The 57,084-nt window shown below is 73.5% G+C and carries 51 protein-coding genes, 1 tRNA gene and 1 pseudogene (2 of these 53 running past the window's edge); 27 read left to right on the top strand and 26 right to left on the bottom strand.

Going from position 1 to position 57,084, the window contains the following annotated elements:
- The 6 genes from IE207_RS03855 to IE207_RS03830 all read left to right on the top strand — a co-directional run.
- On the top strand, positions 1-965 hold the 3' portion of the coding sequence (locus tag IE207_RS03855; RefSeq protein ID WP_190182527.1) for a CoA-acylating methylmalonate-semialdehyde dehydrogenase. Its footprint begins 535 nt before the window's first position; only the last 965 of its 1,500 coding nucleotides appear in the window; its start codon lies off the left edge, out of view; the stop codon is at positions 963-965.
- 202 nt (positions 966-1,167) lie between these two features.
- A complete protein-coding gene (locus IE207_RS03850; protein ID WP_190182526.1) occupies positions 1,168-1,395 on the top strand; it encodes a hypothetical protein in 228 nt (75 codons plus the stop codon).
- Positions 1,379-1,900, top strand: coding sequence for a DUF6879 family protein (locus IE207_RS03845; protein ID WP_373304666.1), 522 nt, complete (start codon positions 1,379-1,381; stop codon positions 1,898-1,900). The genes IE207_RS03850 and IE207_RS03845 overlap by 17 nt, the downstream gene beginning before the upstream one ends.
- A 16-nt stretch (positions 1,901-1,916) precedes the next feature.
- On the top strand, positions 1,917-2,765 hold the full coding sequence (locus tag IE207_RS03840) for a helix-turn-helix domain-containing protein (RefSeq protein ID WP_190182524.1): 849 nt from the start codon (positions 1,917-1,919) through the stop codon (positions 2,763-2,765).
- Positions 2,766-3,266: 501 nt separating this feature from the next.
- Complete coding sequence (locus IE207_RS03835; protein ID WP_229873288.1) at positions 3,267-3,707, top strand: UCP032817 domain-containing protein; 441 nt, start codon at positions 3,267-3,269, stop codon at positions 3,705-3,707.
- A gap of 71 nt (positions 3,708-3,778) precedes the next feature.
- Complete coding sequence (locus IE207_RS03830; protein ID WP_190182523.1) at positions 3,779-4,210, top strand: hypothetical protein; 432 nt, start codon at positions 3,779-3,781, stop codon at positions 4,208-4,210.
- Positions 4,211-4,315: 105 nt separating this feature from the next.
- Here IE207_RS03830 and IE207_RS03825 read toward each other — a convergent pair whose 3' ends face one another.
- Entirely contained in the window at positions 4,316-5,332 is a 1,017-nt protein-coding gene (locus IE207_RS03825; RefSeq protein ID WP_190182522.1) for a WxL protein peptidoglycan domain-containing protein, read from the bottom strand.
- Between IE207_RS03825 and IE207_RS03820 the strand changes: the two genes are divergently transcribed.
- Positions 5,331-5,483: a hypothetical protein gene (locus IE207_RS03820; protein WP_190182521.1), complete on the top strand. Its 153-nt coding sequence runs from the start codon at positions 5,331-5,333 to the stop codon at positions 5,481-5,483. The genes IE207_RS03825 and IE207_RS03820 overlap by 2 nt on opposite strands.
- Here IE207_RS03820 and IE207_RS03815 read toward each other — a convergent pair.
- From IE207_RS03815 to IE207_RS03800, 4 genes and pseudogenes are all read right to left on the bottom strand, one after another.
- A complete protein-coding gene (locus IE207_RS03815; protein ID WP_229873287.1) occupies positions 5,450-6,742 on the bottom strand; it encodes a hypothetical protein in 1,293 nt (430 codons plus the stop codon). The two genes, IE207_RS03820 and IE207_RS03815, sit on opposite strands and share 34 nt — an antisense overlap.
- Positions 6,743-6,912: 170 nt before the next feature.
- Positions 6,913-8,175 (bottom strand): S8 family peptidase, encoded by a 1,263-nt coding sequence (locus tag IE207_RS03810; RefSeq protein WP_190182520.1) that lies wholly within the window; start codon positions 8,173-8,175, stop codon positions 6,913-6,915.
- A gap of 76 nt (positions 8,176-8,251) precedes the next feature.
- Positions 8,252-8,672, bottom strand: a pseudogene (locus IE207_RS03805) (GNAT family N-acetyltransferase).
- Between the two features lie 421 nt (positions 8,673-9,093).
- Entirely contained in the window at positions 9,094-9,807 is a 714-nt protein-coding gene (locus IE207_RS03800) for a 4'-phosphopantetheinyl transferase family protein (protein WP_190182519.1), read from the bottom strand.
- Between the two features lie 90 nt (positions 9,808-9,897).
- On the opposite strand from IE207_RS03800, the gene IE207_RS03795 reads away from it, so the two are divergent.
- Positions 9,898-10,668 (top strand): alpha/beta fold hydrolase, encoded by a 771-nt coding sequence (locus IE207_RS03795; protein ID WP_190182518.1) that lies wholly within the window; start codon positions 9,898-9,900, stop codon positions 10,666-10,668.
- 47 nt (positions 10,669-10,715) lie between these two features.
- On the opposite strand, the gene IE207_RS03790 is transcribed toward IE207_RS03795, so the two are convergent.
- Complete coding sequence (locus IE207_RS03790; protein ID WP_190182517.1) at positions 10,716-11,243, bottom strand: YbbD-related protein; 528 nt, start codon at positions 11,241-11,243, stop codon at positions 10,716-10,718.
- A gap of 446 nt (positions 11,244-11,689) precedes the next feature.
- Here IE207_RS03790 and IE207_RS03785 point away from each other — a divergent pair, with 446 nt between their 5' ends.
- A complete protein-coding gene (locus tag IE207_RS03785) occupies positions 11,690-12,163 on the top strand; it encodes a phospholipase (protein ID WP_190182516.1) in 474 nt (157 codons plus the stop codon).
- A gap of 101 nt (positions 12,164-12,264) precedes the next feature.
- Here IE207_RS03785 and IE207_RS32945 read toward each other — a convergent pair whose 3' ends face one another.
- A complete protein-coding gene (locus IE207_RS32945) occupies positions 12,265-13,320 on the bottom strand; it encodes a hypothetical protein (RefSeq protein ID WP_229873286.1) in 1,056 nt (351 codons plus the stop codon).
- 265 nt (positions 13,321-13,585) lie between these two features.
- On the opposite strand from IE207_RS32945, the gene IE207_RS03775 reads away from it, so the two are divergent.
- Complete coding sequence (locus IE207_RS03775) at positions 13,586-14,683, top strand: glycosyltransferase (RefSeq protein ID WP_229873285.1); 1,098 nt, start codon at positions 13,586-13,588, stop codon at positions 14,681-14,683.
- Between the two features lie 166 nt (positions 14,684-14,849).
- Here the strand turns inward: IE207_RS03775 and IE207_RS03770 are convergent.
- Positions 14,850-14,922: transfer RNA gene (locus IE207_RS03770), tRNA-Arg, on the bottom strand.
- A gap of 332 nt (positions 14,923-15,254) precedes the next feature.
- On the opposite strand from IE207_RS03770, the gene IE207_RS03765 reads away from it, so the two are divergent.
- From IE207_RS03765 to IE207_RS03740, 6 genes are all read left to right on the top strand, one after another.
- Complete coding sequence (locus IE207_RS03765) at positions 15,255-16,862, top strand: dynamin family protein (protein WP_190182515.1); 1,608 nt, start codon at positions 15,255-15,257, stop codon at positions 16,860-16,862.
- 4 nt (positions 16,863-16,866) lie between these two features.
- Positions 16,867-18,684: a YfjP family GTPase gene (locus IE207_RS03760; RefSeq protein ID WP_190182514.1), complete on the top strand. Its 1,818-nt coding sequence runs from the start codon at positions 16,867-16,869 to the stop codon at positions 18,682-18,684.
- A 99-nt stretch (positions 18,685-18,783) separates the two neighbouring features.
- Positions 18,784-19,191 carry a single-stranded DNA-binding protein gene (locus tag IE207_RS03755; RefSeq protein ID WP_190182513.1) on the top strand — a complete coding sequence of 136 codons (408 nt, stop codon included), beginning with the start codon at positions 18,784-18,786 and terminating at the stop codon, positions 19,189-19,191.
- 248 nt (positions 19,192-19,439) lie between these two features.
- A complete protein-coding gene (locus IE207_RS03750) occupies positions 19,440-20,555 on the top strand; it encodes a TQXA domain-containing protein (RefSeq protein ID WP_229873284.1) in 1,116 nt (371 codons plus the stop codon).
- Positions 20,556-21,281: 726 nt separating this feature from the next.
- On the top strand, positions 21,282-22,799 hold the full coding sequence (locus IE207_RS03745) for a bifunctional phosphatase PAP2/diacylglycerol kinase family protein (RefSeq protein WP_190182512.1): 1,518 nt from the start codon (positions 21,282-21,284) through the stop codon (positions 22,797-22,799).
- Positions 22,800-22,823: 24 nt separating this feature from the next.
- Complete coding sequence (locus IE207_RS03740) at positions 22,824-23,210, top strand: barstar family protein (protein WP_190182511.1); 387 nt, start codon at positions 22,824-22,826, stop codon at positions 23,208-23,210.
- 54 nt (positions 23,211-23,264) lie between these two features.
- Here the strand turns inward: IE207_RS03740 and IE207_RS03735 are convergent, their stop codons facing one another.
- Complete coding sequence (locus IE207_RS03735; protein WP_190182510.1) at positions 23,265-23,888, bottom strand: hypothetical protein; 624 nt, start codon at positions 23,886-23,888, stop codon at positions 23,265-23,267.
- A 113-nt stretch (positions 23,889-24,001) separates the two neighbouring features.
- Between IE207_RS03735 and ettA the strand changes: the two genes are divergently transcribed.
- The 3 genes from ettA to IE207_RS03720 are packed head-to-tail and all read left to right on the top strand — an operon-like array spanning position 24,002 to position 26,864.
- Positions 24,002-25,666, top strand: coding sequence for an energy-dependent translational throttle protein EttA (ettA, locus tag IE207_RS03730; protein WP_190182509.1), 1,665 nt, complete (start codon positions 24,002-24,004; stop codon positions 25,664-25,666).
- An 11-nt stretch (positions 25,667-25,677) separates the two neighbouring features.
- On the top strand, positions 25,678-26,151 hold the full coding sequence (locus IE207_RS03725) for an acyl-CoA thioesterase (RefSeq protein WP_190182508.1): 474 nt from the start codon (positions 25,678-25,680) through the stop codon (positions 26,149-26,151).
- The gene (locus IE207_RS03720; protein ID WP_190182507.1) at positions 26,148-26,864 is read left to right on the top strand and encodes a DUF8010 domain-containing protein; all 717 of its coding nucleotides are present in this window, start codon (positions 26,148-26,150) and stop codon (positions 26,862-26,864) included. The genes IE207_RS03725 and IE207_RS03720 overlap by 4 nt, the downstream gene beginning before the upstream one ends.
- A 93-nt stretch (positions 26,865-26,957) precedes the next feature.
- Here IE207_RS03720 and IE207_RS03715 read toward each other — a convergent pair whose 3' ends face one another.
- Positions 26,958-27,359, bottom strand: coding sequence for a globin (locus IE207_RS03715; RefSeq protein ID WP_190182506.1), 402 nt, complete (start codon positions 27,357-27,359; stop codon positions 26,958-26,960).
- A gap of 110 nt (positions 27,360-27,469) precedes the next feature.
- Between IE207_RS03715 and IE207_RS03710 the strand changes: the two genes are divergently transcribed.
- On the top strand, positions 27,470-28,456 hold the full coding sequence (locus IE207_RS03710; RefSeq protein ID WP_190182505.1) for a methyltransferase domain-containing protein: 987 nt from the start codon (positions 27,470-27,472) through the stop codon (positions 28,454-28,456).
- Positions 28,457-28,468: 12 nt separating this feature from the next.
- Here the strand turns inward: IE207_RS03710 and IE207_RS03705 are convergent, their stop codons facing one another.
- The 14 genes from IE207_RS03705 to IE207_RS03640 form a co-directional block, all read right to left on the bottom strand.
- Positions 28,469-29,497 (bottom strand): FHA domain-containing protein, encoded by a 1,029-nt coding sequence (locus tag IE207_RS03705; RefSeq protein ID WP_417815316.1) that lies wholly within the window; start codon positions 29,495-29,497, stop codon positions 28,469-28,471.
- A 15-nt stretch (positions 29,498-29,512) separates the two neighbouring features.
- Entirely contained in the window at positions 29,513-30,841 is a 1,329-nt protein-coding gene (locus tag IE207_RS03700) for a vWA domain-containing protein (RefSeq protein ID WP_190182504.1), read from the bottom strand.
- A gap of 10 nt (positions 30,842-30,851) precedes the next feature.
- Entirely contained in the window at positions 30,852-32,552 is a 1,701-nt protein-coding gene (locus IE207_RS03695) for a protein phosphatase 2C domain-containing protein (protein ID WP_190182503.1), read from the bottom strand.
- A 3-nt stretch (positions 32,553-32,555) separates the two neighbouring features.
- A complete protein-coding gene (locus IE207_RS03690; RefSeq protein ID WP_190182502.1) occupies positions 32,556-35,093 on the bottom strand; it encodes a serine/threonine-protein kinase in 2,538 nt (845 codons plus the stop codon).
- Positions 35,090-36,394, bottom strand: a complete 1,305-nt coding sequence (locus tag IE207_RS03685) for a coiled-coil domain-containing protein (protein WP_190182779.1) — start codon at positions 36,392-36,394, stop codon at positions 35,090-35,092. The genes IE207_RS03690 and IE207_RS03685 overlap by 4 nt, the downstream gene beginning before the upstream one ends.
- Positions 36,395-36,500: 106 nt before the next feature.
- The gene (locus tag IE207_RS03680) at positions 36,501-37,484 is read right to left on the bottom strand and encodes a glutamate ABC transporter substrate-binding protein (RefSeq protein ID WP_506004945.1); all 984 of its coding nucleotides are present in this window, start codon (positions 37,482-37,484) and stop codon (positions 36,501-36,503) included.
- A gap of 116 nt (positions 37,485-37,600) precedes the next feature.
- On the bottom strand, positions 37,601-39,031 hold the full coding sequence (locus tag IE207_RS03675; protein WP_229873283.1) for a GlnX family signal transduction membrane protein: 1,431 nt from the start codon (positions 39,029-39,031) through the stop codon (positions 37,601-37,603).
- Positions 39,032-39,276: 245 nt separating this feature from the next.
- The gene (locus IE207_RS03670; RefSeq protein WP_190182500.1) at positions 39,277-40,326 is read right to left on the bottom strand and encodes an N-acetylglucosamine kinase; all 1,050 of its coding nucleotides are present in this window, start codon (positions 40,324-40,326) and stop codon (positions 39,277-39,279) included.
- Positions 40,317-41,612, bottom strand: coding sequence for a 6-phospho-beta-glucosidase (locus IE207_RS03665; RefSeq protein ID WP_190182499.1), 1,296 nt, complete (start codon positions 41,610-41,612; stop codon positions 40,317-40,319). The genes IE207_RS03670 and IE207_RS03665 overlap by 10 nt, the downstream gene beginning before the upstream one ends.
- Positions 41,613-41,617: 5 nt before the next feature.
- Positions 41,618-42,511 (bottom strand): carbohydrate ABC transporter permease, encoded by an 894-nt coding sequence (locus tag IE207_RS03660; protein ID WP_229873282.1) that lies wholly within the window; start codon positions 42,509-42,511, stop codon positions 41,618-41,620.
- A 1-nt stretch (position 42,512) separates the two neighbouring features.
- Positions 42,513-43,457, bottom strand: a complete 945-nt coding sequence (locus IE207_RS03655; RefSeq protein WP_190182498.1) for a carbohydrate ABC transporter permease — start codon at positions 43,455-43,457, stop codon at positions 42,513-42,515.
- 5 nt (positions 43,458-43,462) lie between these two features.
- Complete coding sequence (locus IE207_RS03650) at positions 43,463-44,797, bottom strand: extracellular solute-binding protein (RefSeq protein WP_190182497.1); 1,335 nt, start codon at positions 44,795-44,797, stop codon at positions 43,463-43,465.
- A 114-nt stretch (positions 44,798-44,911) separates the two neighbouring features.
- Positions 44,912-46,129, bottom strand: a complete 1,218-nt coding sequence (locus tag IE207_RS03645; RefSeq protein WP_190182496.1) for an ROK family transcriptional regulator — start codon at positions 46,127-46,129, stop codon at positions 44,912-44,914.
- Positions 46,130-46,257: 128 nt separating this feature from the next.
- Positions 46,258-47,337, bottom strand: coding sequence for a mechanosensitive ion channel family protein (locus IE207_RS03640; protein ID WP_190182495.1), 1,080 nt, complete (start codon positions 47,335-47,337; stop codon positions 46,258-46,260).
- A gap of 260 nt (positions 47,338-47,597) precedes the next feature.
- On the opposite strand from IE207_RS03640, the gene IE207_RS03635 reads away from it, so the two are divergent.
- Positions 47,598-48,134 carry an HNH endonuclease gene (locus IE207_RS03635; protein WP_190182494.1) on the top strand — a complete coding sequence of 179 codons (537 nt, stop codon included), beginning with the start codon at positions 47,598-47,600 and terminating at the stop codon, positions 48,132-48,134.
- A gap of 6 nt (positions 48,135-48,140) precedes the next feature.
- Here the strand turns inward: IE207_RS03635 and IE207_RS03630 are convergent, their stop codons facing one another.
- The gene (locus IE207_RS03630) at positions 48,141-51,119 is read right to left on the bottom strand and encodes a beta-N-acetylglucosaminidase domain-containing protein (protein WP_190182493.1); all 2,979 of its coding nucleotides are present in this window, start codon (positions 51,117-51,119) and stop codon (positions 48,141-48,143) included.
- Positions 51,120-51,313: 194 nt separating this feature from the next.
- On the opposite strand from IE207_RS03630, the gene IE207_RS03625 reads away from it, so the two are divergent.
- The 3 genes from IE207_RS03625 to IE207_RS03615 are packed head-to-tail and all read left to right on the top strand — an operon-like array spanning position 51,314 to position 53,868.
- Positions 51,314-51,541 (top strand): hypothetical protein, encoded by a 228-nt coding sequence (locus tag IE207_RS03625; protein WP_190182811.1) that lies wholly within the window; start codon positions 51,314-51,316, stop codon positions 51,539-51,541.
- Positions 51,542-51,571: 30 nt separating this feature from the next.
- The gene (gene malQ, locus IE207_RS03620; RefSeq protein ID WP_190182492.1) at positions 51,572-53,608 is read left to right on the top strand and encodes a 4-alpha-glucanotransferase; all 2,037 of its coding nucleotides are present in this window, start codon (positions 51,572-51,574) and stop codon (positions 53,606-53,608) included.
- A gap of 20 nt (positions 53,609-53,628) precedes the next feature.
- Positions 53,629-53,868, top strand: coding sequence for a hypothetical protein (locus IE207_RS03615; RefSeq protein ID WP_190182491.1), 240 nt, complete (start codon positions 53,629-53,631; stop codon positions 53,866-53,868).
- Between the two features lie 387 nt (positions 53,869-54,255).
- On the opposite strand, the gene IE207_RS03610 is transcribed toward IE207_RS03615, so the two are convergent.
- The gene (locus IE207_RS03610; RefSeq protein ID WP_190182490.1) at positions 54,256-54,753 is read right to left on the bottom strand and encodes a MarR family winged helix-turn-helix transcriptional regulator; all 498 of its coding nucleotides are present in this window, start codon (positions 54,751-54,753) and stop codon (positions 54,256-54,258) included.
- Positions 54,754-54,888: 135 nt separating this feature from the next.
- Here IE207_RS03610 and IE207_RS03605 point away from each other — a divergent pair, with 135 nt between their 5' ends.
- The 3 genes in view from IE207_RS03605 to IE207_RS03595 are tightly spaced (at most 41 nt apart) and all read left to right on the top strand, a layout consistent with a single transcriptional unit that may run on beyond the window.
- Positions 54,889-55,842 carry an EamA family transporter gene (locus IE207_RS03605; RefSeq protein WP_190182489.1) on the top strand — a complete coding sequence of 318 codons (954 nt, stop codon included), beginning with the start codon at positions 54,889-54,891 and terminating at the stop codon, positions 55,840-55,842.
- Positions 55,843-55,883: 41 nt separating this feature from the next.
- Positions 55,884-56,819 carry a DMT family transporter gene (locus IE207_RS03600; protein ID WP_190182488.1) on the top strand — a complete coding sequence of 312 codons (936 nt, stop codon included), beginning with the start codon at positions 55,884-55,886 and terminating at the stop codon, positions 56,817-56,819.
- 10 nt (positions 56,820-56,829) lie between these two features.
- Positions 56,830-57,084, top strand: partial view of a LysR family transcriptional regulator gene (locus tag IE207_RS03595; RefSeq protein WP_190182487.1) — the 5' portion only. 654 nt of this gene lie beyond the right edge of the window; only the first 255 of its 909 coding nucleotides appear in the window; the start codon lies at positions 56,830-56,832; its stop codon lies off the right edge, out of view.

Here is a 57,084-nt window from a genome sequence, read left to right as displayed (position 1 = left end):
CGTCGGCCGCCGTCAAGCTCGCCGAGCTGGCGAGCGAGGCCGGCCTCCCGGCGGGCGTCCTGAACGTCGTCCACGGCGACAAGGTGGCCGTCGACGCGCTGCTCGCCCACCCGGGCATCGCGGCCGTCTCCTTCGTCGGCTCCACGCCGATCGCCCGCCACATCCACACCACCGCCTCCGCCAACGGCAAGCGCGTCCAGGCCCTGGGCGGCGCCAAGAACCACATGCTGGTGCTGCCGGACGCCGACCTGGACGCGGCCGCCGACGCGGCCGTCTCCGCCGCCTACGGCTCGGCCGGCGAGCGCTGCATGGCGATCTCCGCGGTCGTCGCCGTGGGTTCGATCGCCGACGAGCTGGTGGACAAGATCCGCGAGCGCGCCGAGAAGATCAAGATCGGCCCCGGCAACGACCCGGCCTCCGAGATGGGCCCGCTGATCACCGCCGCGCACCGCGACAAGGTCGCCTCGTACGTGAAGGGCGCCGCCGACCAGGGCGCCGACGTGGTCCTGGACGGCACCGGGTTCACGGTCGACGGCTTCGAGAAGGGCCACTGGATCGGCCTCTCGCTGCTGGACAACGTCAAGACCGACTCCGACGCCTACCGCGACGAGATCTTCGGGCCGGTGCTGTGCGTGCTGCGCGCCGAGACCTACGCGGAGGGCGTGGCGCTCATCAACGCCTCGCCGTTCGGCAACGGCACCGCGATCTTCACCCGCGACGGCGGCGCCGCCCGCCGCTTCCAGCTGGAGATCCAGGCGGGCATGGTCGGCGTGAACGTGCCGATCCCGGTGCCGGTGGGCTACCACTCCTTCGGCGGCTGGAAGGACTCCCTCTTCGGCGACCACCACATCTACGGCAACGACGGCATCCACTTCTACACCCGCGGCAAGGTCGTCACCACCCGCTGGCCGGACCCGTCCGAGGCCCCGGTGGGCATCGACCTCGGCTTCCCGACGTCTCGTTAGTGCCTGACGCCTGACAGGCACCCCAAACCCAGGAACCCTCGGCCAACCCTCACAGGCCGGGGGTTCCTGCTGTCTCCGTCCAGCAGGTTCCGGCCGGATAGGGACATCCGTCGCGCAAGTCCGTGCAAGTTCGGTGCGCCAGAGAGTGCCAGCGGCGCAAGCTTTCACACAGCGATCGGCAGCCCCGAGCGAGGAGGACACCATGACCCTGCACAAGCTTGGCAAGGACCCTGAGAGCAAGGACGGCGGCTCGCCCACGATCTATCTGGACGACGCCACTGACACTTACCTGGTGCAGGGGTTCAAGGTGACGGACGCGGAACGCAGGCAACTGATGGACATCCCCGATCATGAGGATGTCATCGAGCTGCCGCGACGCATGGTGCAGTTCTTCTTGGAGGTCAAGGGTGCCGATGGTCCCGTCATTTGAGCAGCTTCTCGCTTCGGCCGAGCGCAGCGCGATCCACCTGGAGATGCGGGACGGCTACATGGAGTCGGACCCCAGCTTCATCGCCTGGAAGCAGGGCTTCCGCGACCTCCCCGAAGACAACGATCCGGAGATGCGTCACTGGCTGAAGTGGGTCCGCGACGCCACGGACAGGGGCGTGTCCATCCGTCGCGCCCGTGTGTTCTCCGTCCCGGAATCGGACTACCTCCGGTTCGAGCACCACGTCTCGGACGCCAACGTGGAGGCCGGGGAGGAAATCAGGTGGCTCCCGCGACGGAACGCTACTGATATCGCCTTCCCAGGCAACGACTTCTGGGTCTTCGACAACAGGACTGTTCTTGTCCTGCACTTCGACGGGAACGGCGAGTGCGCCCCTGGCGACTGGTTGGAGATGACCGAGGACCCAAGGATCCTGAAGCTGTGCGTCGGTGCGTTCGAAGCTGTCTGGGAACGGGCTACGCCGCACTCGGAGTACCAGCCCACCTAACGCGCTCGAAACCTCAGTGAACACGTCACCTTCATCAGCAGTACAGGACGCCCGCGCTGCCCTCGGCAGGCGGCTGCGAGACATGCGCAAGCCGACCGGCCTGACAGCGCGGGCGCTGGCCGCGCGTGCGGGTTGGAGCGAGTCCAAAGCCTCTCGCATCGAGAACGGCAAGACGCCGCCCTCGGACCAAGACCTCCTCGCCTACGTCACCATCTGCGGGGTTCCGCAGGACTACGAAGACCTACGCGCCACGGCACACGGCATCGATGAGATGTACGTGGAGTGGAAGCGCTTGCAGCGAGCCGGCCTCAAGCGCGGTCAAGAGGCTCATGTGCCGCTGTACGCCCGTACGAACCGCTTCCGTATCTACGAGCCCGGAGTGATCCCGGGCCTTCTCCAGACGGCTGACTACGCCACTGCGATCATGAACCGCATTGTCACGTTCAGGCAGATCCCTGACGATGTAGAGGCAGCGGTCAAAGTACGGATGCTCCGCCAGCGCTACCTGCACGACGCGCACCGGCACTTCGGGATAGTGCTTGAGGAGTCCGCGTTGCGGTCCCGCTTCGGCGGCCCCGAAGTCATGGCCGCCCAGCTTGGGCACCTGCTTCAGATCGCCGTACTGCCCAACGTCAGCCTCGGCGTGATTCCTATGGCCACAGAACGGATCATGTGGCCCGTCGAAGGCTTCTGGATCTACGACTACTCCCAAGTGATCGTCGAGCTCGCCACAGCTCAGGTCACCGTGAAGCAGCCGAGCGAGATCGAAACGTACGCGCGCATGTTCGCTGAGCTGGTGAAACTGGCCTGTCACGGGCAGCCGGCCCGCGCCCTGATCGCGGAAGCCATCGCGGTGCTCGGGTGATCTCCTGCAAGCTCGTGCAAGTTCATTGAGCGCACCGCAGCCCGCTCCCTACGGTCGTTGCATCGACCGCGAAGTCATCGGGAGGGGTGCCAATGGCCAGCATTCAGACGAAGCCCATGAACCCGGCGGTAGATCGCCTCTCCATGCCGCCGACGTGGACCGGCAGTGCATGAACCACACGGCCCGGAACCTCTACCACAAGATGTTCCGCCGCTTCTACGAAGACGTGGCCGGCGTGCAGGTAGTGAGCCCGTGAGCCGCTCCTTGAGCGTCGCGGCTGCCGCCGCATGGGTGGTCACCGTGGCGCTTGTCGCGCCCCGTGCCTGGGGCGCTTAGCCCCTCAGAGACCCCCGCCCCTTCCGGAGCGGGTAGCACCCCCCTTCCGTCCCCCTGCGTCGAAAGGAGGTGAAGCGATGACCGATTCCGGAGACAAGTCCGGAGGGGGCGGGGACCAGTTCCCGCCCCCGCCCGCAGCCTGAACCGACCCGACAGGAGCCACTCATGACGACCATGCTGGAATCTCCCGTCGCCTTAAGGCGCGGGCGGGACCTTGTCAGTCCCGAGCTGTTCGAGAAGGTGTCCGAGTTCTGTTCTGAGGAGTACGGGCACGAGCTGTCCGCGGCCCGTCGGATCGTGGACCAGGCCCTTGCCTTCCTCAAGGTCATGGGCGACACCCGCGCGTTCGACATGAGCCCGTCGGACGCCGTGGACCCCGGATGGCACTCGTTCGTGCTTCACACCCAGGCGTACGCCGCGTGGTGCGACGAGCAGTTCGGGTTCTTCCTCGGTCACGAACCCAAGGCCACCGTCCGCACCCGTCCGCTGATCGGGTCCGTGGTGGACCGCGTGAAGGAGGCCGGGTTCTACGTCGATGACCGGCTGTGGGGTGCCGCGAAGGAGTGCAACCCGCCGGCCTGCTGCGGCGACGGCGACGGCTGCTGAGCCACCCGTGAACGGAACGGTCCGGGCGTGGCTAAGGCGCCCGGACCGTCACAGAGCCAAGGGTTCCATCAATGAGCAGCAATGACGAGGGCCTCACCTGCAACGGCAGGGTCACCGTGTTCACCATGTTCGGCGTCGTCTTCGGCTACGCCACGCACCACCTGGACGACCGACGCATCGGGGACGTTGGTGTCGTCGGCCCCGTGACCCCGGGGGTGGGGTGGCCTCGGCTCTGGGACATGGCCCGAAAGTGCGGCAAGTCCGCCGCCAAGGACACCGAGCTTGCGCAGTGGATCCTCATCCAGGCCACGCGAGCGTTCGTCTGCGGGAGCGACCGCATCGCCCAGTTCGAGCAACAGGGCTGGAAGCTGGAGCCCGGTGGCAAGCGGGTCAGCTTCGAAGCCACCTACGCCAACCGCGACCACCTGTGGACCGGGAACCTGACCGTAGAAGGGCTCACGCCGGAGCAGGCGGCGGAACAGCCTACCCTCTACCGAGCCTGACACGAGTCCTGCGCTGGCTTTGTGGAAGGCCGCTGGCCACTTCCGGTTCCCGCGCAACCACTGACGGCACGCCCTTCCGCCGGACCGCTCGCCCCCCCGCAACCCTCACGCGGGGGGCGAGCCCCGTTCCGGACGGAGGCCGCGTCGACGGCGCAGGGCCCGGGCGGCGAGCGCCGTCGCCGCGAGGAGGAGGGCGGCGCCGAGCGCGGGCCAGGGAACGGCGAGGAAGTCGGTACCGGCCCGGGAACGCAGGTCCGGGTAGGCGGACGCGCCGGCCTCGACGCGGACGCGCACCCGGTCCGACTGCGGGGCGTCCGGCCACGCCTCGGTCAACTCGATCCGCCGGCCCGGGAGCAGCGTCAGCTTGAGGTCGCGGGCCGGCCGGTCCAGCACCCTCCGCCCGAACAGCCCCTCGGCGGACAGCGTCACCCGCGGCTCGACCACCACGTTGCCCCGGTTGACCAGGGTGTACGAGACCTTCGCGGAGGCGCGCCGCACCCAGGGCAGCAGCGGCGCGTCCCGGCTGACCCGCACGTCCTCCACGGACAGGCCCGCCGCCACCGGCCCCGGCACCCGCAAGTACAGCCGGGCGCCGACCGAACGCTTCACCCCGACCTGGACCTTGCCGTCCTGGCGGATCCCCTCCACCGCGGTGTTCAGCGCCACGATCCCGCCGACGTGGTCACCCGGAGCGGCGTCCTCGGGGACCTTCACCGTGAAGGGCACGTCCTTGCGGCCCTTGGGCGGGACGGTGACGGTGTGCGCCGTCCCGGGCGGCAGGGCGATCCAGGCGCCGACGTCCTTGGGCAACGTCTCGACCGGCAGCAGCGCGAAGGCCCCGCCGACCGGAGTGTTCACGGCGTCGGCGGCGAAGACCTGGAAGGTCAGCTCCTTGTCGGAGGAGTTCACGATGGTGACGCTGTCGCTGAGGGTGGACCCGGCGGCGCCCTGGTGGAAGAAGTACGCCCGCTCCGTCATCGCCGCCCCGGGAGGCGGCGTCGGGAAGACCCCCCAGGTGCCGTTGTCGGCGGCGCTCGCGGCGGGCGCGCCGAGCAGGAGCGAGGCGACGGGGAGCAGGAGGGCGAGGAGCAGGGCGTAGGGGGAAGGGGTGCGGGGACGCATGTCGGGTCTCCAGCCTCGGGCGGGCGCCACGGTCGCGGACCGGCAGTTCGCGGACCGGCGTTTCACGGACCGGGAGGGTGGCGCGGCGCCCGGCCGCACCACCCTCCCGGCGACGGATCAGGCGATCGAGAAGGTCACGACCGACTGGTAGGTGTCGGCGAACATGAACGGCGGCAGCTGGAGCATCGCCGCGCCGCCCACCGCGAACTCGCCGCCCGTCAGCTCGTCACCGCCGGCCGCCTGCGAGGCGATCTTCATCGGGGTGTCCGTGATGGCGCCCGGCGCACCCGCGGTGCAGGTGCTCGGGCTGTCCGGGTTGGTCACCGTGCAGGACGGCTGGATGCCGATCTGCGCCTTGGCCATGGAGTGGCCCGTGGAGGAGTTCAGGAACGGCGTGCGGGTCGCCGTGACGTCCCAGCCCAGGGAACCGCCGCGGAAGTCCTGCACGGTGGCGGCGTTGAACGCGCCGAACACCGACTGCGCCTTGCCGTTGATGGTGACCGCGCCGAAGCTCACGGCCGGCTGGCCGTCCTTCGGACCGAGGGCCAGCGGCCCGGGCAGCACCTCGACGTCGACGGGGTTCTTGACGCCCGCCTGGTCCTCGACGAACACGAACGATTTGTACGGGGTGACCGAGCCGTCGATCCTGATCGCGTCGGCCTTCTTCGTCACCGTCAGACCGCAGGTGGCGGCGCCGGAGGCGTCCGCCGTGCCGCTGCCGGTGTCACCGGTGGCCGCACCCGCGAGGAGCGCGGAGCAGGTGACCGGGCCGGCCGGGAAGTTGGCACCGGTCACGGAGACGGCGGTGCCCGCCTTGCCGCTGTTGGGCGTGACCTTGGTCGTCACCGGGTCCTTCGGCAGCGCCTCGACCGCGATCGAGCCGACGGAGGCGCTGGGGCGCGGGTCCGGCGTGCAGGTGGTGGTGTAGACGGTGCCGCCGAGGTCGGCGTCCGTGACCACCTGGTCGATGGTGATCTGCAGCGTGGTGCCCTCGCTGCCGTCCGGGACGGTGATGGTCCCGCTGAACGCGGGCGGGTCGGACTTCTTGCCGGCCTCTTGGTGGCTGGGGACGGCGGGGCCGGTGACCGTCTGCGCGACCCCGCCGACGAGCAGCTTCGCCTTGATGGTGTTGACCGTGTCGATGGTGAACATGGGGATGACCGGGGTCTCGCCCGGGTCGATGGTGATGGGCACGCTCTGACCGGCCTTGGCCGTGTCCGGCACCGTGATCGTGTAGTCCTGGGTGCCGTTGGCGCCCGGCTGGGGAGCGGGGGCGACGCACTTCACCGGCACCGGGGTCGTCTTGGTCGCGGCCTGCGCCGTCCCCGTCATGGCGACGACACCACCCGTAAGGGCCAGGGACAGCGCGCCCGCCCCGGCCAGCACTCTTCGTCGGAACGTTGTACTCACTGGGTCGCGACTCCTTCGTCGGACGGACCCTCCCCCCACCCGCTGTGTGGGGGAGGACGAGCCGGTGCGGAGGCCGACATTGACGCGTCGCGGTGATGAGAAGTCAATGACTTGGCTTCCCGCGAAGCGCACACACATTGATGTCCCATCAGGGTCGGTGAAATCGGGTTCTAGCCGACGGTGGGCGTGTGCAGGAGGAGGTTCGGGGTGCCCGCGGGGAGGCCGGTGATCCGGTCGGGGACGGCGCTGCGCAGCATGGTCTGGGTGACCTGGGCGGGCGTCCTGCGGATGCCGTCGGCCAGGATCAGCGCGGCGACGCCTGCCGCGTGCGGGGCGGCCATGGAGGTGCCGGTGGCCCGGGCGAGGGCGGTGGTGGAGCCCTTCCAGGCGGAGGTGATGCCGACGCCGGGGGCGGAGAGGTCGACGCAGGAGCCGTACGCGGAGAAGGCGGCGCGGTGATCGGCGGTGTCGGTGGCGGCGACGGTGACGGCGTCGGGGACACGGGCGGGGGAGCCGGTGCAGGCGTCCTTGCCGGAGTTGCCGGCGGCGACGGTGAAGGTGATCCCGGCGGCGATGGCGCGGGTGACGGCGGTGTCGAGGGCGCGGCTGCGGGTGCCGCCCATGCTCATGTTGGCGACGGCGGGCGCGGCGGCGGTGGCGGTGAGCGGGGTCGCGGGCGTGGTGGTGGGTGTGGTCGTGGGCGCGGTGCCCTTGCCCGCCGCTGCCGCCGCTGCCGCCGCGTTCGCCGCCTTGGCCGCCTTGAGGGCGTCCCTCACCATCCAGTCGATGCCGTTCACGAGGGACGACAGCCGCCCGCTGCCCCGGCAGTTCGCCACCTTCACCGAGACGAGCGAGACCCCTTTCGCCACCCCGTACGTCGCCCCGCCGATCGTTCCCGCCACATGGGTCCCGTGGCCGTTGCAGTCGTCGGCACCCTCCAGCCACACGGTGTTGACGCCGGCCCGGGCGCGGCCCCCGAACTCCTGGTGCAGCGTGTTGATCCCGGTGTCGACGACGTACACGGTGACGCCCTCGCCCTTGGTGGCGTACGTGTACGAACCGTCGAGCGGGAGTTCGCGCTGGTCGAGCCGGTCCAGGGCCCAGGGGGCCGGCTGCTGGGTGTCACTGGTGCGGAACTCCGTGTCCGGCTCGACGTACGCCACCCGGGGATCCGCGGCGAGCTCGGAGGCGCGGGCGGCGGTGGTGCGGACGGCGAAGCCGGCGAGGGCGGTGTCGTAGACGGCCATGACCTCGTCGCCGGACCCGGCCGTCTCCGCGGCCATGACGCGGGCCGCGGCGGCCGGCGCGCGCGAGGCGCCGTCCTTGAGGACCACGACGTAGGGGGCGGTGGGGGCTTCGGGGGACGGAGCGGTGGACAGGGCGGCCGTGGCCAGGAGGGCTGCGGTCGGGAGCAGCGCGGTGAGTGCGGTCATGCCGCGATGTTCGGCCGGGTGGGGGGCGGCCGCGCGGGGGGTGCGCCGAGTGGCCCCCGACACGCCGCCGCAGGGGTTACGGGGCGTCAGCCGGCGCCCAGCCGCGCATGGCGAAGACGCCCTCGTCCCGCCCGCCGGCGCAGGCGTACGTGGCCAGCGCCGCTTCGCTGTCGGTGTCGACCCCCACCCACATGCCGTGACACCCCGCGCGCCCGGGCCTCTTCGGCGAGGGCCGGCGCGAGCTGCCGGCCGATGCCGCGGCGCCGGTATCCCTCGTCCACCGAGAGTTCGTACAGGCACATCTCGGTGCCCTTGTCGGGGTGGCTCATCTCGATGCCGGAGACCATTCCGGCAGGGACGCCGTCGACGTGGGCGAGCAGCATCAGATGCCCGGGCGCGTCCGGGAACCGCTGCGCCCACTCCTCCCGCACGGGCCCGTCGAACAGCCCTTCGGCGGCAACCAACTCGGCGACGGTCCGCGCCCGACGGATCTCCATGCCGCCGATACCAGTGCTGTGGCCGGGAGGGTTCACCGGGTCGCGACGCCCGGCACGGCACCTCTCCCCCGGCTGCCGCTGGGAGGTGCCCCCACCGTTGTCGACACCGCGCGAGTACGTCCGGTACGGGCCACGGCCCTCCGCCTTGCGCTGCACCGCACCGGACGCCGCGACCGGGCAAACCTTCCCGGCCGCAGCACCAGGCCGCGCCCGCGCGAGCTCGGCGTGCCTTCCCGGCGGGCGGCGGGCGCGGCGCCCCCGTCGTCCGCCGGGTTCCCCGAGCCCGCCGCAAGCGTCGGTCCGCCGCACGCCGATCGGGCCGCGCCGGTGAACACGCCGGCGCGGTACCTTGCCGTCCGGCCGGGGTGTGCGCTCCGCCCGGTCGGTCCACGGTGCGGGGACGGGTGCGGGCGCGTCCCGGTCAGGGGATCGGTTCAGGCCCGGCCAGGGCTACGGCCGCGGCGTAGTCCGGTGGGGCCGGGAGGTCGCGGAGGGTCCAGCCCGTCACCCGGGCCGGGGTGGGGCCCGAGCCGACGTAGGGTTCGGCCACGCCACGCGCGAGGCCCGCGCCCGTCGCCTTGAGGACGGCCTCCTTACGGGCCCACAGGCGGCCCAGCGCCACCGGGCGGTCCGCCTCCGCCAGCGCCGTGAGCTCCGCCGTCTCGGCAGGGTGCAGCGTGCTCAGCACGTCCGTCACCACCGCCGCGCCCGGAGTGCCCTCCACGTCCACCCCGACCGGTATCGCGGCGAACGCCACGTACGCCACTCCGGCGGTGTGCGACAGCGAGAAGTGCAGCCCGCCGCCGGCCACCGCCGGGCGCCCGTGCGGGCCGCCGCAGCAGGGACACTCCTCACGGATCAGGCAGACGTCCGCCGGGGCCTGCCCGAGGTAGGCACCGAGCAGCGCCCGCAGCCCCAGGTGGGAGGCCAGGTAGGCGTGCCGGTCGGTGAGCCGCACCAGCCGTCCGGCCCGCTCCCGCTCCGCCGCGTCGAGTACCGCCGCGGCCTCTTCCACCGCGTGCCCGGCCACCACACTGCGGCCCGTGTCCAAGGCCCACACGGTCACGGCCTCGCCCTCGGGCGGCGGGCCGACGCGCGGTAGGTCACCGCCGAGTTGGTTCACGTACACCGTCACCTGACGAGGGTAGACGAGGCCGCCTCCGCCTTCCGAGGCCCGGCTACCCTCAAACCGACTCCGCCGCACCACCGTTCCAGGGGAAACATCGTGCACAGTGCCGCCGTGACACCGCAGGACGACCGCATCCGCTGGGTCGAACTGCCCGGGGAGGAACCCGCGCGCGTGTACCTCCACGGCCTCGGCTCCACCTCGCCCGCCTACTTCGCAGCCGCCGCCGCCCACCCGTTGCTGGCGGGCCGGCGCTCGCTCCTCGTCGACCTGCTCGGTCACGGGCTCAGCGACCGGCCCGAGGGGTTCACGTACACCCTGGAGGCGCACGCCGACGCCCTCGCGAAGGCACTCGGCCAAGCCGGCACCGAGGGCGCCGAGGTGATCGCCCACAGCATGGGCGGTGCCGTGGCCGTCGTCCTGGCCACGCGCCACCCCGAACTGGTCTCCCGCCTCGTCCTGGTCGACGCCAACCTCGACCCGGTGCGGCCGGACCGGCGCGCGGCGGGCTCCGGAGCCATCGCCTCCTACACCGAGGAGGACTTCCTGAACGGCGGCTGGGCCGAGATCCGCGACCGGGTGGGCGCGCACTGGTGGTCCACCATGCGGCTGGCCGGCCGCACCGCCCTGTACCGCTCCGCCGTGCACCTCGCCGCGGGGACCACGCCCACCGTGCGGCAACTCCTGCTGGAGCTGGAGATACCCCGCACCTACCTGCTCCCCGAGGCGGACGGGCCCCTCCCGGGGGCCGAGGAGCTCAAGGCCGCCGGCGTCGCGGTCGTCCCCGTCCCCGATTGCGGGCACAACATCATGCTGGACAACCCCGACGGCTTCGCCCGGGCCACCGCCGGGGCGTTGCGCGCGGCCTGACGGGCCGGTGACCCGCCCGGCCCCGGCGGCCGCCGGACCGGCACGCCCTACCGATGGGCGGACGCCCGTACCGCCGGGGCCGTCCCCTGCGGTACGAGGCCGCCCGGGGACGGCGTCCCGTCGGTCCAGGCGTAGACCCGCTTGCCGCGCACCGCGACCTGGTACTGGTAGTGGTCCCGGCAGTCGGGCCGCGCGTCCTCGCGGGCGTCACCCGGCCACCACCGGGCGTTCAGCTGCGGACCCCGGACCTTGCCGGGCGCCGTCCCCGCCGCGCACCGCGGGCCGTCCAGAGGGGTGGCACCGAGCGTGAACCGGATCAGCCGGGCCCGGCCGTCGGTGCGCGCCCGTACGCGTATGTCGGTGGCGTCCTTCGGTACCCAGCTCGGCAGGGCGAACGCCCGGTCACCGCGCGTCGGCGCATCGGCGGTGGTCGCGAAGTGCTTCCCCTTCTCCTTGAACAGGCTCTCGTTGAAGGAGTCGGAGACCGGGTTGGGCGGCAGGTGGGGCAGGGCGAGGGCGGCGGTGGCCAGGACTCCCGCCGTGGCGGCGACGATGACGAGCGGGCGGCGGTTCATGAAGCCAAGTGTTCGCTCGGGGGACCCGCTCGCGCGTCCCTCCGCAGAACGAACCGGAAATCTGCCGGAAGTCTGACATGGCTCATACCTGAGAGCGGTGTCCGCCTCCCGCGCACGTTCCGCCCCAACGCGAAGCGCTCGCCTCCTCCCCCTCCCCGGCGCCTCCCGGACGCCCGCGCGGTGCGAACGGCCCCGGTCACGGCCTCGGCCCCCTCCGCACGCCGGCCGGCCGGCGGCAGCCGACCGCCCGGCCGACGAGTGACACGAAGTCATACCTGAGGCGTACACGACCGGCCCCGCCCCGATACCCCCGAGTGAGCCCCGCCCCGATACCCGCGAGTGAGCCCCGCCCCGATACCCGCGAGCGAGCCGCGCGTTGGAACAGCCGTAGCCGCCGGCCGCCCCGTGCGCACCGCCCGTTGATCCGTCCGTTCCCGGAGGACCCCTTGCGCCTCTTCGCCCCGCTCCTCGTGTCCGCGGCCGCCGGTTTGCTCGCCCTCGTGCCCCCGCCGGACAAGCCGCGGATCCTGAGCGACTGGACCCGGACCAGCGCCGCGAGCTACGACGCCTGGGCCGACGCGCGCGCGAACCGGCGCAACTGGGCGGCGTACGACTTCGACTGGACGACGGACTACTGCACCACTTCCCCCGACGACCCGTTCGGCTTCCCGTTCCGGATGGCTTGCGCGCGCCATGACTTCGGTTACCGCAACTACCGTGCGGCGGGCCGTTTCCGCGAGTCCAAACCGCGTCTGGACGACGCCTTCCACGCCGACATGAAGCGCGTGTGCGGCCACTACGCGGGGGCGCGCAAGGCCTCCTGCCTCAGCACCGCCTGGACTTACTACCAGGCCGTCAAGACCTTCGGCGTCGGCCCGGGCACCGCCGTCGCCCAGGACGCCGTCACCCCTGCCCCCTGAGCCCCCGGACACGCACGTGTGCTGTGTCCCCGCGAGCCGGCGGACACAGCACACGTCACCGCACTACTTCTGCAGCTCCGTACTTCGCACGACCCCGAGCGTCAGGGGCGCTTCATGCTCTGCGGGGCGGCCATGGGGCTCGCGGCTCCCTTGGGGCCGGCGGCGGGCTTCACGGCCGACGAGAACTTCTTGCTCCGGAGCGTCACCGGCGTCGGGGTCGTCTGCTGGGTCCAGGCCTCGTCCCAGACGAACGTGGTGCCCGCGACGTCGCCGTGTGTCTGCCACACGGTCCCGTTCACCGTCACCGCCTTGACCCAGGCATTGCCGTCCCGCACCTCGATGGCGACGCCGCAGACACCCGCGGGGTAGTCCGGGTTCGCGGGGTCGTTCATGGTGGCCGTGGTGTTGGTGAGGTCCTGCCAGACGATCGGTCCGCCCAGCGGGGTCCCCCTGCCCACGTACGTCTTGCCGCCGGTGAGCACGGCCTGGAAGTCCACCGCGTCCCGTGCGGCGAAGGCGTCGATGTCGGCGCACGGCCCGGTGGCACCCGCCGGACCGGCCGGCCCTGCCACTCCCTGGGGTCCGGCCGGTCCGGCCACGCCCGCCGGTCCCGCGGGTCCCCCGGGTCCTGCGACTCCCTGGGGTCCGGCCGGTCCGGCCGCACCCGCCGGTCCCGCCGGTCCGGCCGCACCCGGCGTCCCTGCCGCACCCGTGTCACCCGTCGGACCCGTGTCACCCGTCGGACCCGTGTCACCGGTCGGCCCGGTGTCGCCCGTCGGTCCGGGAGGACCCTCGGGGCCGGTCGGTCCGGTGGGGCCTTCACACCTGTCGTCGTGGGCCGCCTTCTTGGCCGCCGGCTGGCCGGGGACCATCTTCTCGGCGCCCGGCTGGCCGAGCCGCGCCTGCTGGTTCTGCTCCTGCGACGGGCCGTCCTCGTGGTGGTGCGGCGGCCGGCCCTGGCAGTGGTCGTCGTCGGCGGCCGGCGCACCCGACAGACGGATGCCGGCTGCGGTCGTGGCGTGCGGCGCCATGGCGATCGCGGGACTCGCGATTCCCGTCAGCAGCAGGGCGAGCGACGCGACGACGCCGCCTTTCAGCCAGGTGCCGCGTTGGGGAAGCGGTCCAAGACAGGACCGGTTCGTGGGCCCAGGACTCATTCGTGTGCTCCTTGTCGAGCCGGATCAGGTGGTGTGGGGGAAGCGGGTTCACGCTTCCCCTGCCGTCTTCGGAGTCCCGATGTGGTGACTTGAGGCTTTTGTCGGTCGATTAACGGATTGGCCTACAAGCCCACCTCCAACAGCCGCACGGCCCCGGCGAACCCGCCCGTGCGCCTCGGCGTGCCGCCCACGGTCGTCCCGAACCGGTCCCTAAGGTCGCATGTCGCCAGGTCGCCCGGCCCGACCCGCACGAAATGGTGATGCCGTGAAGAAGCCGTCCATCTGCCTCTGCATGATCGTCAAGAACGAGTCGAAGGTCATCGAACGATGCCTCGCCCCCGTCCGCGACCTCGTCGACACCTGGGTCATCTCCGACACCGGCTCGACCGACGGAACCCAGCAGCTCATCCGCACGGCGCTCCACGGCATCCCGGGCGAACTCCACGAGGAACCCTTCCGCGACTTCGGCCACAACCGGAGCCTGAACATCGCCCGCGCCCGCGGCCGCGCGGACTACCTGCTCCTGCTCGACGCCGACCTGGTCATCCGCCGCGACGGCCCGCTTCCCGCGCTGACGGCCGACTCCTACATGCTCCGCCACGAGGGCCCGACCGAGTACCGCATCAAGCGCCTGGTCCGCGGTGACCTCCCCTGGCGCTACGAGGGCGTCACCCACGAGTACCTGACCGCCGACCAGGACCACTCGCAGGAGAACCTGGACGCGCTCGTCATCGAGGACTACGGCGACGGCGGCTCCAAGCACGACAAGTTCGAACGCGACGAGCGGCTGCTGAGCGCCGAGATGGAACGCGACCCCACCAACCCTCGAACCGTCTTCTACCTGGCCCAGACCCTGCGCGACATGCGGCGCACGGACGAGGCGATCGCCCTGTACGAGCGGCGCGCGCAGATGGGCGGCTGGGCCGAAGAGGTGTACTTCGCGCTCCTGCAGTCCGGGATCCTGCGCGCAGAATCCGACGACTGGCCGTCCGCCATGGACGCCCTCTCGCGCGCCTGGGAGGCGCGCCCCCAGCGCCTCGAAGCCTGCTACGAACTGGCCAGCCGGCTGCGCCGGATGGGCCGGTACCACGCGGCGCACGCCTTCGTCCGGCTCGCGCTCGGGCGGGAGCGGCCGGACGACCTGCTCTTCATCCAGCCGTGGGTGTACCGCTGGGGGCTGCTGTTCGAGTACTCGATCACGGCGTACTGGGTGGGTGACTACGCCGCTTCGCTCGAAGCCTGCGACCGCCTGCTGGAGCTGCCCGACCTCCCCGAGGCCCACCGCAAGCAGACCCTCGCCAACCGCGAATTCTCCGCCCGCCGGCTCGCCCCCCTCCCCGAACCGGCCCCGGCGACGCCGTAACCCCTGGCGGCACTGCCCGGGCGCGGATCCTCCGGACGGTGGCTGTAAAAGGCACTCGCCGGGTACGGATCGGCGCGCCGCCCCCGGCGCTTGGGGCCTGCCGACGGGTCTGCCCCGGCCTGCACGGAAGCCCTCCGCGGTGGGAGGGCTTCGTGTGTGGAAAGAGTGCCCCCGGCAGGACTCGAACCTGCGGCCAAGCGCTTAGAAGGCGCCTGCTCTATCCACTGAGCTACGGGGGCCGGAAGGTGGCCGTGGTGGCCTGGAGCCCCTGGGTGGGGGTGGGACTGTGGTCCGTGCCGGGTCAAGGATAGGGCTCCGGTCGCCTTGTCCCGGTTGCTTCACCCGCGTGCCACGATGTGGAGGTTCGGTGAAGCGGTCCGATAATCGCAGGCAGGTGCGATTCTCGCATCGCTTTTGCGCCGCGCCGCCCCTGGGTGTTGTGCACTCGTTATGCCTGCGTCCCACTCGTCCGCCGTGTCCATGATGTCCCGCTGGAGTCGCGGTCGGCGCGCAGAGGGCGTATAAGCTTCAAAAATGGCCTTAAATTGGGCATTCTTCGCATGTGGTGACCTTGGATGTTCGGCCTCAGCTGCTCGATGCCCTGTCCGCCCTGCGCGACCGGGTCGCGTCCGTGCGTCTGCCGCTGCCCCTGCCCGGCGCCCCGCGCGCCCGCCAGACGAGAGCCGAGCTGCTCGCGCAGCTCGACGACTACCTCGTACCCCGGCTCAAGGCGCCCGAGGCGCCGCTGCTCGCCGTCGTCGGCGGGTCCACCGGGGCCGGAAAGTCCACCCTCGTCAACTCCCTCGTAGGCCGCCAGGTGAGTGAAGCCGGTGTCCTGCGCCCCACGACGCGCATCCCCGTGCTCGTCTGCCACCCCGACGACCACCACTGGTTCGCCGGTATGCGGGTCCTGCCCGACCTCACCCGCGTATGGGCTCCGCAGGACGAGGAGGACGCACGCCCCGCACCCAGAAGGACGAATCCGCGCGGACATCACCACGCCACCCGCGAACTGCGCATCGAGACCGTCTCCACCCTCCCCCGCGGCCTCGCCCTCCTCGACGCACCCGACATCGACTCCCTCGTCGTCGAGAACCGGACACTCGCCGCCGAACTCATCTGCGCCGCCGACGTCTGGGTCATGGTCACCACCGCCTCCCGGTACGCCGACGCCGTCCCCTGGCACCTCCTGCGTACCGCCAAGCAGTACAAGGCCACCCTCGTCACCGTCCTCGACCGGGTCCCGCACCAGGTGCTCGCCGACGTTTCACGGCAGTACGGGGCCCTGCTGACGCGGGCCGGCCTCGGCGACGTACCGCGGTTCACGGTCCCGGAGCTGCCCGAGTCGGCCGGCGGGGGCGGGCTGCTGCCGGCCAGCGCCGTCGCGCCGCTGTTCGAGTGGCTCAGCCACCACGCCACGGACCCGGCCGCCCGCCAGTACGCCGTGGGACGCACCGCGCTCGGCGCGCTCGACTCCCTCGGCCGCCGCATGCCGGAACTCGCCTCCGCCGTCGCCGCCCAGCACGCCGCCGCCGTACGGCTGACGGCCGCGGTCGAGGACGCGTACAAGCGCGAGGGCAGGCGGGTGCGCAACCGGCTCGACCGAGGAGCCGTACTAGCCGGTGACGCCCTGACGCGCTGGCGCGGCTACCCCCTCGACACGAGCGCCGACGAACTGCTCGACTCGCTAGCCGAATCCCTCGCCGCGCTGCTCCAGTGCGCGGTCGCCGCCGCCGACGAACGGATCGCCGACGCCTGGAGGCGCGAACCCGCCGCCGCGGCCCTGCCCCTGCCCGCCCCCGACCGCGAAGCGGCGGAACGTATCGGCATGGCCGTACGCCGCTGGCGGCGCGTGCTGGAGGAACTCGCCGAGGACGAGGTCGCACAGCTCGACCGGCAGCCCGCGCCCGACCCCGACGCCGTCGCGGCCCTCCTCGTCTCCGCCCTCCTCGGCGGCAAGAGGGCCCGGCCGGCCGGGGAGAAACTCGCCGAGCGGATCGGCGCACAAGCCGCCCTGCGCCTGCGCGACCGGGGCGGGGAACTGGTCGGCGACCACCTCGACCAGGTGCTGCGCGCCGAACGCGACCGTCGGCTCGCCCCGCTGGAAGCCCTCGAAGTGACCCCCGAACCACAGGCCGAGCTCATCGCCGCGCTGTCCGTACTGCAGAAGGAGAGGTGACACGGTGAGCGCCTTGACCGACCGCAACGGGGAACGCTGGGACGACGGCTTCATCGCACGTTCGCGCCCCAAGCCCACCGGCGAGGGCCCGGACGACGACGACAGCGACGACGCGCTCGTGCGGGCCGTCTCCGGAGCCGGCAGCGACGGCGGCAAGGTGCCCGCGCCCCCGCCCAGCCCCGAAGCGCAGGCGCTTCGGACCCGTCTGGACGCGCTGCGCCAGCTCGTCGGGCTCTCACGCACCCGCATCCTCGACGGCAAGAGCCTCGCCGAGGCCGGCCGCGTGCTCGACGAGGCGGCGGCACGGCGCGGGCTCTCCCCCCAGCACACGGTCGTCGCGATCGCCGGAGCCACCGGCAGCGGCAAGTCCACGCTCTTCAACGCCCTGGCCGGAGTGCAGATCTCCGAGACGGGACTGCGCCGCCCGACCACCGCCGCGCCGATCGCCTGCAGCTGGTCGGACGGGGCGGCCGGACTGCTCGACCGGCTGGAGATCCCCGGACGGCTGCGGCGCCGGCCCCGGGAGACGCCGGAGGCCGAGGCGCTGCGCGGCATGGTCCTCGTGGACCTGCCGGACCTGGACTCGGCGGTCGTCGCGCACCGCGAGCACGTGGACCGGGTACTGGCCCTGGTCGACGCGGTGGTGTGGGTGGTGGACCCGGAGAAGTACGCCGACGCGGTGCTGCACGAGCGGTACCTGCGGCCGCTGGCCGGGCACGCGGAGGTGACGTTCGTCGTGCTGAACCAGGTGGACCGGCTGCCCGGGGAGGCCGCCGACCTGGTCCTGGACGACCTGCGGCGGCTGCTCGACGAGGACGGCATGGCGCTCGGCGAACACGGCGAGCCCGGCGCCACCGTCCTCGGCCTGTCCGCGCTGACCGGGGAGGGCGTCGGGGAACTCCGCGAACTCCTCGCACAGTTCACCCAGGAGAAGGGCGCCGCGACCCGGCGGATCTCCGCCGATGTCGACCGGGCCGCGGCACACCTGCACCCGCTGTACGTCGCCGACGGGCACTCCGGGCCCGAGATCGGGGAGGCGGCGCGCGCCGCCTTCGAGGACCGGCTCGCGGAGGCGGTCGGGGCGTACGCCGTCGGGCTCGCCGCAGAGCGGGCCTGGCGGCGCAACGCCGGGAAGGCGTGCGGGACGCCGTGGCTGCGCCTGTGGCGCTGGTACGAGAGCAGGCGCTCCCCGCGCTCCCTGTCGGGACTGGCCGCCCTCGCGGCGATCGGGCGCTCCCCGGGGGCCGGACCGGCGCCGGCCGAGGAGGAGGTCACGGCCCGGCAGCGGGTGGAGCAGGCCGTACGGACCGTCGCGGACGAGGCGGCCGTCGGGCTGCCGGAGCCGTGGGCGCAGGCGGTACGGGAGACGGCGGTGCGCGGGGCCGAGCGGCTGCCGGAGGCGCTGGACGAGATCGCGGTGACTTTGGGAACGGCCGTCGCGGTACCCAGGGCCAAGCCGCCGCGGCCCAAGTGGTGGCCGGCGGCGGTACTGGCGCAGGCGGCCATGACGCTGCTCCAGGTCTTCGGCGGAGTGTGGCTGACCGGGCAGATCATCGGGGTCCTGGAGCCGCGCCTGATGCCTCCGGTACTGCTGATGGTGGCGGGCATCGTCGGCGGGCCGCTGGTCGAATGGGCCTGCTCGATGGCGGCGCGGGGCCCGGCGCGCCGGTACGGGCAGGATGCGGAGCAGCGGCTGCGGCAGGCGGCGGCCGGGTGCGGGCGGGCGCGGGTGCTGGAGCCGGTCGCGGCGGAGCTGCTGCGCTACCGGGAAGTGCGCGAGCAGTACGCGACGGTGGCGAGGTTGTCCACAACCCGCCAGTAATCCACAGGCCCGAGCGGGACGGGGGGCAGCGGGCCAGCATGGTCGTACCGCGTGCGGACGGTCCGCGCGGGGACGGGATGCGGGGGAGGGGAAGCCGGGATGAACGACACCCAGGTGACGCTGGTGGGCCACGTGGCGACCCAGATCGACTTCAAGGAGACGCCGGCGGGTCCGTCGGCGAGGTTCCGGTTCGCGGTGACGCCGCGGTACTTCGACCGGCGCAAGGAGGCGTGGGCCGACGGGTCCACCAGCTTCTACACGGTGTGGGCGCGGCGGGCGCTGGCGGTGAACCTGGCCAGTTCCGTTTCGGTCGGGGAGCCGCTGGTGGTGCACGGGCGGCTGCGGGTCAGGGAAGACCCGCCCGACGGGGACGGCGTGCGGTGGTTCTCGGCGGACATCGACGCCACCGCCATCGGACACGACCTCAACCGGGGGACGGCGGCATTCCGCCGGGTCGTGAGAACGGACGTGCCGCTGATGGATGCTCAGAAGGCGGCGGTGGTCTGAATGTTCGAGGGGGCTAAGATCACCCGGTACTCACGGGCACCTGGGCCTTCGGCCCGAAGGGGAAGACTGTGTCGATCGCTGTTCCCGCACCCTCCGTTCCTGCTCCCGCCGCTGTTCCTGCTCCCGCTCCTGAACCTGCTCCTGAACCTGCTGCCGTTACGGGCCCGCCGCCGGCTCCACCGGCCGGTGTTCCGGTTCCGGACGCCGGGCGGTCTTCCGTACGGGCCTCCGCGCGGCGGCCGCTGGCGGTGGCCCTGCTGGCCGCGGCCCTCACCGCCGCCCCGGGAGCGGCGGCCGCGGCAGATTCCGGTTCGACCGCGGACCGGGCCCCGGGGGGCGCGAGCGCCGTGCTGGACGGGCTGAAGACGTACGGGCAGGCGGTCCTGCGCGGCGGAGACGGATCGGTCCGGCAGATCCCGGCCGGGCTGTACGAAATGCGCGTCGACGGCGGCGGCATGCTCCAGACGTACGGAGTGGGGGTGGCGGGCTTCGCGCAGCCCGAGGCCCGGTACACAGAGAGCGGGTGGGGCGGGACCCCGCTGGCCGCCAACCAGGACGCGGGCCGGATCCGCTGGGTGCTGGAGCACTCCTACCCGCAGCTCAACGACCTGGCCGGGCTCGCGAAGGCGGCCGGGGCCGGATCCCTCACCGCCGAGAGCGCGGCGGCCGGGACCCAGGTCGCGATCTGGCGGCTGGCCGACGGCGCGCAGGTCGAGGCGGCGGACCCGGCGGCGGAGAAACTGGCCGGCTACCTCCAGCGGGAGGCGGGCCGGCTGTCGGAGCCCCCGGCGTCGCTGGGGCTGGACCCCGGGCAGGTGTCCGGTCCGGTCTCAGGGCCGACGGGCGCCCGGCTGGGGCCGGTCACGGTGCGGACGGGCGCGCAGAGCGTGACGGTCACCCCCGACGCGGCGGCGGTGGCGATGGGCGTGCGGGTGGTGGATGCCGAGGGGCGGCCGCTGACCACCGCCGGCAACGGGACCCGGCTGTACTTCGAGGTGCCCGCGGGGACCCCGGACGGGCACGCCTCGGTCGTCGTCCAGGGCTCCACCAGGGTCCCGGTCGGGCGGGTCTTCGCCAACGGGGTCCCGGGGCAGGCGCAGATCGTGGCCGGCTCCAGCGCGGTCGCGACGGCCGCCACCGCGACGGCGCTGTGGCCCTCGCCCGACGCGATGCCGATGGGCGGCGCGACGGCGGTGGCGCTGTCGGCACCGCAGGACTCCGCCGACGGGGAGCGCCTGGCCGTCAGCGGCAGCTCGGGGGCGACCCCGGTGATCGCGGCCCTGGCGGTCGGCCTGGTGATCCTGGGCGGCATGGTGGTCCTCCTCCTCCGCAAGCGCCCCCTGGAGGGCGAGGACGACGCCTAGTGCGGTGGCCGGGAAGGTTCTGCCGGGTCGCGGCGTCCGGTGCGGTGCAGCGCAAGGCGGAGGGCCGTGGCTCGTACCGGACGTACTCGCGCGGTTTCGACAACGGTGGGGGCACCTCCCAGCGGCAGCTGAGGGAGAGGTGCCGTGCCGGGCGCCGCGACCCGGTGAACCTCTCCCGTCACAGCACCAGCGCGCCCCAGCCGGCTGCCCGGCGCGGAAACCCGCGGCCGACACCCCGGCGGGGGCCGGCCACCGGCGCCGGGGCCCCGGCCCGCACGAGGCGGGGCGTGTCCCGGGTGGGGCGGGGTTGCCCCGTGCGGGCCGACTACCGGGGAGCCGGGGGGCTCCGGCTCGCGGTGGCCTGGGCGGGCCCCGGTCGCCCCCCGGCTGCCACGGGCGGGGAGGGGGTGTGCGGCGGGCCGGCCCGGTGGGGAGGCGGCCGGCGCCCAGCGGCGTCACCGCTGGTGGCGGGCTCGGGCTCGGGTCTGGACGGGGCGGCCGTCTGCGTGGTGGGACGGCGCCCGGCCCCGGCCTTCGCGCCCCGGCCGGATCCCGCGCGGCGGCGGGCACCGCCCCGCAGGTGGTGTCCGGTCCCGCCCCCGCCGCAGCCCGGGCCGCACCGCCCGATGCTTCGGGTGCCCCGCCGCCGTGTGGGGTCGGGCGGTGGCGTGGAGGAGGCGCGTAGGGGGCTGATTCGGAATCGGGGCTGCTGGGTAGGCGGTGGCAATGGGTGATCAGGATCTGACGTGGCAGGGCACATTCGCGCGGTGGGACCGGCGGCTATTCGACGCGGTGGCGCAACGGCACTGGCCCGGAGCCGACCGGGTGCTGCCGCGACTCGGACGGGCCGCGAACCACGGCGTGCTGTGGGGCGGGGCCGCCGCGGCGATCGCCGTGTTCGGGTCGACCCGCTCCAGGAAGGCCGCGCTGCGTGGCGCGGCCTCGCTCGCGCTTGCTTCGGCGACCATCAACACCGTCGGCAAGTTGTCGGTGCGCCGCGCCCGCCCGCTGCTGGACGGCGTGCCCACCGTGCGCCGGCTGACCACCCAGCCCTGGACCACCTCGTTCCCGTCGGGGCATTCCGCCTCCGCCTTCGCGTTCACCACCGGTCTCGCCCTGGAGGCCCCGGGATGGGGCGCGCTCCTCGCACCGGTGGCCGCCTCGGTGGCGTTCTCCCGCGTGTACACCGGGGTGCACTACCCCTCCGACGTGGTGGCGGGTGCCGCACTCGGCGTCGCCGCCGGGCTCGTCGTGCGCCGGCTCGCGCGGGACGTGGAGGAGGCCCGGGTCGTGCCGGGCGACGAACGCAGGGCGGTCGGGGCGCCCGCACTGCCCGACGGGGACGGGCTCACCGTCGTGGTGAACACCGACTCGGGGACGGCCGCCCGCGCCGGGCTGGACTCGGTGCTCGACCGGCTGCCCAAGGCGGAGCTCGTCGAGTGCGCGGGCCCCGACCTGCCGGCGGAACTCGCCGCGGCGGCCGCCCGCTCCAAGGTGCTCGGGATCTGCGGCGGAGACGGCACGATCAACGCCGCCGCCACGGCCGCCCTGCGCGCCGAGATCCCCCTGGCCGTGTTCCCCGGCGGCACCCTCAACCACTTCGCCCTCGACCTCGGGCTGGCCGGGGCCGAGGACACCTGCCGCGCCCTGGCCGCCGGGCACGCGGTCCGGGTCGCCGTCGGCCGCTTCACCCCCGGCGCCCGCCCCGCCCCGCGACACGCCGCGGACGATCCCGCCGGGGAGGGCACCGAGGCCGGGTACTTCCTGAACACCTTCAGCATCGGCGCCTACCCCGAACTGCTGCGCCACCGGCTGCGCTGGGCGCCCCGGATCGGCGGGGGGCCCGCCGCGCTGCTGGCCGCCTGGCGGGTGCTGCGCGCCGAGCACCCCGTCGCGCTGCGGCTCGCCGGCCGGCCCCGCAAGGTCTGGCTGCTCTTCGCGGGCAACGGCACCTACCACGGCACCGGCCCCACCCCCCGCCGCCGCGACAGCATCGGTGAGGGGCTGCTGGACGTACGGATGGTCTACGGAGGCGGCCGCCCCGGCCCCCGCCTCCTCGCCGCCGCCTTCGCCGGCCCCCTCACCCGTTCCCCCGTCCACACCGCGACCAAGCTGCGCAGCCTGCGCATCGCCGACATCCCCGAGGGCACGCCCCTGGCCTACGACGGCGAGTACGCCCACGCCCCTTCCGCCTTCGTCCTCGACGCCCTGCCCCACGCCCTCACCGTCTACCGACCGCACTGAGGGCCGCCACGGGTCCCCAGTGCTGTGACCACCACCTACGTGATCGACGGCGCCGGCATCCACACCCCTGAGGACTTCTGGACGGCGCTCGGAGAAGCCGTCAACGGCCCCGGCGGCTACTTCGGCAAGGGCCTCGACAGCCTCACCGACTGCCTCCGCGGCGGCTTCGGCACGCCCGACGACGGCTCGTACGTCTTCGAATGGCGCGACCACGCCGCCTCCCGCCGGGCCCTCGGCCACCCCGGAACCGCCCGCTACCTGGAAGGCGTCTTCTCCCGCTGCCACTACACGAACCGCGAGCGCGTCGCCGAGGAGCTCGCCCGGGCCCGCGCCGGCCGCGGCCCCACCCTCTTCGACATGCTGACGGGGGCCTTCACGGACGCGGCACCCGCCGTCCTCCGCCTCCTGTGATCTGCCGGACGCGCAGGCCTGCCGGACGCGCAGGCTTGAGGCGGGAGCACCGCCTCACCCCTCCGGGGCCGTCCGCAGGCCGTCGGCGATGACGTCGCCGCCGTCAGGGACGGAGCGCCCCGCCGGCGGAGCCACCCCCAGGTCGGCCCGCATGGCGCCGCGCATGACCACCCACTGTTCGTTGACCCGCAGCAGAGCGGCCCGCATCTCCTCGAACGACTCGACCGAGCCGCCGGATGCGGCGGTGTCCTCCTCCAGGCGCAGCACCCCGTCGTAGATCTGCGCGAGCGTCCGCGACATGGAGTCCAGCTCCGCCAGCACCGCGTCGGAGGCGGCCATCTGCGCCTCGGCGAAGGACGCGTGCATCGCATGGCGCGCCTCCTCCAAGGCGGTGCGCGCTTCCACGGTCACCTCGCCCCGGTGGACCAGCCACAGGTACTTCATGAGTTCTATGCGGTAGCGGCGGTAGCCGGCGTTCGAGGTCACGTAGCACTCCCGCCTCTTGTCCAGTTCGACGGCCTGCTGCTCGCGGGCCCACTGCGCGTCCGCCGCCCGTTCCTGCCGGTCGAAGCGGTGGGTCTCGGCGCGTGTCACGAGCCGCTGCGACAGGACCGGCGCGAGGAGGGTGCCCGCCACCGCGATCGTCGTGCCGGCGAGCGCCAGCAAGGCGTTGTCCACGAATCCTCCCCCGCCCCAGCTCAGGGGCTCTGACCTACCCATTCGCCCGTGGGTATGGACGTCAGGCAAGATGGGGTGTATCTGCCCACCATCGATCTGCCGGACGGTTTCTCTTGGCTGAGTTCATCTACACCATGCGCAAGACGCGCAAGGCGCACGGCGACAAGGTGATTCTCGATGACGTCTCCCTGAACTTCCTGCCAGGCGCCAAGATCGGTGTGGTCGGCCCCAACGGCGCCGGTAAGTCCACCGTTCTCAAGATCATGGCCGGCCTGGAGCAGCCGTCCAACGGCGACGCCTTCCTGTCGCCCGGCTACAGCGTCGGCATCCTCATGCAGGAGCCCAAGCTCGACGAGTCGAAGACCGTACTGGAGAACGTCCAGGACGGCGCCGCCGAGGTCATGGGCAAGCTCAAGCGCTTCAACGAGGTCGCCGAGCTGATGGCGACCGATTACACCGACGCGCTCATGGACGAGATGGGCAAGCTCCAGGAGGACCTGGACCACGCCAACGCGTGGGACCTCGACGCCCAGCTGGAGCAGGCCATGGACGCCCTGGGCTGCCCGCCCGGCGACTGGCCGGTCACCAACCTCTCCGGTGGCGAGAAGCGCCGCGTGGCGCTGTGCAAGCTGCTGATCGAGGCCCCGGACCTGCTCCTCCTCGACGAGCCCACCAACCACCTCGACGCCGAGTCGGTGAACTGGCTGGAGCAGCACCTTTCGCAGTACAAGGGCGCCGTCGTGGCCGTCACCCACGACCGGTACTTCCTGAACAACGTCGCCGAGTGGATCCTCGAACTCGACCGCGGCCGCGCGCACCCCTACGAGGGCAACTACTCCACCTACCTGGAGAAGAAGGCCGCCCGCCTCAAGGTCGAGGGCCGCAAGGACGAGAAGCGCCAGAAGCGCCTCAAGGAAGAGCTGGAGTGGGTGCGGTCCAACGCCAAGGGGCGTCAGACCAAGTCCAAGGCCCGTCTCGCCCGCTACGAGGAGATGGCGGCCGAAGCGGACAAGATGCGCAAGCTCGACTTCGAAGAGATCCAGATCCCGCCGGGCCCGCGTCTGGGCTCGATCGTGGTCGAGGTCAACAACCTCTCGAAGGCGTTCGGCGACAAGGTCCTCATCGACGACCTGTCCTTCACGCTGCCGCGCAACGGCATCGTCGGCATCATCGGCCCGAACGGCGCCGGCAAGACCACGCTCTTCAAGATGATCCAGGGCCTGGAGACCGCGGACTCCGGCTCCATCAAGGTCGGCGAGACCGTCAAGATCTCGTACGTGGACCAGAGCCGCGCCAACATCGACCCCAAGAAGACCCTCTGGGCGGTCGTGTCGGACGAGCTGGACTACATCAACGTCGGCCAGGTCGAGATGCCGTCCCGCGCGTACGTCAGCGCCTTCGGCTTCAAGGGCCCGGACCAGCAGAAGCCGGCCGGCGTGCTGTCCGGTGGTGAGCGCAACCGCCTGAACCTGGCGCTGACCCTCAAGGAGGGCGGCAACCTGCTCCTCCTCGACGAGCCCACCAACGACCTCGACGTCGAGACCCTGTCCTCGCTCGAGAACGCGCTGCTGGAGTTCCCCGGTGCGGCCGTGGTCATCTCCCACGACCGCTGGTTCCTCGACCGGGTCGCCACCCACATCCTCGCCTACGAGGGCGAGTCCAAGTGGTACTGGTTCGAGGGCAACTTCGAGTCGTACGAGAAGAACAAGATCGAGCGTCTCGGCGCGGACGCGGCCCGTCCGCACCGTGCCACCTACAAGAAGCTCACCCGAGGCTGAGGTCCGAGGCCATGGCCAGACACCACTATCGGTGCCCGCTGCGCTGGGCGGACATGGATGCCTTCGGGCACGTCAACAACGTCGTCTTCCTCCGCTACCTGGAGGAGGCGCGCATCGACTTCATGTTCCGCCTGGCGCCGGGGGAGGGCAGCGAGTCCTTCACGGGCGGCTCCGTCGTCGCCCGGCACGAGATCGACTACAAGCTGCCCCTCGTGCACCGTCACGAGCCGGTCCTCATCGAGAGCTGGGTGACCCGGATCGGCGCCGCGTCCCTGACCATCCGCTACGAGGTCAAGGACGAGGCGACCGAGGACGCACCGGAGACGGTCTACGTGCGCGCCGAAACCGTGGTCGTGCCGTTCAACCTCGCCGAGGGGCGGCCCCGCCGCATCACGGCCGAGGAGAGGCGCTTCCTGGAGGAGTACCTCGACGAGCCCGTACCGGCGGGTGCCCCGAAGCGCAGTGAAGGGCGCATCGCGGCATGAACGGGCAGTTGCGCTTCGCCGATTCCGGGGAGGCGGCGGACCTCGCCGCCTTCCTGGGCCGGCTGGTGCACTACGACCGTGCCGCCGTCGTCCGCCTGCAGGCCCGGGCGGAAGGCGGGGCGCTCGCCGTCTTCGGACGGCCGCCGTCCTTCGACGTCCTGGCCGTCCGTGCGGTGCGGCTCGCCGCGCCCGTCGGGCGGCCGCTGGACCTGACGGTGTCCGCCGGCGAGCTGCTGGAGTCGGTGGACGAGGTCGCTGCCGGCGCCGTCGTGCCGCAGCCGGTCACCGGGCCGCCGTGGGCCGGTGTACTGCCGCCGCGGGGCGGCTGGGAGCAGGTGCCCGGGCTGCCGGGCGCCGAGGCCATGCGGGCCGCCGTGGCCGGGGCCGTCGCGGAGTTCCGCGCCCGTGACGCGGCACTGCCCCCGCAGCACCGGACCCGGTCGGAACGCGACCGGATCGGCCGCGACATCTGGTCCCGGGCCCTCGGCGACACGGAACTGCCGCTGCGCGCCGTCCACGCCGCGCAGTCCCTCGGCTTCCTGCGGCCGGTGCGCACCACCGTCCCGGCACGGGCGGCCCACGAGCGGCCCGAACCGGTGGCGCTGTTCACCTGCGGCGGCTGGCTGCGGCTGAGCACGCCGTACGGGTCCGTCGCGATGCGGCGCCCCGGGCGGACCGGGGGGCTCGGCGCCCTGCTGGTGCGGCCGGTCTGAACCGGGTCGACCCGGGATCTCGATCACGCCGCGTTGGCCGGCGCCCGTTGGCCGGTGCCCGTTGGCCGGAGCCCCTGGGCCGTAGCCCGTTGATCAGGCCGTGTTGATCATCGAGGCGGCCGCGTAGGTCAGGTACCGCCACAGCTGCGCCTCGTGCTCCGGCGCCAGCCCCAGCTCGTCCACCGCGACCCGCATGTGGCCCAGCCACGCGTCGTGCGCGGCCGCGTCCACCTGGAACGGCGCGTGACGCATGCGCAGCCGCGGGTGCCCGCGGTTCTCGCTGTACGTGGACGGGCCGCCCCAGTACTGCATCAGGAACAGCGCGAACCGCTCCTCGGCCGGGCCGAGATCGCCCTCCGGGTACATCGGGCGCAGCAGCGGGTCTTCGGCGACGCCCTGGTAGAAGCGGTGGACGAGCCGGCGGAAGGTGGCCTCGCCGCCCACCAGCTCGTAGAAGGTCTGCTCCTGGACCGTGCCCTGCGGATTGTCATTCACCCGACCATCGTCTCAGACACCCGGACGGAGGACCGGGGTCCTAGGACCTCCCCCAGCCCGGCCGACGACCACCACTCGCCTTCGCCGCCGCCGGGCAGGACAGTGGAGGCATGGGAGCACACACCACAGGACGGGACGTGCGCGAGCTCGCGCACGCCGCCCAGGTGCGGGAGCTGACCGCCGCCGGGGTCTTGCAGGACCCGGCCTGGCGGGCGGCCTTCGCGGCCGTGCCCCGCCACGTCTTCGTGCCGTACTTCTGGACCGGCCGCGGCGCCGGGCACGAGCGGCTGTGGGGCGAGGACCCGGACCCCGAGCGGCGGGCCCGCTGGCTGCGCGGGGTGTACACGGACGCGCCCCTCGCGACCCGGCTGCGCGACGGGGAACTGCTGTCCTCCAGCAGCCAGCCCTCCCTGATGGCCAAGATGCTGGAGGCGCTGGAGGTACGGGACGGGGACGACGTACTGGAGATCGGCGCGGGCACCGGCTACAACGCGGCGCTGCTCTGCCACCGGCTCGGCGACGACCACGTCACCACCGTGGACCTCGACGAGGAGATCACCGAGTCCGCCCGCGCCCACCTGGCCCGGATCGGCTACCGGCCGACCGTGGTCACCGGCGACGGGGCGCGCGGCTGTTCCTCCCGCGCCCCCTTCGACCGGATCCTGGTGACCTGCACGCTCCCGCTGATCCCGCCGGCCTGGCTGGGCCAGTGCCGGCCCGGCGCGCGCATCCTGGCGCCCCTGTCGACGGGGCTGATCGCGCTCACCGTCCGCGACGCCGACTTCGCCGAAGGCCGCTTCCTGCACACCCCGGCCTACTTCGTCCCCCTGCGCGGGGCCACTGCGGCGGCCCCGCCTTCCGCGGCCGCGCAGGAGGCGCTCCCGTACGAGCTGGTGGAGAACGAGCGCTTCCAGTTCATGCTGATCCTCAGCGCAGGCGCGCTGCACCCCCGGGAGGGACTGGACCTGTGGCGCCGCGAAGGACGCCCGGGCCGCGAGCGGTTCGGCGTGACGGTCACCCCCGAGGGCCAGTGGTCCTGGCTGGACGACCCCCAGGGCCCGTACGTGTGGCCGCTGGGGGAAGCCGCGTCGGTGTGAGCCCCGGGGGGCTCAGCCGCGCCGGACGGTGATGGTCGTCCAGGCGCCCACGTGGACGCGGTCGCCGTCGGCGAGGGGGATGGGGACGTAGGGCTGGATCGGGTCCTCGCCGCCGTTGATGGTGGTGCCGTTGGTGGAGTTCTGGTCCACCACCGCCCAGCTGCCGTCGGGCTGCTGGACGAGGACGGCGTGCTGGTGGGAGACGCCCGGGTCCTCCGGGGGCACCGACAGGTCGATGTCGGGGGACTCGCCCGTGGAGGCACGGCGGCGGCCGATGGTGATCTGGCCGCCGGAGAGCGGAAGGTGCTGCTCGGGCGAGTAGGCGGGGAGGTTGAGCCCGGCTGCCTCGGGGCCGCTGCGCTGCATCATCGCCATGAAGTACGAACGGTCCGGGCCGACCGTCGCGCTCCAGGACCCCCCGCCGCCCTGGGACGGGAAGGGCTGCTGCTGCTCCGGCTGCTGGTGCTGCTGCGGTGCGTACTCCTGCTGTTGCTGCCGGGGCTGCTGGTACTCATGCGGCGCCTGCTGGTAGTGCTGTTGCTGCTGCTGGGGCGCGTACTCCTGCCGCAGCGGCTGCTGCTCGTGCGACGGGGGCGGAAGCAGCCAGTCGTCCTCGCGCTGGAGCGGCTCGGCCGGGCGGTTGACCCGGGACGGGCGGGAGCCCTGGTAATCGAAGTGGTCCTGCGAGAAGGTCGGCGGCGCCGGTACCGGCGGCGGGGGCACCGGCGCCCGCCCGGGGCCCGCCGGCGCGTCCGGCGCGAAGGAGGGCGGCGTCGGCGTACGCGTCAGGAAGTTGAACCGGCACTCCTCGCAGAACGGCGCCATCGCCTCGCGCGGGGTGCGGCACTGCGGGCACAGCTCGGCCTGGGCGGTCGGCTCGCCGGCCGTGGGAGGATAGCCGTAGCCGTAGGAGGGCGCCGCGGGAGCGCTCGTAGCGGCAGCCATGCGGTGGCCGCAGACCTCGCACCAGTCGTCGGAGGCGGACTGGTGTCCGTTCGGGCAGGTCGGCATGGCGACGCTTCCCCCTTCTCCCTGCGTCATCGCGTCAGGTTCTTCTCAGGTCTTCTTCACTCGGACGGTCTGCGTCGAACGCGTTTCAAGGGTCATCTCGTCGGCATCGGCGACCTTCGCTTTCAGCCGCACAGTACCCGCCGCCGCATCCACGACATCCACCACCTTCGCCAGAAGTCTGGCAGTGCCGGCGTTCCCGGACGCGCTCGCCAGCTGCACGGCGCGTCCCAGCTTGGCGGTCGCGCCGTCGACATCGCCCAGTTTGCGTGCCTCCAGGCCCTGCTGGATAGCCTGCGCCAGCTCCGCCTGTCCCGTGTAGTGCGCCACCTGCGGGCTGATGGCGGTGGAGGCGGCGAGGTCGTCCGTCCACACCGCCCTGACCAGGCCCTGGGCGAGCGTGACCGGCGGCTCACCGGCGACCGGGGGCATCACCAGCATGGCCCGCGCGGCCAGCATCTCCTGGCCGACGGACGCGCCCGGCACCCGTACGCACACGTGGTACTCGCGGGACTCGTCGCCCCACGAACCGGTCGGGTAGTCGCCCGCGCGCGGCCCGGCCGCGGTCCGGCGGTCGGTGAGGTCCTGGACGGAGGGCGCGACCTGCTTGACGTACTGGATCTCCGCGCCGACCGGCGTCCACAGGCGCAGCGAGACGTCCGCCACCTCCTTGCCCATGACGTTCTCCATCATGCGCGTGAAGTCCTCGCTGAGGTGGGCGGGATCGGCCACGATGTCGGCGGAGCCGAGCAGCGCGCCCGCGATGTCCGTGACGTCCTTCACCTCCCAGTCGGTGCCGACTCCGCGCGCGTCACAGGTGAAACGCCCCGCGCAGGCGTCGAGCGTGGCGCGCAGCACGGCCGGTTCCTCGTGTTCGTTGCGGCCGTCGGTGAGCAGGATCCCGTGGCGGATGGTGGCGGCGGACCCGCGCAGCAGGCCGTCGGCGAGGCGCAGCCAGGTGCCGATGGCGGTGCCGCCGCCGGCGGCGAGGCCGCGCAGCGCCTCCTTGGCCCGGGCGCGGGTGGCGGGGTCGGCGGTGGCGAGACGGCCCTGGCCGGGATAGATCTCGCGGGCCACGTGGGTGCCGGCGATCACCGCGAACGAGGTGCCGTCGCGCAGGGTGTCGATGGCGGCGGCGGTGGCCTCGCGGGCGCCGCGCATCTTGGTCGGCGGGTGGTCCATCGAGCCGGAGCAGTCGAGCATGATCACGACGGCCGAGCCGCCGGGTGCGAGGGCGGCGGAACGGGTGGCGGTGGCGCCGCCGGTGGAGGTGACCGTGACGATGGCGTGGACGTCGCGGCCGCCCTCGGGGAGGAACTCGTTCTGGTACACCTCCACGCTGAAGCGCGGGGCGCTCGGCTTGGCGAAGTTCGCCATCGGTGGGCTCCTAGGAGGTCGGTTCCGTTTCCGGTTCCGTTTCGGCGTGGACGGGGGGCCGCGGCGGGACGGCGGCGAACGGGACGACGGCCACGGTGATGTTGTCGTGGCCGCCCCCGTCGAGGGCGTGCCCCACCAGGACCTGCGCGCTGTGCAGGGGCCGGAACGCCGCGTCGGAGGGCAGGACCTCGGCCATCTCCCGTGCGGACTCGGCGTAGTTCCACAGGCCGTCCGTGCAGACGACGACGACGCCCGGGTGGTCCGGCTTGAAGCTGGCGGTGTGCGGTTCGAGGTCGTACGCGTCGGCGCCGAGCCAGCCGGTGATGGCGTGGGCGCGGACGTCCGCGTACGCCTCGGCCTCGCCCATCAGCCCGGCCGCGACCATCTGGGCGGCCCAGGAGTCGTCCTCGGTGAGGCGGCGGGGGAGGGCGGCGCGGTCGTCGGGCACCCAGTAGGCGCGGCTGTCGCCGACCCACCCGATGGTGAGGACGCCGCCGCTGACGACTGCGCCGACGAGGGTGCAGGCGGGGGCGTTCTGGGCGCCGGGGACCTCCGGCGCGAGCGCGTTCACGGCGGCCGCGGCGGCGAGGATCGCGTCGTGCATGGCCTCCTGGGGGTGGGCGCCGCGGGGGAGGGCTTCGAGCAGCGCCTCGTTGGCGGCGCCGGCGGCGGCGGCGGAGGCCTCGTCGGGGCGGCTGGCGGAGGAGACGCCGTCGCAGACGATGGCCACGGTGGCGGCGGAGCCGTCGGGGAGTGCGGTGGCGGCCACCGCGAAGGAGTCCTCGTTGCGGTGGTGGCGCAGCCCGCGGTCACTGACGGCGGCGACGCTGCCGAGCTCCTCTTCGAGGTGGTCCCGCTCGCGCGGCTGCGCGTGCCCGCAGTGCTCGCAGTACCCATCGGTATCCACCCGCCCGGCCCGGCATGCGACGCAGGTCTTCCCCTCACCCTGCGGTGACCCCTGCGGGGGGCTGTACGGGGGCTCTTGGGCGGGGCCGGTCCCCTGCTGGGGGCTGTACGCGGGTTCTTGGGCGGAGCCGGACTGCCAGGGGGTGGCTTCGGCCGGGGTGGTGGGGGTGCCGGACCAGTCGTCGGCGTCGCCGACCAGCGTCGGGGCGGCGCTGGTGACGCTGCCCCACCCGGGCGCGGGCACCCCGGAGCCGTATCCGCCTGCGGGCGCGGCCGGTTCGGCGTGATCGCCGTAGGACCGGCTCCCGCCGGACGCGGATGCCGGTACCGCCCGGGCGGCGTACTCCCCGGCGGACCCGTGCTCGCTGCGCTCCTGTTCGTCCCCGGTGTAGCCGGGCCCGCCGGGGCCCCAGGCCGCCGGGGTGTGGTCGGACCCGGTCGCGCCGCCCGGTCCGGGCTGGGCGTACGGCGGGCCGCCGGCGGCCGGGTTCCCCTGCTGGTCGGGCGTCGGGCGGGCGGGATCGCCCCCGCCGGGGGGCGTGGGTGCGGCGTAGCCGCTCCGGTCGGGGCCGCCGGGCACGCTCGGAGCGGTGGCGTCGTGTCCGCCCGAGGCGGCGTCAGGGGCGCCGGGGGGCCGGGGCGCCGTGCCGCCGGGGTGGGTCGTGGTTGGGCCGGGCGCCCAGGGCGCGGCGCTGCCGGGACCGCTCGGGGCGGCGATCGGGTGGCCGCAGACGCCGCAGAAACGGTCAGCCTCTTCCAGGGGCTCCGCGCAGCCGGGGCAGCCCGACAGCCGATGCATCGACATCAATCACACCCACGTCCGGGGACGGAAACGGTTTGCCCGCTCCACCAGTTCGATCCTCTCCTCGCCCCGCTGCGCCAGCCGGGCGAGGACGCGGTACGAGCGCTCCAGACCGAAGCGCAGTGCCCGCTCGTCCAGTTGACTGCCGAGCAGCGAGGTCCGGCCGGGGTCGGCACCCCGGCTACCCGACAGTACCCAGTCCAGGGCCGAGCCCAGAACCTCCACCGACAGCCGTTCCCTGCGCACCGAGTCCAGCCCGAACCGCCCCAGCGCCTCCACCTGCGCGGCAGCCGCCACCAGGTCGGGCAGCAGCAGCTCTTCCGGGGACCGGTCGCGCAGGCGTGCCCGTACGGCCGCCACCCGGGCGGCGGTGTAGTGGATCGACACCTCCGGCACCGACTCCAGGGTCCCCACCGCCCCCGCCCGGTCGCCGGAGGCGAGCTGCACCCGGGCCAGCCCGAACGCCGCGCTCACGAAGCCGGGATCGGTGATCCAGACGAGCCGGTAGTACTCGGCGGCGTTGTCCAACTGCCCCAGGACCTCCGCGCACAGCCCCAGCGCCAGCTTCGGCGCCGGCTCGCCCGGGAAGGCGTCGTAGACGGCGTCGAAGGACAGGGCGGCAATCTCGTCGTCCCCGGTGGCCAGGGAGGCGATGCCGCGCGCCCACACCACCCGCCAGTCGTCCGGGTGCAGGACCTCCAGCTCGGCCAGCGCCCGCCCCGCCACCGCGAGTTCGCCCAGCTCCAGCCGGGCGCGCAGCTCCCGCAGCCGCAGTTCGGCGGAGTCGGCCGGTGCCGAGGCCAGCGCCCCCAGGAGGTCGGCGGGCGCGGCGGTGAGCAGTCCGGCCAGGAACCCGGCGTTGGCATCGGCCGGGTCCACCAGCGGAACCGGGAGCGCCAGCGCCGCGCCCCGGGCGTCCAGCGCCGCCAGCCGGCCGCGCGGAGCCGGGGCGACCGGGACGGCCGGGGCGACCGGGGCGGACGCGAGGGCCCGCGTCACCGCCCCGCCCCGCCGCTGCGCCGGAACCACCGCCCCGGCCCCGGCGACGACGGTCCCCGCCTCATCGGCGTACAACCGGGTGTCCGTGACCCGGAGTTCCGGCCCGAACAGCGTCGACAGCTGGGGCCGCGGCCGGCCGGTCTGCAGCGCGACGACCTCCCGCAGCACACCCGTCAGCTGGTCCGCCATCTCCTGCGCCGACGCGAACCTCCGGCCGGGATCGGGATCCGTGGCCCGTACCAGCAGCCGGTAGAACGACTCGTACCGCCGGAACACCTCGATGTGTTCGGGGTCCGGCAGCGAATCCACGAACACGTTCGTGTAGCCCTGGAAGTCGAAGGTCAGTACCGCCAGGGTCCGCGCCACCGTGTACAGGTCCGACGCCACCGAGGGACCCAGCTCCGCGACCTCCGGCGCCTGGTAGCCCACCGTGCCGTAGATGGCCGACTCCTCGTCGTCCATCCTGCGCACCGCGCCCATGTCGATCAGCTTGAGCTGGTCCTGCTGCTGGATGGCGTTGTCGACCTTGAAGTCGCAGTACAGCAGGTTCCTGCTGTGCAGGTGACCGAGCGCCTCCAGCGCCTCGATGCCGTACGCACACGCCTGCTCGACCGGCAGCGGGTCCCGCCGCCCGTCCGGCCGCCGCCGCTCGTTGGCGATCTCCTTGAGGGACTTGCCGCCGACGTACTCCATGACTATGTACCCGTCCAGCGAACCGGTCCGCTGGTCCAGGTGCTCCACGAAGTTGTAGATCCGCACGATGTTGGAGTGCTCGATCTCCGCGAGGAAGCGCCGCTCGGAGATCGCCGCCTCCATCGCGTCCTGGTCCCCGGTGTCCAGCAGGCCCTTGAGCACCACCCACCGGTCGGAGACCGCCTTGTCCACCGCCAGGTACACCCAGCCGAGGCCGCCGTGGGCCAGGCAGCCCGCCACCTCGTACTGGCCGCGCACCACGTCGCCCGGGTTCAGCTTGGGCACGAAGGAGTACGGGTGCCCGCACTTGGTGCAGAACCCCTCCGTCCGGCCCGGCCGGTCGCCGCGCGCCCGCCCCACCGGGGCCCCGCAGTCCGAGCGGGAGCAGAACCGCTTGCGCTCGGGGACCTCGGGGTTCTCCAGCACCGCCGCCGAGGGGTCCGGACGAGGCACCTGCGGCACCTCGACCAGTCCGGCCCCCAAGCGGCCGCGCCCCGAGGACGAGCCGGCCGAAGCCGAACTGCGCACCGACACCGACCGGCTGGACGCCGTCCCCGGGAGGGAACGCGACAGCCGCCCCGACACCGAGCGCCGCGACGAGGACGACCGCGAGGATCGCGCCGAACGGGAGGAGCGGGCCGACGCCGACGAAGAGCGCCCCGAGCCCCGGGAATCACCGTGCCGCGCGGCACTGGTCATACCGGTGGGCGGCGACACCAGTTCCCCCGCACCCGCCGACACGGCGCCGACCGGCGCCAGCCCGCAGGTGTCGCAATACACCTCCCCGCCCCCCATGTCCTCGTACGACCCCGGGCAGCCGGGGCGCACGCACGCGGTTCCGATCAGGCTCATACGTCTTCTTCCCTCTCCGCCCCGCCCACGGCGGGGGGCGTCTCCTGCGGCTCGGGCTGCGGCTGCGGCTGCGGCTGGGGCTGCGGCGTCAGCGCCTCGGCCGCCGCCCACTGGTAGCGCAGTACGGCCTGCTCGGCGGCCCGCAGGTCGCAGGGCGCGCTCCACAGCATCCGCCGGGCCGTGTCGTAGCGCTCCATCAGCAGCGGATCCTCCGCCATGCCGTGCCGGGCGACCTTCGCCTTGTACGCGTCGAGCCGGCCCCGCAGCTCCGCCCGCACCGCGAGCGGCGCCGTCACCGCCGTCAATGACTCGCGTGCGCGACGCAGTTCGTCCTCGGCGCGTTCCTCCAGGGATTCCAGCAGCGGGGACAGCCGGTGCCACTGCGCCTGACGGCGGTACTCGGCCGCCGCCACGAGCTGCTCCTGCAACGCCGTGGGCGGACCACTGACCGCCGGAACCTCCGAAGCGGCGATCTTCGCCAGCACCTCGCCGCGCGCCGTCCGCGCCTCCGCGAGGGTCCGGTCGGCCCGCGAGAGGAGGTCCCGCACGCACATCAGCCGCTGCTCGGCGTCCTGCCGTACCGCCAGCACCGCCTCGATCTCGCGGCGTACGTCATCCAGCGCGCGCGCCGCCCGGTCGTACCGGGTGGTGTCCGGACGCCCGCCGCCCGGGGCGGAACTCCCCGCCACGGGGACCCAGAACGCCAGCGGGTCCGCGATCACCTGCTCCCGCAGCTGCGCCAGCTCGGCGGTGATGTCCTCCAGGTCGTCCCCCGAGGGGTGTTCACCGGGACGCACGCCGACCGAGCGGGCCAGCGAACGCGTCCGGTGCAGCTCGGCGGCGAGCAGGTCGATCCGCGCGGGCAGCGCCGACCACACCGCGTCGGCGGCCACCACCACGTCCAGGGAGCCCGCGTACAGCTCGTTCATCCGCAGCACCAGCTCCGCGAGGGAGAACCGCTCCGCGAGCCCGGCCCCCTCGGCGCCGGCCCCGGCGACCACCACGCCGGGCCCGCGCAGCCGCTCGGTCAGCTCCACGAGGTCCTCGCGGCTCGGCCAGCGCCGCCGTTCGCGGATCTGCCGGGCGGCGGCCAGCGCCCCGCTGTAGGCGTCGAAGTACGTCCAGAGCCGGGTGATCGCCGCGTCGGCGGCCGTCCAGCGCTCCTTGGTGGTCCCGGTCAGCCCGGCGCCCTCCAGGAGGCGCCGCCCGGCGTGGTCCTGGAGCGCGAGCAGGGAGGTCTCCACGGCCTCGTGCTCCGCGCCCAGGCGGGCCAGCGCACGGTCGACCTCGTCCCGGTCCATCACTGCCGATCCCGTCTGCGGACGGCGCACCCGGCCCTCCCCGCTCTCCTCGCCCACGTACGGCAGCGATCCCGATCCCGATCCCGATCCCGCTCCGGCCACGGCCTCAGCCGTCCCGGTACTTGGGCGCGGGCGGCGCGGTGACGTTCGGCAGCACGGCCTCCAGGTGGGTGCGGTAGGCCTGCATCCAGGGGCTGTCGTTCCCGCCCGCGCGGTAGTTCTCCAGCACCTTGTTGACGCGGCGCACCAGGTCGCCCGCGTCCTTGTTCATCGCGACCCCGTAGAACTCCCGGGTGAACGGCGAGCCGACCAGCTGCACGGACGGGTCCTGCGCCGCCTGGCCCGCCGCGAGGGCGTTGTCGGTGATGATGCCGTCCACCTCGCCCAGCTGGAGCCGGACCAGGCAGTCCAGTTGGTTGGCCACGGAGACCGGGACCGAGCCGTACGACTGGGACTTGAGGGCCGCCTCCGCGGTGGAACCGGCGGCCGTGCAGATCTTGCGGCCGTTCAGCGAGGTGTCGTACCCGGTGATCGGGGAGCCCTTGGGGGCCAGCACCTGCTGCCCGGCCTCGAAGTACGCCGTCGAGAAGGCGACGTCCTCCAGCCGCTTGCAGTTGATGGTCATGGTCCGCACCACGATGTCGACGCGGTTCTCCTTGAGCGCGGGGATGCGCTGGCTGGTCGGGATGGCCCGGTAGATGACGGCGTTCTCATCGCCCAGGATGTCCTTGGCGATGGCCTTGACCAGGGCGATGTCGAAGCCGTCGAGGTGGCCGTCGGGCTTGCGGTAGCCCCACTTGAAGCTGTTCTGGTCCACGCCCGCGACGAGTTTGCCCGCCTTGCGGATCCGCTCGACCGCCGGTCCGTCCACCCCGCCCGGCCGCAGGCTGGCCTCGGGGTCCTGGCAGGTGTCGGCCGGGGTCGCCGGGGCGAGCGCCATCGTGGCGGGCGGGCGGACCGCGCCGGGCCCGACGCCGTCCGGGGCGGCCTGGGCCAGCGGCAGCAGCACGACCGCCGCGGTCAGCGCGCAGGCGGCCGCCATCGCGCCGACACCGCCCCAGCCGCGCAGCCGGCGCGCGGGCCGCCGCACCGGGGCGCCTGCGCCGGCCCCGGAGGCTGCGCCGGCCCCGGAGGCTGCGCTCGCCGCGGCCGGGCTGCCGTCGCCGCCGTACCCGTGGTCCCGTCCCGCGCGTATCCGCATCGATCTCACCTGTACTCCGAAAGCCTGCGACCGATGCCGAGCAGTGCCGCCGCCGCGCCGATGACCGCCAGGGCCGCCGAGCCCGTCACCAGACCGCCCAGCGCCCCCAGTCCGCCCCGGGCCGCCTGAGTGAACTGCTCCTGCTCGTGTGCCACGGCCTGCTCCAGGGAGGCGTCCACGGTGTCGAACGAGGCCCCGCTGCTGTCCTTGTGGTCCTTGTCGCCGATGACCTGCGGCAGCGCGAGCTCGTAGTCGCCGCGCATGTCGGTCTCCCGGGCAGCCGCGTGCCGCCGCTTCCACTGCGCCACGCCGTCGACGGCCTGCTGGACGGGCCGGCGGCCGCTGCTGTCATCGGCCAGCCGCAGCGCCGTCGCCAGTCCCGAGTCCAGTTCCTTCATGTTCTTCGTGAACTCCACGTCGTACTTGTCGGAGGTCTTGTCCTCGGCCAGTACGGCGCCGCGCGCGATCAGCGTCAGGTTCTCGCCCGCGCGCGCCTGGAGAGAGGCGATCCGGGCGTCGTTCAGCACCTTCAACGACTCCTGCCCGCCGGACCGGGCTTCACTCAGCCCCGACCGCGCCAGCGTCTGCCCGACGGTCAGCCACAGCAGCACCACCGCCGCGGCGGCCGTCGCCGCGACGAGCCCGTGGTTGAAGACGCGGTTGGTCCGACGGTAGTTGCGCCGCTGCGCCCACACCAGGGCGCCGAGCGCGAGCAGGCCGGTGAGCGTCGCGACCGCAGGCCAGGACCGGGCGTCGTCGTAGTCCTTGTAGAGCCGGCCCGTCTCCGCCTCGTAGAGCCGCTGGGCGGCCGGCAGCAGCACCGTGCTCATCTGCTCGTTGGCGTACCGGAGGTAGGCGCCGCCGAGCGGCAGGCCCTGCCGGTTGGTGGCGCGCGCCTGCTCGATCAGGCCCGTGTAGCGCGGCAGCTGTTGTCCGAGGAGCGCAATTTCCTTGCGGGAGTCGCCGCCGGCGTCGGTGTTGGCGGCCGCGTTCACCAGCAGGCGGGACGCGTTCGCGATGTCCTTCTCGTACCGCTCGCGGACCTCGCGCGGCTCCTGGGCGCCCGCGAGGAAACCGCTGGAGGAAGCCGTGTCCGCGTCCGCGAGGGAACGGTAGAGGCTCGCCGCGTCCGCGCTCAGCGGCTGGCTGTGGCCCACCACGTCCTCGGCGGCGGTCACCCGGTCCGAGACCTCCCACACCGCCGACGTGCCGAACAGCAGCACCAGGGCGGCGAGCACCGCCCCGATGATGCGCAGCCGTCCCGGCTCGGTCGTCGCTGCCGCGCGCAGCCGCTCGACGCCCTCGGCCCAGGCCGTGCGCGGCCCGGGCGGTGCGGGCGGCGGCGCGGGCGGTCCGGCGGCGGGCGTCGTGGAGACACCGCCGCCGGGCGCGGGCGCGCGTGATGTGATGGCCACCGTGACCTCCCCCTCGGTCATGTCTTCCCCCCCGGCTGCCGGGCGGGGCGCCCCCCGGTCCGGTCACCGCGGAGTACCCGTCGCAGCAGTATGGCCGCATCGGCGGTCAACTACAGCACCAGGTACCGGATCTTGACGATCGTCCCCCCGGTCCTGGACCGCCGCCGCTTCCGCCGCCCCTTCCGTCGCCGCTTGCCTCTCCCCTTCACCGTCAATACGTCCGGGCGACCGTCACGGTTCCAGACCGGGCGCCCCCGCGGGCAGGTTCACCCGAAATGGGCACGGAGTTTTCCGTACGCCTCGGGCGGCGCCCCCACCGCGTCCAGCCCGAGCAGTCCCGCGCCCAGCACCGGCGGGGCCACCACCACCGACACCCGCGCCCGCGGGGCCGCTTCCGCCAGCCCCGCCTCGATCGCCCCGTTCAGCTGCGGGTGTCCGGCGGCGAGCACCCCGCCGCCCAGTAGGACGGCCACCTCCTCGTCCAGCAGCCCGAGCCGCGCTAGTGCCACCGACGCCATGGCGACCACCTCCCGCGCCTGGCGCTCCACCACCGCCGAAGCCACCGGATCACCGGCCGCGGCGACCGCGAACAGCACCGGCACCAGTTCGTGGGTGCGCTCGTACGCCACCGCGCCCAGGTGCAGCGCCTCGATCAGGCCGGCCATCGTCGTGAACCCGAAGTGTCCCGGCACCGCCGACGCCAGCCCGGTCGGGCCGCCGCGCCCGTCCTCGGCCCGCGCCGCCCACCACAGGGCCTCACCGGCCAGGCCCGAACCGCCGCCCCAGTCGCCGGAGATCCGCCCGAGCGCGGGGAAGCGTGCGGTCCGCCCGTCGGGGGCCACCCCCACGCAGTTGATGCCGGCCCCGCACACCACGGCGACGCCGTACGGGGCCCCGGGCTCCGTCAGCCCGGCCCGCAGCACGGCGAAGGTGTCGTTGCGCACCTCGGTCCGCGAGCCCCAGCCGCGGGCACCGATCGCGTCCGCGAGCCGCCGTTCCTCCACCGGCAGGTCCGCGTTGGCCAGGCAGGCCGACACCTGCTCGGCGTACGGGCCGCCGGGGCACAGCCCGGCCGCCTCCGCCGCCTCCGCGACGGCCTGCCCGAGCACATCCACGGCCGCCTCGACCCCGGTCCGGGGCGGCTGGAAGCCCCCGGAGCGGCCGGTGCCGAGCACCGTGCCGTCGGGGCCGATGAACGCCGCGTCGGTCTTGCTGTTCCCGGCGTCGACGGCCAGCACGGCGGCGGGCGGGACGGGCGGGACGGGCAGCGGGGCGGGCAGCGGGGCGGCGCGCGGCGCGGCCCGGTTCAGGCCCATGCCAGGTACTCCTTGTTGTGCGCGAGCAGCCGTTCCGTCAGGCCCTCGGCGAGGTCGAACTGCCCGACCAGCGGGTGGGCCAGCAGTGCCCGGAAGACCCGCTCGCGCCCGCCGCGCAGTGCCGCGTCCAGCGCGAGGTCCTCGTACGCGGTGACGTGCGAGATCAGCCCGGCGTACAGGGGGTCCAGCCGGGGCACCGCCAGCGGCACCGGCACCGGCCCCGGCCCGCCCGGGCCGCCCGCGCCCTCGATCCGTGCCTGCACCTCGATCACGGCGTCGTCCGGGAGGAACGGCAGGGTCCCGGCGTTGCGGGTGTTGACGACCTGCACCGGGGACGTGCCGGAGCCGTCGCCCAGCAGGGCCGCCGCGAGGTCCACGGCCGCCTCCGAGTAGAACGCCCCGCCCCGCTTCGCCAGCAGGGCGGGCTTCTCGTCCAGCGCGGGATCGGCGTACAGGGCGAGCAGTTCCCGCTCCATCGCCGCGACTTCGGCGGCTCGCGAGGGCTTCGAGCCGAGCTCCCGGACCACCTCGTCGTGCGCGTAGAAGTAGCGCAGGTAGTACGACGGCACCACGCCGAGCCGGTCCAGGACGGCCCGCGGCAGCCGCAGGTCGGTGGCGATGGCCCCGCCGTGCGCGGTCAGCAGCCCGGGCAGCAGGTCCTCGCCGTCGGGGCCGCCCTTGCGCACGCCCAGTTCCCACGTCAGGTGGTTGAGGCCGACGTGGTCGAGGTGGATGCCGGACGGGTCGACCTCCAGCAGCGCCGCGAACTTCCGTTGGAGGCCGATGGCGACGTTGCACAGCCCGACCGCCCGGTGCCCGGCCTGCAGCAGGGCCCGGGTGACGATGCCGACCGGGTTGGTGAAGTCGATGATCCAGGCGTCGGGGCTGGCCCGCCGGACCCGTTCGGCGATGTCGAGGACGACCGGGACGGTGCGCAGGGCCTTGGCGAGGCCGCCCGCACCGGTGGTCTCCTGTCCGACGCAGCCGCACTCCAGGGGCCACGTCTCGTCCTGGAGCCGGGCCGCCTGTCCGCCGATCCGCAGCTGGAGCAGCACCGCGTCGGCCCCCTCGACGCCCGCGTCCAGATCGGCGGTGGTGGTGATCCTGCCGGGGTGGCCCTGCCTGGCGAAGATCCGCCGGGCCAGGCCGCCGACCAGCTCCAGCCGGTCGGCGGCCGGATCGATCAGCACCAGTTCGCTGACGGGCAGGGTGTCGCGCAGCCGTGCGAAGCCGTCGATCAGCTCGGGGGTGTAGGTGGAACCGCCGCCCACCACTGCGAGTTTCATCGTCGCTAGCCTTTCACTCCGGTCAAGGTGACTCCCTCGACGAACGCCTTCTGGGCGAGGAAGAAGAGGACGATCACCGGCGCCATGACCAGCACCGTCGCCGCCATGGTCAGGTTCCAGTTGGTGTGGTGCGCCCCCTTGAAGGACTCCAGTCCGTAACTGAGCGTCCAGGCGGCGGGATTGTCGGAGGCGTAGATCTGCGGGCCGAAGTAGTCGTTCCAGGCGTAGAAGAACTGGAACAGCGCGACGGCGGCGATCCCGGGCCTGGCCATCGGCAGGACGACGCGCAGCAGCGTGCGCAGTTCGCCGCAGCCGTCGACGCGGGCCGCGTCCAGGTACTCGTCGGGGATCGTCAGCAGGAACTGGCGCAGCAGGAAGATGGAGAACGCGTCGCCGAACGCCATGGGGATGATCAGCGGCCACAGCGTGCCAGACAGGTCCAGCTGCTTGGCCCAGAACAGGTACATCGGGATGACCACCACCTGTGGCGGCAGCATCATCATCGCGATCACCAGCAGCAGGGACAGCCGCCGCCCGCGGAAGCGGAACTTGGCGAGCGCGTAGGCGACGGGCACTGAGGAGACCACGGTCAGCAGTGTGCCGACTCCCGCGTACAGCAGCGTGTTGCGCCACCAGGTCAGGAAGCCGGGGGTGTGCCACACCTCGGCGTAGTTGCCCCACTGCCAGGTGTGGGGCCACAGGTCGCGGGTCAGGGCCTGCCGGTCGTCCATCAGGGAGGTGAGGAACAGGAAGACGAAGGGGAGGACGAAGAACAGGGCGGCGGCCACCCCCAGGCTGTGCACGGCCACCCAGTGCACCAGCGGGCCGCGGCCGTGCCGGGGCGCCGGGCGAGCGGTCCGCGCGGTGGCGGCGTCCGTCGCCGTCGTGGTCACGGCCATGTCAGTCACCTGATCCGATCAGTCCGCCACGGCGGCGCATCAGCAGCGCGGTGAAGGCCATGGAGAGGGCGAAGAGGACGAGGGCGACCGCACACGCGGTGCCGTAGTCGAAGCGCTGGAAGCCCAGGTTGTAGACGACCTGCGGCAGGGTCAGCGTGGACTTGTCGGGGTAGCCCGGCTCGAACTGCTGGCCCGAGCCGCCGATCACCCCGGCCGCCACCTTCCCGGCGACCAGGGGCTGCGTGTAGTACTGCATGGCCTGGATGACCCCGGTGACCACGGCGAACAGGATGATCGGGGAGATGTTCGGGAGGGTGATGTGGCGGAACCGCGACCACGCGCCGGCCCCGTCCAGCTCGGCGGCCTCGTACTGCTCCTTCGGTACGTCGAGCAGCGCGGCCATGAAGATGACCATCAGGTCACCGACGCCCCACACCGCGAGCACGGTCAGCGCCGGCTTGGACCAGTCGGCGTCGGTGAACCAGCCGGGCGAGTGCAGCCCGACGCCCTCCAGCAGCACCCCGGCAGGCCCCGTGCCGGGGTTCAGGAGGAAGACGAACGCCAGCGTCGCGGCCACCGGCGGGGCGAGGTAGGGCAGGTAGAACAGGGTCCGGAAGAGCCCGGGCGCCGTCTTGATCTTCGTGATGAGCAGCCCGGTGCCCAGTCCGAAGACGACCCGGCAGCCGACCATCACCACGACCAGCCACAGGGTGTTGCGCATCGCCGGCCAGAACAGCGGATAGTCGGTGAACAGGTACGTCCAGTTGTGCAGGCCGTTGAAGACGGGCGGACGGAAGCCGTCGTACTTGGTGAAGGAGAAGTACACGGTGGACAGCAGCGGGTAGGCGAAGAAGAGCGCGAACCCGATCAGCCAGGGCGACATGAAGGCAGCGGTACGCAGCGCGGAGCGGCGCCGCTTCGCCTGCGCGGTGTGCGGGGCGGCCATCGGGGCTACTTGGCCTTCGCGATGTCGGTGTCTATCTGCGCGTCGGTGCGGGCGAGGCCGGCGGGGACGTCCGCCACGGCGCCCTTCTCGACCCCGTACGCGAAGTCCTCGAAGGTCAGCTGGTAGGTGCCGCCGTCCGCCTGGGCCGGGGTGGAGGAGGACTTCGGGTGCCGGGCGATGTCGATGAACGTCTTGAACTCCGGGGTGACCTGGAGCTTCGGCGAGGCCAGCGCCTCCAGCGTGGAGGGGACGTTGTGGATGGCGTTGGCGAAGGCCACCACCGCGTCGGTGTCGGTGGTCATGTACTTCACCAGTTCCCAGGCGGCGTTCTGCTTGCGGCCGGCCGCCGAGATGCCCATGACCGTGCCGGAGACGTAGCCCTTGCCGTAGTCGGCCGCCTGGTCGTCCGGCACGGGCAGCGGCGCGGTGCCGATCTCGAACGTCACTCCGGCCTCCTTCGCCATCGCGGGCCGCCACTCGCCGTCGATCTGCATGGCGACCTTGCCGGTGTGGAGGGGGTGTTCGGCGCTCCACTCGTCACCGAAGGACGCGCGGTACTTCTCCAGCTTCTCGTAGCCGCCGAGCTTGTCCACGAGGTCCTTCTGCGCGGCGAGCATCTTCGCGAAGGCCGGGTCACCGGCCAGGTTCGACTTGCCCCGGGCGTCGAAGTAGGTGCCGCCCCACTGGGCGGCCAGCCGGGTCGGTTTCGTCTCGTAGCCGTGGAAGGTGGGCATCACGCCGAGCCGGTCGTAGGTGTCGCCGCGCGCCACCGTGAGCTTCTGCGCGTCCTCGGTGAACTGGCTCCACGTCCTGGGCGGCTCGGTGATCCCCGCCGCCGCGAAGGCGCTCTTGTCGTAGACGAGGCCGTACGCGTCGCTGAGCAGCGGCAGCGTGCACTGGTTGCCGTTGTACTGCGTGTACTGCAGCAGCGTCTTGGGGAACACCTGCGTCTTGTCGACGCCGGACTTCCGGAGGAAGGGGTTCAGGTCCGCGAAGGCGCCCGAGTTGCAGAACTTGCCGACGCTGTCGGTGGTGAAGGAGGAGACGACGTCGGGCGCCTTGCCGCCGCCCGCGCGCAACGCCTGGTTGATCTTGTCGTCGGTCATGTCGGCGGTGACCTGGACCTTGATGTTCGGGTGGGCCTGCTCGAACCGGGCGATGTTCTCCTCGATCGCCTTGACCTCTCCGGGCGCGGACCAGCCGTGCCAGAAGTTCAGCGTGACCTGCGCCTTCGGGTCGTCGTCGGGGGAGGCGCCGCTCTGGCCCGTGCAGGCGGTGGCGAGGGCGGTCATCGCCGCGAGGACGGCGATGGCGGTGGTCGGGCGTCCGGATCTGGGCATGGCGGGGCTCGCTCTCTGGGTGAGGAACTTCCGTGGGGGGTGCCGTGGACGGGGTGGGACGTGGGAGTCGGGCGGGGCGTGGAGTCGGGCGGGGCGTGGGCCTGGGTGGGGGCGTCAGCGCCGGCGGGAAGTGTCGAAGACCTCTTCGCGGGTGGTGATCAGGGCGCTCTCCAGCGCGCCGCGCAGGACGGGCCGCTCGCGCACCTCGCCGGGCACGAGGCGGGGCCGGGACGGCGCCAGTTCGGCGAGTTCGGCCTCCAGCAGCGCGCGCAGCGCCTCGCCGCCCGCGCCGATCGCGGCTCCCGACAGCACCACGATCTCCGGGTCGAGCACGGCGACCAGCGAGGCCAGCCCGGTCGCGAGGACGGTGGCGTACGACTGGAGGAACCGCAGGTGCGCGCCCTGCGGCCGGGCGGCGGCCCGCTCCAGCAGGGCGACCCCGGCGGCGACCTGCGGGCGGTCCGGGGTCCCGGTTTCCTCCGGAGCCTCGATCCCGAGTTCCCGCGCGAGGCGGGGCAGTACCTGTACGCCCGCCAGCTCCTGGTAGCCGCCGGTGTTGGCGCGGGTGACCTGCCGGACGAGGGGGTGGCCGGACACGGGCAGGAAGCCGACCTCGCCCGCGCCGCCGGTCCAGCCGCGGTGCAGCCGGCCGCCGAGCACGAGCGCGGCGCCGAGCCCCTCCTCGTTCCACAGCAGGACGAAGTCCTCGTGGCCGCGCGCCGCGCCGAGCCGCTGTTCGGCGATCGCGGCGAGGTTCACGTCGTTCTCGTACTCGACCGGCATCGGCAGCGCGGCCGCCAGCTCGTCGAGGAGGGTGGGGGAGTGCCAGCCGGGCAGGTGGCTGGCGTAGCGCAGCTGGCCGGTCTGCGGGTCGAAGGCACCCGGTGTGGCGATGACCAGCCGGTGCACGTCCGTGCGCCGGAGACCGGCGGCCCGGGCGGCCTCGCCGAGCGCCTCGGTGACCTGCTCGACGGCGTCGCTGCCCTCCCGGTAGGGGAGTTCGAAGCTGCCGACGACCTCGCCGGTGAGGTCGCAGACGGCGGCCGCGACGCGTTCGGGGGTGACGTCGAGTCCGCCGACGTGGGCGGCGCGGGCGTTGAGGGCGTAGAGCTGGGCGTTGGGCCCGGGCCGCCCTCCGTCGGTGCCGGTGGCCACGACCAGTCCGGCGGCCTCCAGCCGGGCCAGCAGCTGGGAGGCGGTGGGCTTGGACAGGCCGGTCAGGTGCCCGATCCGGGTCCGGGACAGCGGTCCGTGCGTCAGCAGGAGCTCCAGCGCGGCGCGGTCGTTCATGGCGCGCAGCAGGCTGGGCGTTCCGGGAGTGGCGGCGGGCATGGGGGTGGGTTCTCCCTCACCGAGGCGAACTGTTAGGTAAGTTTCCTATTGCCGTCCGAGCCGTGTCAATGGCGCTGCCCCGCAGGTTGTGACCTGCGGGGCAGCGGTGGGGCAGCGGTGCTGCGCGGCTACTTCGTGATGCGGGGAGTCCCCGGTGCGGCCGGCGGCGGAATCGGGCTGGTGGCCAGGGACTGCGCCGAGGCCGGGTTGGCGAGGGCCGACGGCGGGGCGACGGCGGCCGCCGGGTCCGCGGCCTCCTCGGCGTCGTCGGCGGCCGGCAGACCGCCGATGATGCCGATGCCCGCGGCGTCGAAGGCCTCCTTGATCCGCCAGCGCAGCTCGCGCTCCACGGCGAGCTGCTGGCCGGGCATCGTCTTCGCCGACACCTTCACCGTCATCGAGGCCAGCAGCACCTCGTCGAGGCCCAGCACCTCCACCGGGCCCCACAGCCGCTCGTCCCACGGCGACTCCTTCGCCATGCCGTCCGCGACCTGCTGGACCACCTCGCGCAGCTGGGAGAGGCTCTCGGTCGGCTTGACCTGGACGGCCACGCCGGCCGTGGCCCAGCCCTGGCTGAGGTTGCCGATGCGCTTGATCTCCCCGTTGCGCACGTACCAGATCTCGCCGTTGTCCCCGCGCAGCTTCGTCACGCGCAGTCCGACCTCGACGACCTCGCCCGAGGCCACCCCGGCGTCGATCTTGTCGCCGACGCCGTACTGGTCCTCCAGGATCATGAACACGCCGGACAGGAAGTCCGTCACCAGGTTGCGGGCACCGAAACCGATCGCCACACCGGCCACACCGGCGCTCGCCAGCAGTGGCGCGAGGTCTATCCGGAGCTGGGAGAGCACCATCAGCACGGCCGTGCCGAGGATCAGGAACGAGGCCACCGAGCGCAGTACCGAACCGATCGCCTCCGAGCGCTGGCGTCGCCGCTCCGCGTTGACGAGCAGCCCGCCCAAGGCCGTTCCCTCGACGGCCTCCGCGCCCCGGTTCATCCGGCTGATCAGCTTGGTCAGCGACTTGCGGATGACCGAACGCATGGCGAAGGCGATGACCAGGATCAGCAGGATCCGCAGGCCCATGGCCAGCCAATCGGCCCAGTTCTTCTGGATGAAGTCCGCGGCGTTCGTCACGCTCTCGGTGGCGGCACCCGTCGTCGTCGGGATGTCGTCTGCCAGCGGTAGCAGGGTGGCGGGCGAGGGCACGGCGGGGAACCTCCAGGCATAGCGGGCCGACCGCGGGGGAAAAGCGGGCGGCCCATCCACACTAACGGGGCGGCCGCCCCGACCCCGCAGCCCTGTTCGGGGGAGAGACCGGACTCACGTGGGGATGAAGCGGGTGTGTCGCAAAACACCTCCGACCCGTTACGGGCGCGTGGTGGCGCTTCCACCAGCCGTAAGGGGAGACTGGAGAGCAGATCGTCCCGGCGCGAGCCACGCGCCGCCGGCGTACAAGGAGGCAGTCCGTGCCGCACGTCCTGGTCCTCAACGCGTCGTACGAGCCCCTCGGCGTCGTACCGCTCCGTCGCGCGCTCGTCCTCGTCCTGGAGAACAAAGCGGTCTCCCTGGAGGAATCCGGCGCCTTCCTGCACAGCGCGACGAGAGCCGTCCCCGCGCCCAGCGTGGTCAGGCTCAAGCGCTTCGTGCGGGTCCCCTACCGGGGGCCCGTTCCACTCACCCGCCGCGCGCTCTTCGCCCGCGACGGCGGCCGCTGCATGTACTGCGGGGCCGTCGCGACGAGCGTCGACCACGTCGTCCCGCGCAGCCGGGGCGGCCAGCACGTCTGGGACAACGTGGTCGCCGCGTGCCGCCGCTGCAACCACGTCAAGGCCGACCGGCACCTGCTGGAGCTCGGCTGGCGGCTGCGCCACCAGCCGGCCCCGCCGTCGGGCCTGGCCTGGCGCATCATCGGAACGGGTCACCGTGATCCCCGCTGGATGCCCTACCTGGAGCCCTACGGGGCCGAGGCGGCGCTGGACCGGATCGGGGTGGCGGCGTCATAGGACCGTTCAGGGTGTGACGGCGTTGGCCGTCGCCGACCAGAGGCTGCACCCGAAGCGGGTGGCGCGGCTCTCGCAGGTCACGCGGACGAAGCGGGTGTCCGGCGCGTCCAGCCGGACCGCGTCCACGCCGCCCCGGGAGGTCACGGACGCCGCCCGGCGCCACGACGTGCCGTCCGCGGAGGTCTCCACCCGGTACGCCGAGGGGTAGGCGTCCTGCCAGTGCAGGGTCAGCAGGCCCACCCGCGCCGGGACCGCCAGTTCGGCCTGCCACCACGCGCCGTCCACTGCCGGGGACGACCACCGCGTGGTGTCCGAGCCGTCGACCGCCGCCGAGGCGGGGAAGGCCGGGGTCTCGTTCCCCGACGAGGTGGCCCGCGCCCCCCGCAGCAGGTCCGGGCCGCCCGTGCGCGGGACCGCCCGCACCGTGAGCACCCGCGTTTGCCCGGCGAAGGTGACCGGGACCGGGTACTCCCCGGCCGGGGTTCCCGCCGCGACGCTCACCTCGACCGGTATGGCGACCTGGGTGCCCCGGGGAGCCTTCGCCTCGGCCGGGATGCGCACCTGCACCCCGGGCGGCGGCGCGGCCGACAGCGGCCCCCGCACCTCGCCGGGGCGCAGCGCGGACAGCTGCGCCGACACCTGCCGCGGGGCGCCGCCGATCTCCGCGTCCGTGCGCGCCCCGTCGGCGAGTTCGAAGCGGGCCTCGGGGCCGTCCGCGAACCACGGCACGACCTGCCGGACCGCCGGGGCCGCGCCCTGCCAGGACAGCCGGACCGCGTCGGCCCGTACGCCCGCCGCGTCGGCCTGGGTCCAGCCGGAGGCGGCGGCGTCGGCCAGTTTGCGCCAGCCCTCGCCCGGCACGTGTGCCTCGACCGAGCCCCGGGCCCCCTCGGGCAGCGGCTCCGTCATGACGGTCACCGCCGACACGGGCCGGACCGCCTCCAGCCGGACCGTCCACGCACCGGGCTCCCGCGACACCGTCCCGGCCGGCCGGGACGCGCCCGTCCAGCTGTCGGACTCCGCCGCGGCCTTCGCCAGGAACGGCTCCAGCACGGCGGTGTCCACACGGGCGCCCCCCGGTTCCGCCAGACCGCGCCGGGCCCGTGCCAGCTCCCGCGACGCCTGCCAGGCGGCCGCGCCGTCGCCGCGCGCCTGGGCCGCGAGCACGTCCACCGCCAGTTGCCCGGCGTCTGCGTAGCGCGAGAGCCGCTCCAGCCACGGGCCGGCCTCCGCCGACAGCCCCGGCAGCCGCGCCGGGGCCTCCCGCAGCACCGTGAAGGCCGCGCGCAGCCGCTCACCGGCCGCCGGGTCCCCCGCGGCGCGGGCCCGCCAGAACTCCTCGACCAGCGGTCTCAGGTACGCCGACTCCTCCTGCTTCAAACCCGACGACGCCGTGTTCCCCGCGAGGGCGGCCAGTGCCTCCCGGGCCCGCGCGTCGGGGCCCGCCAGCTCGCGCACGGCCGCCGCCCAGGAGTCGCCGGCCCGGTACCCGCGCGGGTTCCACGCGTAGTCGGCCGCCGTGAAGAGGGGAATGCGGGACACGGCGGCCTGCGGCATCGCGTTCAGCAGCAGTCCCGCCGAGCCGGCCGCCACCGCCGGGTCGCGTCCTGCGTAGGGGCCGAGGAAGATCCGCCCCGGATCCCAGTCGTTCACCGGGTAGTTGTCCATGGTGACCAGTGGGTGCCCCAAGGCCGAGCGGGCCGCCGCCAGTTCCTTGCCGGTGATGGTGCGCGGCACCACGCCCACGCCCGTCCACGCGACCTCGACCCGCCCGTCGAGCGCCCCGGCCAGCGCGGTCCGGTAGGTGGTGGCGCCCTTCTGGTGGTACTCGGTCGGCAGCAACGACAGCGGCGGGGCCCCCGGGTAGCGGACGGCGAGGTGCGCGGCCAGGTCGTCCGCGACCTCCGCGTGGGCCTTCGCGGCCGCCGCCGGGCCCTTCCCGTACCGGTCGCGGTCGGCGTCGCAGCCCCACTCCGTGTAACTGACGTCGGGGAACTGGAGCTGGAACGCCGTGAATCCGAGGTCCCACATCGCGTCGACCTTGCGGGCGAGCGCCGCCCGGTCGGCCGCCGAGGACAGGCACATCCCGTGCCAGGGCGCCACCGCCCAGCCGAGGACCACCCGGTTGGCGCGGGCCCGCTCGGCGAGGGCCCGGAACTCCTCGCGCCGCTCGGCCGGGTAGTCCTGGCGCCAGGCCGTGGTGCGGTACGGGTCGTCGCCGGGCGCCAGCAGCAGCCGGTTCTGTTTGGTGCGGCCCATGAAGTCCAGTTGTGCCAGGCGCTGTTCCTGCGTCCACGGCTGCCCGTAGAAGCCTTCCGTGATCCCGCGCACCGGCGCCGTCGGCCAGTCCCGCACCAGCACTCCGGGTACCTTCGCGGTGCCCGGAGCCAGGAGTTGCCGCAGGGTCTGCGCCGCGTGGAACAGCCCGTCGTCTCCCACGCCGGCCAGCGCCACGGTGTCCCGGCCGTCGGCCCGGCCCACCGCGAGCCGGTAGCCCCCGGCCGGCAGGTCACCGGCGTCGGACGCCCCCAGCGCCCGCAGCGCGGCCAGGGCGTCGGGCCCCTGGACCCGTACGACCGGGCCGGCTTCCGGGAGCTCCGCACCCGGCGCCCGCTCGTGCACGGTGGTGACACCCGCTTCGCGCAGGGCGGCCCGCACCACCGCGACGGCGTACGGGTCCGCGTCCGCCGGCGCGACCAGCACGGCCTGCGCCCCCAACGGCACCTCGCGCGCCGGGTCGGCGGTCATCGTCTGCGGCCGCGGCCACACGGCCGGCCCCTCGACGGCGGCTCGCGGAGCATCGGAGCGGGGGTCCAGGACCGGTCCGGGCACGGGCTGTCCCGGACCCGCCTCGGTACCGGGCGCGGCGGGCCGCGCCGGCGCGGCGAAGGCGCCCGGCGGGCCGGTCACCGTCGAGCCGCCGAGCAGCGTCCCGATCACCGCGACCGCGGCCGCGGTGGCCCGCCTCCTGCCCCTGAGCTGCACGGAGCCTCCCCGTCCCGAGTCGTCCCCGCCCGTACGAATCCGCCGAGCCCACCATCCGGGCGGCGGGGGTGTCAACGCCCGCGGGTGATCTTGGACGGATACGCCAGGAATGCCGGGCGCCCGACGGGGTAGTGCTGCGGTGTTCGCCGGGCGTGTTACATCGGTCCCACGAACCCGCGCGAAGGAGTGCTTCCATGAAAGCCCGACCGGTCCGCAAACCCGCCGTCCACCCCTCGGCCACCCGCGCCCCCCTCCGCCACCTCCGCGCCCAGAGCGGCCCGGCCGAGGTGTCCTGCACCCCCCTCACCAGCGAACCCCCGCTCGCCTGCACCGCGTACGCCCCGCTGACCAGCGAACCCCCGCTCACCTACGAGGCCGCGCTGACGAGCGAGCCCTCCGTACCCACCCGCGCGGGCGACTGACCACCACCCAGCGATCAGACAGGGACTCACATGGACGACCTCGACCGGCTCGCGGCCCTGCACGGAGTCGCCACCGCCTACCAGCCCGCCGAGGACGTCACGCTGCGCGTCCCGCAGGCCACCGTCGTCGCCGTGCTCGGCCGGCTGGGGGTGGCCGCCGGGGACCCGCAGGCCGTGCGGGCCGAGTTGGGGGCGGCGGAGCAGGCCGCGGCGGACCGGCTGCTGCCGCCCGTCCTCGTCGGCTGGGCGGGAGCCGGCCCCGACGAGCTGGCCGCACTACCGCCCGGCACCGCGGTCCGTGTCGCCCTGGAGCAAGGCGGCGAACTTCCCTGGGGGCCCGGACTGCCGCTGGGCGTACACCGCCTGACGGCCCGGACCCCCGACGGCCGCACCGCCACCGCCACCCTGATCCTGGCCCCGGACCGGGCCCCGGCCGCGCCCGGACGCACCCACGGCCTTCTCGTCCAGCTGTACTCCCTGCTCTCGGAACGCTCCTGGGGGATGGGGGACCTCGGGGACCTCGCCGCCCTGGCCGACTGGGCGGGCCGTACGCACGGCGCCGGTTTCCTCCAGGTCAACCCGCTGCACGCGGCCGTGCCCGGCAGCCCCACCGACCCCTCCCCCTACCGGCCCTCCTCGCGCCGCTTCCCGGACCCGGTCTACCTGCGCATCGAGGACGTCCCCGAGTACGCCGCCTGCCCCGACCGCGAGGCGCTGGCCCGGCTCGCCGCCCGAGCGGGGGAGCTGCGGCGCGCGGTGCTGGACAAGGGCGCCCTCATCGACCGGGACGCGGTGTGGGAACTGAAACGCGCCGCCCTGCGACTGCTGTACGCGGCTCCGCGCGAGCCCGCCCGGGATGCCGGGTTCCGCACGTTCCGGGAGGCGGGCGGCTCCGCACTGGCCCGGCACGCCACCTGGTTCGCGCTGGCCGAGCGGTACGGCACCGACCGGGCCCAGTGGCCCGAAGGCGCCGAGGACGCGCCGGAGACCGCCCGGGACGCCGAGTTCCACTGCTGGCTGGCCTGGCTGACCGACGCTCAGCTCACCGCCGCCCAGCGCGCCGCCCGTGACGCGGGCATGACGGTCGGCCTGGTCCACGACCTGGCCGTCGGGGTGCACCCGGAAGGCGCGGACGTCTGGGCCGCCCCGGACATGCACGCCGCGGCGGCCACCGTCGGCGCCCCGCCGGACGCCTTCAACGCGCGCGGCCAGGACTGGGGGCTGCCGCCCTGGCGTCCCGACGCGCTCGCCGCGAGCGGCTACGCCCCCTTCCGGGCCCTGCTGCGAGGGGTGTTCCGGTACGCGGGCGCGCTGCGCATCGACCACGTGATGGGACTGTTCCGGCTCTGGTGGATCCCCGAGGGCACCCCGCCCGCCGAAGGCACGTACGTCTCCTACGACGGGGAGGCGATGCTGGCCGTGCTGGTGCTGGAGGCCCACCGGGCCGGCGCCCTGGTCATCGGCGAGGACCTCGGCACGGTCGAGCACGGGGTGCGCCGCGCGCTCGCCCGGCGCGGCGTGCTCGGCACGTCGGTGCTGTGGTTCGAGCGGGACTGGCAGGGCGACGGGCAGCCGCTGGAGCCGGCCGACTGGCGCGCGGACTGCCTGGCCACCGTCACCACCCACGACCTGCCGCCCACCGCCGCGAAGCTGGCCGGCAGCCACGTCGAACTGCGCGACCGGCTCGGCCTGCTGACCCGGCCCGTGGACGCCGAGCGGGCCGAGGACGCCGCCGACACCGCCGAGTGGCTGGCCGTGCTGGACCGGCTGGGCCTGGAGGCCAAGGGCGAGGAGGCCGCCGTACGGGGCTTGTACGCCTTCCTGCTGCGCACGCCCGCCCACCTGGTCGGCGTGTGGCTGCCCGACGCGGTGGGGGACCGGCGGCCCCAGAACCTGCCGGGCACCTGGGACCAGTACCCCAACTGGCGCCTGCCGGTCGCCGACGAGGCGGGCCGGCCGGTGACGCTGGAGGCGCTGACGGCCTCACCCCGCGCGAACGCCCTGCTGAGCGCCGTGCGCGAGGGCGCGCGCACCCGTACGGCACCCCCGGGCGCGCGGCCCCTTTAGGTGTTCGCTACGTTTGCACCGTGGACAAGAAGAACGCTCTGCGCGCCGGCGCCGTCACGGCCGGAACGACGCTGATGATGCTGCTGATGACGTCTCCCGCCCTCGCGGTGATCCGCGACGACGGCGATGACCCGGGCCCGGGCCTGAGCATCGGTGAGACGCTCGGTCTGTACGTGGTCACGCCGATCGTGCTGTTCCTGGTCATCGCGGGTCTGGTGATGGTCGGCGACAAGTCGCGCAAGCAGCGTCCGACCGACTGATCCGGCCGCCCTCACACGGGCGGTCCCACAAGACTTCCGGGGCGCCGGGGGTCCGCACCCCGGCATGTGGCCGGCGGTCGCGGGGCCCCCGGCGCTCCGTCGTGCCCGGCGCCGGCGAACGGCGCCCGGACCGGCTGTCCGGGAGCGGCCGCCTCCGAGCGGCCCCTCGGACCGGCTCCCCTGGGTGCGGCTCCCCTCGGACCGGCTCCCCTGGGTGCGGCTCCGCTCGGACCGGCTCCCCTGGGTGCGGCTCCGCTCGGACCGGCTCCCCTGGGTGCGGCTCCGCTCGGACCGGCTCCGCTGGGGCCGGCTTCGCTCCGACCGGCTCCGCTGGGGCCGGCTTCGCTCCGACCGGCTCCGCGGTGAACGGGGCGCGGGGCAGCGGGCTCAGCCCACGCCCGCCATCAGCTTGCGCAGCAGCCCGCTGAGCGCCTCGACCTCTTCGCCGGCCAGCCCCGACAGCGCGGCGCGCTGCACTTCCAGGCCCGCGGCGACGGCCTCGTCGATGAGCTTGAGCCCGCGCTCGGTGATCGTCACCTGGAGCCCGCGCCGGTCGTTCGGGTCGGGGTTGCGGCACAGCAGCCCGGCCTTCTCCAGTTTGTCGAGCCGCCCCGTCATACCGCCGCTGGTGAGCATCAGCGTGGCCGAAAGCTGTCGCGGCGAGAGCGTGTACGGAGCCCCGGACCGGCGCAGGGTGGCGACCACGTCGAACTCGCCGAGGGAGACCCCGTAGCGGTTGTAGGTCCGTTCCATCTCGTCGCTGACGGCCCGGGCGATCCGGTTGATACGGCCGAACACGGCCATCGGGACGGTGTCCAGGTCCGGTCGCACCGCGTGCCACTGGTCGGTGATCGCGTCGACGGCGTCCTTGTTGGCCTCGGTCATGAGCACAGTATCCGGCCTTCCCTTCTTCGATCCCCAAAGTCGCTTGACGAAAAGTAGCTTAGCGCTAAGCTACTTACAAGCAACCTAACGAGGGCGTCGCCGACCTCGAAGCCGTCCCCACCCCGAGGAGTAGCCGTGAACCGCCTCGCCACCGTCGCCCTGACCGCTCTGGCCCCCATCTCCTGGGGCTCCACTTACGCCGTCGCCACCGAACTGCTGCCACCCGACCGGCCGCTGTTCACCGGGGTCATGCGGGCGCTGCCCGCCGGACTGCTGCTGACCCTCCTGTCCCGCCGCCTCCCCAAGGGCCAGTGGTGGTGGAAGTCCGCCGTCCTCGGGGCGCTCAACATCGGGGCCTTCTTCCCGCTCCTCTTCCTCGCCGCCTACCGGCTGCCCGGCGGCGTCGCGGCCGTCCTCGGCAGCGCCGGCCCGCTCTTCGTCGTGGGACTCGCCACCCTCGTCCTGGGCGAGCGGGCGAGCCTGCGCACCGTACTCGCCGCCGTCACCGGCGCGCTCGGCGTGAGCATGGTGGTCCTGACCGCCGCCGCGAAGCTCGACCTGGTCGGCATCATCGCCGGTGTGGTCTCCTCCGCCTCCATGGCCGCGGGCACCGTGATGACCAAGCGCTGGGGCCGCCCGGACGGGGTCGGACCGCTGGCCATGACCGGCTGGCAGCTCACCGCCGGCGGGCTGATCATCATCCCGATCGCGGCCCTCGTCGAAGGGGCCCCGCCCGCGCTCGACGGCAAGGCCTTCCTCGGCTACGGCTACATGATGCTCATCAACACCGGTACCGCGTACTGGCTCTGGTTCCGTGGCATCGGCAAGCTCTCCGCCACCTCCGTCACCCTGCTCGGCCCGCTCTCCCCGCTCACCGCGGCCGTCATCGGCTGGGCGGTCCTCGGCCAGGCGCTCTCCCCGGTCCAGCTCGTCGGCATGGCGATAGCCTTCGGGGCCACCGTCGCGGGCCAGCTGTTCGCCGCCCGGACCGCCGCGCAGGCCGCCCGCACCCCCGAACCGTTCACTTCTGCTGAAAAGACCGATCGGAACATTTCGATGGACCTGACAGCTGGGCCGGTGCGACCGTAGTCCCACGAACCGTCGACCGAGTCCCGAGGGGGAGACACCCAGTGGCCGTCCTGGACCGCACCCGCACCGTCACACAGGCAGCACAGCAGTCCACCGGCAAGGGGAGGAAGGGAGCAGCCGGACTCGGCGTGCTCCTGGCCCTGGTCGCGACGGTCGTCTGGTCCGGCAGCTTCGTCGCCACCCGGGGAATGGCCGAGACGGTACCGCCCGTCCAAGCCGTCTTCTGGCGCTGGGTCATAGCCGCCCTCGCGGTCACCCCGTTCGCCGCCCGCCAGGCCTGGCGGCAGCGGACCCTGATCCGGCGCCACCTGCGCTACATCGCGCTCGCCACCCTCTTCGGCGTCACCCTCTACAACACCCTCGTGCACCAGGCGGGCCTGACCACCTCCGCCTCCAACATGGGCATGATCATGGCGGCCTCGCCGGTCATCATGGCCCTCTACGCCCGCCTCGGCGGCGAACGGCTCGGCGCCCGCCGCGTCCTCGGGATGCTGCTCGCCGCCTTCGGGGTACTGCTCCTGGTCGGAGACGGCTCGCTCGGCTTCGACTTCGCCGCCGGGGACCTGTGGATGTTCGCCGCCGCGCTCTCCTTCGCCACCTACAGCGCACTGCTCAAGCGCAAGCCCGCCGAACTGGGCGGCCTGGCCTTCCTCCTCACCACCTTCGTGCTCGGCGCCCTGATGCTGGCGCCCGCCTACGCGGTGTCCGTCACCGTCCAGGGCGGCTTCCGCCTCACCCCCGGCACCGGCGGCATGCTGCTGTACGTCGGCGTGATGTCCTCCGCCGTCGCCTTCTTCGCCTGGAACAAGGCCATCTCGCTCATCGGCGCCGCCCGCGCCGGCGTCGTCTACTACCTCCAGCCGGTCTGCGTCGCCGGCCTCGGGCTGCTGCTGCTGGGCGAGCGGACCGGCCCGGCGCAGCTGCTGTGCATGACGCTGATCCTCGTGGGCGTGGGGCTGGGGAGTGCCCGCCGGTAGGTTCGGGCCCATGACCGAGTGGGACATCAAGAAGCTGCGGATCCTGCGGACGCTGGCCGACCGGGGAACCGTGACCGCGACGGCCGGGGCGCTCCACATGACCCCCTCGGCCGTTTCGCAGCAGCTGACCAACCTGGGCCGGCAGCTGGGGGTGCCGCTGCTGGAGGCCCAGGGGCGGCGGGTACGGCTCACGGACGCCGCCCACCTGGTCCTGCGGCACGCCGAGGCCGTCTTCGCCCAGCTGGAACGGGCCGACGCCGAACTG

This window comes from Streptomyces cirratus (assembly GCF_014650775.1).
Lineage (GTDB): Bacteria > Actinomycetota > Actinomycetes > Streptomycetales > Streptomycetaceae > Streptomyces > Streptomyces cirratus.
The sequence above is the reverse complement of the archived record's forward strand: the minus strand, read 5'-3'. Positions and strand labels throughout refer to the sequence as shown.

Bases quoted from the DNA above. Each gene is read 5' to 3' on its own strand.
- IE207_RS03850 (WP_190182526.1), top strand. From the start codon at position 1,168: ATGACCCTGCACAAGCTTGGCAAGGACCCTGAGAGCAAGGACGGCGGC.
- IE207_RS03655 (WP_190182498.1), bottom strand. From the start codon at position 43,457: ATGGCCGCCCCGCACACCGCGCAGGCGAAGCGGCGCCGCTCCGCGCTG.
- IE207_RS03745 (WP_190182512.1), top strand. From the start codon at position 21,282: ATGGGTGATCAGGATCTGACGTGGCAGGGCACATTCGCGCGGTGGGAC.
- IE207_RS03695 (WP_190182503.1), bottom strand. From the start codon at position 32,552: ATGTCGATGCATCGGCTGTCGGGCTGCCCCGGCTGCGCGGAGCCCCTG.
- IE207_RS03660 (WP_229873282.1), bottom strand. From the start codon at position 42,511: ATGGCCGTGACCACGACGGCGACGGACGCCGCCACCGCGCGGACCGCT.
- IE207_RS03690 (WP_190182502.1), bottom strand. From the start codon at position 35,093: ATGAGCCTGATCGGAACCGCGTGCGTGCGCCCCGGCTGCCCGGGGTCG.
- IE207_RS03820 (WP_190182521.1), top strand. From the start codon at position 5,331: ATGTCGGGTCTCCAGCCTCGGGCGGGCGCCACGGTCGCGGACCGGCAG.
- IE207_RS03685 (WP_190182779.1), bottom strand. From the start codon at position 36,394: ATGGACCGGGACGAGGTCGACCGTGCGCTGGCCCGCCTGGGCGCGGAG.
- IE207_RS03700 (WP_190182504.1), bottom strand. From the start codon at position 30,841: ATGGCGAACTTCGCCAAGCCGAGCGCCCCGCGCTTCAGCGTGGAGGTG.
- IE207_RS03830 (WP_190182523.1), top strand. From the start codon at position 3,779: ATGAGCAGCAATGACGAGGGCCTCACCTGCAACGGCAGGGTCACCGTG.
- IE207_RS03675 (WP_229873283.1), bottom strand. From the start codon at position 39,031: ATGACCGAGGGGGAGGTCACGGTGGCCATCACATCACGCGCGCCCGCG.
- IE207_RS03725 (WP_190182508.1), top strand. From the start codon at position 25,678: ATGGCCAGACACCACTATCGGTGCCCGCTGCGCTGGGCGGACATGGAT.
- IE207_RS03610 (WP_190182490.1), bottom strand. From the start codon at position 54,753: ATGACCGAGGCCAACAAGGACGCCGTCGACGCGATCACCGACCAGTGG.
- IE207_RS03625 (WP_190182811.1), top strand. From the start codon at position 51,314: ATGAAAGCCCGACCGGTCCGCAAACCCGCCGTCCACCCCTCGGCCACC.
- IE207_RS03845 (WP_373304666.1), top strand. From the start codon at position 1,379: ATGGTCCCGTCATTTGAGCAGCTTCTCGCTTCGGCCGAGCGCAGCGCG.
- IE207_RS03755 (WP_190182513.1), top strand. From the start codon at position 18,784: ATGAACGACACCCAGGTGACGCTGGTGGGCCACGTGGCGACCCAGATC.
- malQ (WP_190182492.1), top strand. From the start codon at position 51,572: ATGGACGACCTCGACCGGCTCGCGGCCCTGCACGGAGTCGCCACCGCC.
- IE207_RS03710 (WP_190182505.1), top strand. From the start codon at position 27,470: ATGGGAGCACACACCACAGGACGGGACGTGCGCGAGCTCGCGCACGCC.
- IE207_RS03790 (WP_190182517.1), bottom strand. From the start codon at position 11,243: ATGAACCGCCGCCCGCTCGTCATCGTCGCCGCCACGGCGGGAGTCCTG.
- IE207_RS03665 (WP_190182499.1), bottom strand. From the start codon at position 41,612: ATGAAACTCGCAGTGGTGGGCGGCGGTTCCACCTACACCCCCGAGCTG.
- IE207_RS03670 (WP_190182500.1), bottom strand. From the start codon at position 40,326: ATGGGCCTGAACCGGGCCGCGCCGCGCGCCGCCCCGCTGCCCGCCCCG.
- IE207_RS03650 (WP_190182497.1), bottom strand. From the start codon at position 44,797: ATGCCCAGATCCGGACGCCCGACCACCGCCATCGCCGTCCTCGCGGCG.
- IE207_RS32945 (WP_229873286.1), bottom strand. From the start codon at position 13,320: ATGAGTCCTGGGCCCACGAACCGGTCCTGTCTTGGACCGCTTCCCCAA.
- IE207_RS03720 (WP_190182507.1), top strand. From the start codon at position 26,148: ATGAACGGGCAGTTGCGCTTCGCCGATTCCGGGGAGGCGGCGGACCTC.
- IE207_RS03705 (WP_417815316.1), bottom strand. From the start codon at position 29,497: ATGACGCAGGGAGAAGGGGGAAGCGTCGCCATGCCGACCTGCCCGAAC.
- IE207_RS03810 (WP_190182520.1), bottom strand. From the start codon at position 8,175: ATGACCGCACTCACCGCGCTGCTCCCGACCGCAGCCCTCCTGGCCACG.
- IE207_RS03835 (WP_229873288.1), top strand. From the start codon at position 3,267: ATGACGACCATGCTGGAATCTCCCGTCGCCTTAAGGCGCGGGCGGGAC.
- IE207_RS03645 (WP_190182496.1), bottom strand. From the start codon at position 46,129: ATGCCCGCCGCCACTCCCGGAACGCCCAGCCTGCTGCGCGCCATGAAC.
- IE207_RS03825 (WP_190182522.1), bottom strand. From the start codon at position 5,332: ATGCGTCCCCGCACCCCTTCCCCCTACGCCCTGCTCCTCGCCCTCCTG.